49 protein-coding genes are annotated in these 56,761 nt (G+C 65.6%); 36 read left to right on the top strand and 13 right to left on the bottom strand.

The window, feature by feature from the left end; genetic code table 11:
- The first annotated feature begins 129 nt into the window (after positions 1-129).
- The 5 genes from nth (at position 130) to H582_RS0118345 (ending at position 9,011) form a co-directional block, all read left to right on the top strand.
- Positions 130-837 carry an endonuclease III gene (gene nth / locus H582_RS0118365; RefSeq protein ID WP_028599690.1) on the top strand — a complete coding sequence of 236 codons (708 nt, stop codon included), beginning with the start codon at positions 130-132 and terminating at the stop codon, positions 835-837.
- Positions 838-854: 17 nt separating this feature from the next.
- The gene (locus H582_RS0118360) at positions 855-1,136 is read left to right on the top strand and encodes a hypothetical protein (RefSeq protein ID WP_028599689.1); all 282 of its coding nucleotides are present in this window, start codon (positions 855-857) and stop codon (positions 1,134-1,136) included.
- Positions 1,137-1,279: 143 nt separating this feature from the next.
- The gene (locus tag H582_RS28405; RefSeq protein WP_084137421.1) at positions 1,280-4,981 is read left to right on the top strand and encodes a dynamin family protein; all 3,702 of its coding nucleotides are present in this window, start codon (positions 1,280-1,282) and stop codon (positions 4,979-4,981) included.
- A gap of 389 nt (positions 4,982-5,370) precedes the next feature.
- On the top strand, positions 5,371-7,146 hold the full coding sequence (locus H582_RS0118350; protein WP_028599688.1) for an ABC transporter ATP-binding protein: 1,776 nt from the start codon (positions 5,371-5,373) through the stop codon (positions 7,144-7,146).
- 53 nt (positions 7,147-7,199) lie between these two features.
- The gene (locus tag H582_RS0118345; protein ID WP_028599687.1) at positions 7,200-9,011 is read left to right on the top strand and encodes an ABC transporter ATP-binding protein; all 1,812 of its coding nucleotides are present in this window, start codon (positions 7,200-7,202) and stop codon (positions 9,009-9,011) included.
- 170 nt (positions 9,012-9,181) lie between these two features.
- Here H582_RS0118345 and H582_RS0118340 read toward each other — a convergent pair whose 3' ends face one another.
- The gene (locus tag H582_RS0118340; RefSeq protein ID WP_028599686.1) at positions 9,182-9,505 is read right to left on the bottom strand and encodes an ArsR/SmtB family transcription factor; all 324 of its coding nucleotides are present in this window, start codon (positions 9,503-9,505) and stop codon (positions 9,182-9,184) included.
- Between the two features lie 126 nt (positions 9,506-9,631).
- On the opposite strand from H582_RS0118340, the gene purT reads away from it, so the two are divergent.
- The 6 genes from purT (at position 9,632) to gyrA (ending at position 18,498) form a co-directional block, all read left to right on the top strand.
- Positions 9,632-10,816, top strand: a complete 1,185-nt coding sequence (gene purT, locus H582_RS0118335) for a formate-dependent phosphoribosylglycinamide formyltransferase (RefSeq protein ID WP_028599685.1) — start codon at positions 9,632-9,634, stop codon at positions 10,814-10,816.
- Between the two features lie 282 nt (positions 10,817-11,098).
- The gene (locus H582_RS0118330; protein ID WP_028599684.1) at positions 11,099-11,920 is read left to right on the top strand and encodes a GDSL-type esterase/lipase family protein; all 822 of its coding nucleotides are present in this window, start codon (positions 11,099-11,101) and stop codon (positions 11,918-11,920) included.
- A gap of 56 nt (positions 11,921-11,976) precedes the next feature.
- Positions 11,977-13,014 carry an ABC transporter ATP-binding protein gene (locus H582_RS0118325; RefSeq protein ID WP_028599683.1) on the top strand — a complete coding sequence of 346 codons (1,038 nt, stop codon included), beginning with the start codon at positions 11,977-11,979 and terminating at the stop codon, positions 13,012-13,014.
- Positions 13,011-13,997 carry an ABC transporter permease gene (locus tag H582_RS0118320; RefSeq protein WP_101809090.1) on the top strand — a complete coding sequence of 329 codons (987 nt, stop codon included), beginning with the start codon at positions 13,011-13,013 and terminating at the stop codon, positions 13,995-13,997. Before H582_RS0118325 ends, H582_RS0118320 begins: the two co-directional genes overlap by 4 nt.
- Positions 13,998-14,049: 52 nt before the next feature.
- The gene (parE, locus tag H582_RS0118315) at positions 14,050-16,029 is read left to right on the top strand and encodes a DNA topoisomerase IV subunit B (protein WP_028599681.1); all 1,980 of its coding nucleotides are present in this window, start codon (positions 14,050-14,052) and stop codon (positions 16,027-16,029) included.
- A gap of 12 nt (positions 16,030-16,041) precedes the next feature.
- Positions 16,042-18,498 carry a DNA gyrase subunit A gene (gene gyrA / locus H582_RS0118310; RefSeq protein ID WP_028599680.1) on the top strand — a complete coding sequence of 819 codons (2,457 nt, stop codon included), beginning with the start codon at positions 16,042-16,044 and terminating at the stop codon, positions 18,496-18,498.
- 148 nt (positions 18,499-18,646) lie between these two features.
- On the opposite strand, the gene asd is transcribed toward gyrA, so the two are convergent.
- Entirely contained in the window at positions 18,647-19,732 is a 1,086-nt protein-coding gene (gene asd / locus H582_RS0118305) for an aspartate-semialdehyde dehydrogenase (RefSeq protein WP_028599679.1), read from the bottom strand.
- A 107-nt stretch (positions 19,733-19,839) separates the two neighbouring features.
- Entirely contained in the window at positions 19,840-20,043 is a 204-nt protein-coding gene (locus H582_RS28400) for a hypothetical protein (protein ID WP_043111584.1), read from the bottom strand.
- 174 nt (positions 20,044-20,217) lie between these two features.
- On the opposite strand from H582_RS28400, the gene H582_RS0118295 reads away from it, so the two are divergent.
- Positions 20,218-20,628 (top strand): MarR family winged helix-turn-helix transcriptional regulator, encoded by a 411-nt coding sequence (locus tag H582_RS0118295; protein ID WP_028599678.1) that lies wholly within the window; start codon positions 20,218-20,220, stop codon positions 20,626-20,628.
- 223 nt (positions 20,629-20,851) lie between these two features.
- Here H582_RS0118295 and H582_RS0118290 read toward each other — a convergent pair whose 3' ends face one another.
- The 3 genes from H582_RS0118290 to H582_RS0118280 form a co-directional block, all read right to left on the bottom strand.
- A complete protein-coding gene (locus tag H582_RS0118290) occupies positions 20,852-21,610 on the bottom strand; it encodes an RluA family pseudouridine synthase (RefSeq protein WP_028599677.1) in 759 nt (252 codons plus the stop codon).
- Positions 21,611-21,614: 4 nt separating this feature from the next.
- Positions 21,615-22,478: a class I SAM-dependent methyltransferase gene (locus H582_RS0118285; RefSeq protein WP_028599676.1), complete on the bottom strand. Its 864-nt coding sequence runs from the start codon at positions 22,476-22,478 to the stop codon at positions 21,615-21,617.
- 234 nt (positions 22,479-22,712) lie between these two features.
- Positions 22,713-23,054, bottom strand: a complete 342-nt coding sequence (locus H582_RS0118280) for a helix-turn-helix domain-containing protein (RefSeq protein ID WP_028599675.1) — start codon at positions 23,052-23,054, stop codon at positions 22,713-22,715.
- A gap of 192 nt (positions 23,055-23,246) precedes the next feature.
- Between H582_RS0118280 and H582_RS0118275 the strand changes: the two genes are divergently transcribed.
- From H582_RS0118275 to odhB, 3 genes are all read left to right on the top strand, one after another.
- Positions 23,247-24,695, top strand: coding sequence for an aldehyde dehydrogenase family protein (locus tag H582_RS0118275; protein ID WP_028599674.1), 1,449 nt, complete (start codon positions 23,247-23,249; stop codon positions 24,693-24,695).
- Positions 24,696-25,017: 322 nt separating this feature from the next.
- Positions 25,018-27,870 carry a 2-oxoglutarate dehydrogenase E1 component gene (locus tag H582_RS0118265; RefSeq protein ID WP_028599672.1) on the top strand — a complete coding sequence of 951 codons (2,853 nt, stop codon included), beginning with the start codon at positions 25,018-25,020 and terminating at the stop codon, positions 27,868-27,870.
- Positions 27,871-27,876: 6 nt separating this feature from the next.
- Positions 27,877-29,139, top strand: coding sequence for a 2-oxoglutarate dehydrogenase complex dihydrolipoyllysine-residue succinyltransferase (gene odhB / locus H582_RS0118260; protein ID WP_028599671.1), 1,263 nt, complete (start codon positions 27,877-27,879; stop codon positions 29,137-29,139).
- A gap of 117 nt (positions 29,140-29,256) precedes the next feature.
- On the opposite strand, the gene H582_RS0118255 is transcribed toward odhB, so the two are convergent.
- Positions 29,257-29,529: a hypothetical protein gene (locus H582_RS0118255; protein WP_028599670.1), complete on the bottom strand. Its 273-nt coding sequence runs from the start codon at positions 29,527-29,529 to the stop codon at positions 29,257-29,259.
- Between the two features lie 442 nt (positions 29,530-29,971).
- Between H582_RS0118255 and H582_RS0118245 the strand changes: the two genes are divergently transcribed.
- From H582_RS0118245 to rpmG, 6 genes are all read left to right on the top strand, one after another.
- Positions 29,972-30,418: a Fur family transcriptional regulator gene (locus tag H582_RS0118245; RefSeq protein WP_028599669.1), complete on the top strand. Its 447-nt coding sequence runs from the start codon at positions 29,972-29,974 to the stop codon at positions 30,416-30,418.
- Between the two features lie 167 nt (positions 30,419-30,585).
- A complete protein-coding gene (locus H582_RS0118240) occupies positions 30,586-31,293 on the top strand; it encodes a metal ABC transporter ATP-binding protein (RefSeq protein ID WP_028599668.1) in 708 nt (235 codons plus the stop codon).
- Positions 31,239-32,135 carry a metal ABC transporter permease gene (locus H582_RS0118235; protein ID WP_028599667.1) on the top strand — a complete coding sequence of 299 codons (897 nt, stop codon included), beginning with the start codon at positions 31,239-31,241 and terminating at the stop codon, positions 32,133-32,135. Before H582_RS0118240 ends, H582_RS0118235 begins: the two co-directional genes overlap by 55 nt.
- Before the next feature lie 28 nt (positions 32,136-32,163).
- The gene (locus H582_RS0118230) at positions 32,164-33,186 is read left to right on the top strand and encodes a metal ABC transporter substrate-binding protein (protein WP_028599666.1); all 1,023 of its coding nucleotides are present in this window, start codon (positions 32,164-32,166) and stop codon (positions 33,184-33,186) included.
- A gap of 161 nt (positions 33,187-33,347) precedes the next feature.
- Entirely contained in the window at positions 33,348-34,544 is a 1,197-nt protein-coding gene (locus H582_RS0118225; protein ID WP_028599665.1) for a GTP-binding protein, read from the top strand.
- 36 nt (positions 34,545-34,580) lie between these two features.
- A complete protein-coding gene (rpmG, locus tag H582_RS0118220) occupies positions 34,581-34,730 on the top strand; it encodes a 50S ribosomal protein L33 (RefSeq protein ID WP_028599664.1) in 150 nt (49 codons plus the stop codon).
- Between the two features lie 78 nt (positions 34,731-34,808).
- Here the strand turns inward: rpmG and H582_RS0118215 are convergent, their stop codons facing one another.
- On the bottom strand, positions 34,809-35,879 hold the full coding sequence (locus H582_RS0118215) for a CobW family GTP-binding protein (RefSeq protein WP_028599663.1): 1,071 nt from the start codon (positions 35,877-35,879) through the stop codon (positions 34,809-34,811).
- A 273-nt stretch (positions 35,880-36,152) separates the two neighbouring features.
- Here H582_RS0118215 and wsfD point away from each other — a divergent pair, with 273 nt between their 5' ends.
- The 8 genes from wsfD to H582_RS0118175 all read left to right on the top strand — a co-directional run bounded on the left by wsfD (position 36,153) and on the right by H582_RS0118175 (position 46,076).
- A complete protein-coding gene (gene wsfD / locus H582_RS0118210) occupies positions 36,153-37,676 on the top strand; it encodes a glycan biosynthesis hexose transferase WsfD (RefSeq protein WP_028599662.1) in 1,524 nt (507 codons plus the stop codon).
- Positions 37,628-38,470, top strand: a complete 843-nt coding sequence (locus H582_RS0118205; RefSeq protein ID WP_028599661.1) for a GGDEF domain-containing protein — start codon at positions 37,628-37,630, stop codon at positions 38,468-38,470. Before wsfD ends, H582_RS0118205 begins: the two co-directional genes overlap by 49 nt.
- Positions 38,463-39,875 carry a hypothetical protein gene (locus H582_RS0118200; RefSeq protein WP_028599660.1) on the top strand — a complete coding sequence of 471 codons (1,413 nt, stop codon included), beginning with the start codon at positions 38,463-38,465 and terminating at the stop codon, positions 39,873-39,875. The genes H582_RS0118205 and H582_RS0118200 overlap by 8 nt, the downstream gene beginning before the upstream one ends.
- A gap of 3 nt (positions 39,876-39,878) precedes the next feature.
- Positions 39,879-41,138 (top strand): glycosyltransferase family 2 protein, encoded by a 1,260-nt coding sequence (locus tag H582_RS0118195; protein ID WP_028599659.1) that lies wholly within the window; start codon positions 39,879-39,881, stop codon positions 41,136-41,138.
- 11 nt (positions 41,139-41,149) lie between these two features.
- The gene (locus tag H582_RS0118190; RefSeq protein ID WP_028599658.1) at positions 41,150-43,372 is read left to right on the top strand and encodes a cellulose biosynthesis cyclic di-GMP-binding regulatory protein BcsB; all 2,223 of its coding nucleotides are present in this window, start codon (positions 41,150-41,152) and stop codon (positions 43,370-43,372) included.
- 16 nt (positions 43,373-43,388) lie between these two features.
- Positions 43,389-44,456, top strand: a complete 1,068-nt coding sequence (locus H582_RS0118185) for a glycoside hydrolase family 113 (protein WP_084137418.1) — start codon at positions 43,389-43,391, stop codon at positions 44,454-44,456.
- 99 nt (positions 44,457-44,555) lie between these two features.
- Positions 44,556-45,131 (top strand): GNAT family N-acetyltransferase, encoded by a 576-nt coding sequence (locus H582_RS0118180; RefSeq protein WP_028599656.1) that lies wholly within the window; start codon positions 44,556-44,558, stop codon positions 45,129-45,131.
- Between the two features lie 105 nt (positions 45,132-45,236).
- A complete protein-coding gene (locus H582_RS0118175) occupies positions 45,237-46,076 on the top strand; it encodes a DegV family protein (protein ID WP_028599655.1) in 840 nt (279 codons plus the stop codon).
- Positions 46,077-46,194: 118 nt separating this feature from the next.
- Here the strand turns inward: H582_RS0118175 and H582_RS0118170 are convergent, their stop codons facing one another.
- Entirely contained in the window at positions 46,195-48,114 is a 1,920-nt protein-coding gene (locus H582_RS0118170; protein ID WP_028599654.1) for a glycosyl hydrolase family 18 protein, read from the bottom strand.
- A 250-nt stretch (positions 48,115-48,364) separates the two neighbouring features.
- Here H582_RS0118170 and H582_RS0118165 point away from each other — a divergent pair, with 250 nt between their 5' ends.
- From H582_RS0118165 to H582_RS0118150, 4 genes are read left to right on the top strand one after another with little or no spacing between them, the layout of a single operon-like run.
- On the top strand, positions 48,365-49,075 hold the full coding sequence (locus H582_RS0118165; RefSeq protein ID WP_028599653.1) for a methyltransferase domain-containing protein: 711 nt from the start codon (positions 48,365-48,367) through the stop codon (positions 49,073-49,075).
- Positions 49,068-50,255, top strand: a complete 1,188-nt coding sequence (locus tag H582_RS28390; RefSeq protein ID WP_028599652.1) for an NAD(P)/FAD-dependent oxidoreductase — start codon at positions 49,068-49,070, stop codon at positions 50,253-50,255. The genes H582_RS0118165 and H582_RS28390 overlap by 8 nt, the downstream gene beginning before the upstream one ends.
- Positions 50,256-50,306: 51 nt before the next feature.
- Positions 50,307-50,765 carry a type II toxin-antitoxin system RatA family toxin gene (locus H582_RS0118155; protein ID WP_028599651.1) on the top strand — a complete coding sequence of 153 codons (459 nt, stop codon included), beginning with the start codon at positions 50,307-50,309 and terminating at the stop codon, positions 50,763-50,765.
- Position 50,766: 1 nt separating this feature from the next.
- Positions 50,767-52,002: a beta-ketoacyl-[acyl-carrier-protein] synthase family protein gene (locus H582_RS0118150; protein WP_028599650.1), complete on the top strand. Its 1,236-nt coding sequence runs from the start codon at positions 50,767-50,769 to the stop codon at positions 52,000-52,002.
- A 96-nt stretch (positions 52,003-52,098) separates the two neighbouring features.
- Here H582_RS0118150 and H582_RS0118145 read toward each other — a convergent pair whose 3' ends face one another.
- Together H582_RS0118145 and H582_RS0118140 are read right to left on the bottom strand one after the other, a co-directional pair.
- Positions 52,099-52,377 carry a DUF2653 family protein gene (locus H582_RS0118145; protein WP_028599649.1) on the bottom strand — a complete coding sequence of 93 codons (279 nt, stop codon included), beginning with the start codon at positions 52,375-52,377 and terminating at the stop codon, positions 52,099-52,101.
- Between the two features lie 4 nt (positions 52,378-52,381).
- On the bottom strand, positions 52,382-52,816 hold the full coding sequence (locus H582_RS0118140) for a hypothetical protein (protein ID WP_028599648.1): 435 nt from the start codon (positions 52,814-52,816) through the stop codon (positions 52,382-52,384).
- 144 nt (positions 52,817-52,960) lie between these two features.
- Between H582_RS0118140 and H582_RS0118135 the strand changes: the two genes are divergently transcribed.
- Positions 52,961-53,500, top strand: a complete 540-nt coding sequence (locus tag H582_RS0118135) for a DUF309 domain-containing protein (protein WP_052333414.1) — start codon at positions 52,961-52,963, stop codon at positions 53,498-53,500.
- A gap of 119 nt (positions 53,501-53,619) precedes the next feature.
- Here the strand turns inward: H582_RS0118135 and H582_RS0118130 are convergent, their stop codons facing one another.
- Positions 53,620-54,210, bottom strand: a complete 591-nt coding sequence (locus H582_RS0118130) for a beta-class carbonic anhydrase (protein ID WP_028599646.1) — start codon at positions 54,208-54,210, stop codon at positions 53,620-53,622.
- 5 nt (positions 54,211-54,215) lie between these two features.
- Positions 54,216-54,569 carry an iron-sulfur cluster biosynthesis family protein gene (locus H582_RS28385; protein ID WP_052333413.1) on the bottom strand — a complete coding sequence of 118 codons (354 nt, stop codon included), beginning with the start codon at positions 54,567-54,569 and terminating at the stop codon, positions 54,216-54,218.
- A 122-nt stretch (positions 54,570-54,691) separates the two neighbouring features.
- On the opposite strand from H582_RS28385, the gene H582_RS0118120 reads away from it, so the two are divergent.
- Together H582_RS0118120 and H582_RS28380 are read left to right on the top strand one after the other, a co-directional pair.
- Positions 54,692-56,227: a carboxypeptidase M32 gene (locus tag H582_RS0118120; RefSeq protein ID WP_240479042.1), complete on the top strand. Its 1,536-nt coding sequence runs from the start codon at positions 54,692-54,694 to the stop codon at positions 56,225-56,227.
- Positions 56,228-56,533: 306 nt separating this feature from the next.
- Positions 56,534-56,761, top strand: a 228-nt coding sequence (locus tag H582_RS28380) for a transposase (protein WP_043111580.1), incomplete at its 3' end; no start/stop codon positions are given.

The raw sequence follows: 56,761 nt of genomic DNA, 5'->3' as shown, positions 1-56,761 counted from the left end.
AACGAAGATTTTCGCAACAAAGCGCCGCGAGGCGCTTCTTTTTTTGCGCGGACAGCCTTTTTCGGTTGCGCCGGACGGGCAGATTCGGTACACTTTGAACGATAGTGCAACTAGGGAGAGAGCGTTCCAATGAAAGCTTCCGATAAAATCCGGTTCATTCTCGACACGATGGCCGAGCTGTTTCCGGACGCGCATTGCGAGCTGAACCACGGAAACGCGTTCGAGCTGACGATCGCGGTGCTGCTGTCCGCGCAGTGCACGGACGAGACGGTGAACCGCGTGACGGCGGATCTGTTCCGAAAATACCGTTCCCCGGAGGATTACCTGAAGGTCGAGCTGGCCGAGCTCGAGCAGGACATCCGTCGCATCGGCCTGTTCCGCACGAAGGCCGCGAACATCCAGAAGCTGTGCCGGATCCTGCTGGATCGGCATGACGGCGACGTCCCGCGCACGCATGAGGAACTGACGGAGCTGCCCGGCGTCGGGCGCAAGACGGCCAACGTCGTCGTCAGCAACGCGTTTGGCGTCCCGGCGATCGCGGTGGATACGCATGTGGAGCGGGTGTCCAAGCGGCTCGGGCTGGCGAAGCCTGACGATTCCGTGCTCGAGGTCGAAAAGAAGCTGATGCGCCGCGTCCCCCGGGATGAATGGACGCTGACCCATCATCGCTTCATCTTTTTCGGGCGCTACCACTGCAAGGCCCAGCAGCCCAAATGCGACATCTGTCCGCTCATCGGGCTGTGCAAGGAAGGCCAGCGGCGCATGAAGGCGGTCCCCGCCGCCAAACCTAGATCCAAGAAGGGAGCCGCCGCCAGGCGCGAGGCTTCCAACCTTTAAGCGAAGGATGATGAACAATGAAATGCATCAGCGTATTCACGAATGACTTCGGTCTGTTCTCCGATATTTACGAGCAGGTGATGGAAGCTCCTCCGGGAGAAAACGAGGATCTCGTCGTCGAAGGCGTGACGGTAAGCGGCTCCGGCGATCTGCCGGCCCAATACCTGGAGCGCATGCGCCAGAAGCCGGAGGTCGTCGTCATGCGCGAGAAGCAGCGCGGCATCACGATCCTGCAGCACGGCAATGTGTTCGAGATCTGCATCCCGACGGATGAGGATGAGGAGGCGCCGGCCGTTTAAACCGGCGCCGGCGCCTGCCGCAGAGCAAGGCGATTCGATTGCAGCATCAGCCGTCCCTGCCGCCCGGGGACGGCTGTTTTGCGCTTTTTTGACCTTTTTGATCAGAGAGATCCGGCGGGCGAAGCGGAGAGGAGAATGGCGACATGGCTCAAGGGGAAACAGCAACGATGTCCAGCGGACAGGAGGAGGCGGAGCGGCTCGGCTATTCGGCGGAGCGGCTGGCCGTCCTGCTTGCCGAGCAAGGCGAGAAGGAGCTGGCGGGAAGAGCCCGCCAGCTGGAGGAGAAGCTGGAGGCCGGCCGGCTGTCGGCAGCGTTTTGCGGCCATTTCTCGGCTGGCAAGTCGACGCTCGTCAATGCGCTGTGCGGCGTGCGGCTGCTGCCGTCGAGTCCGATTCCGACCAGCGCCAACGTCGTGACGATCGCGTCGGGGGAACCGGCGAGGGCGGTCATCCACGCGGTCGTGGACGGGGAAGAGCGGACGATCGAGGCCGATCCGCTGCGGCTGGAGGACTATTGCAAAAACGGAGAGGTTTTCCGCAGCGTCGAACTGACCTATCCGGCGAGCGGCTTCGGCCGGCAGACGACGCTGCTTGACACGCCGGGCATCGACTCGACGGACGACGCCCACCGGATGGCGACGGAGTCGGCGCTGCATCTGGCGGATGTCGTCTTTTACGTGATGGACTACAATCATGTCCAGTCGGAGATCAACTTCGAGTTCGCCAAAGGGCTCAAGGACTGGGGCAAGCCGCTCTATCTGATCGTCAACCAGATCGACAAGCATCGCGAGGAGGAGCTGCCGTTCGCGGAGTACAAGCGCAGCGTGGAGGAGGCGTTCCGCAGCTGGCATCTGGAGCCGGCCGGCACGCTCTACCTGTCCTTGCGCGAGCCGGAGCATCCGCAGAGCCAGTTCGAGGAGCTCAAGAAGCTGCTTGGCGAGCTGGAGGGGCTGCGCTCGGAGCTGGCCGTCGGGAGCGTGCACGCCTCGCTCCGCCATCTCGCCCGCAGCTGGCTGAAGCATCGGCTCGAAGCGGAGGAGCCGCAGCGGGAGCGGCTGGAGCTCGAGGCCGGGCCGGAGGAGGAACGGGCCGGACTGCAGGCGGCGATGCGGGAGCTGGAGCAGGCCGCAGGCGGCGCCGAGTCCGGACCGCAGGCGCTGGAAGCGTCGCTGCAGGCGGAGATCGGCAAAATTCTCGACAACGCCAACCTGATGCCGGCCGCGACCCGGGACATCGCCGCGTCGTTTTTGGAGAGCCGCAAGCCGGGCTTCAAGACGGGCCTGCTGTTCGCCGCCTCCAAGACGGCGGCCGAGCAGGAGCGGCGCGCGGCGGCGTTCGAGGAGGAGCTTGGCCGGCAGGTGCAGGCGGAGGCCGCCTGGCATCTGGCCGACCTGCTGCGCAAGGCGGCGGACCGCGAGGGGCTGCAGGGGCCGGAGCGGCAGTCGTGGGAAAGCGGACTCGAGGCGGCGCTCGCCTGGCGGCCGGACGCCGCCTGGCTGGCGGAGCGCGTCAGCAGCGGCGCGGTGTTCGGCGGCGAGTACACGATCGTGTACTGCCGCGACGCCGCCGCGCAGATCAAGGCGCAGCTGAAGCGCGGCGCCTTTGAGGCGGCGGCGGCGCTCGCGGCGGCCGCGCGGCCGCGCTATGCCGCCGCCGCCGCAGCGGCGCGCGCCGAGCTGGCCGCGCTCGGCGGCCAAGCCGCGGCGCTCGCGGGCCTCGCCGCGCTCGGCGAGGCGGCCGCGCAGCGCGAGGCGCGCGCGCTGGCGCTGCTGCCGGCGGAGCCGGCGCGCCCGGCGCTGCCGGCGCCGCAAGCGCGCGCCGCCGCAGCCGCAGGCGCGGCCGGCAGCGCTCCGGCAGCGCCGGAGCCGGCGCTCGCCGGCGAAGCCGCGCCTGCGCCGGCTGCCGCAGGCGCTGGCCGCGCCGCCGCTGCCGCCGGCGAAGCCGCCGCAGGCGCGCTCGCGCCGCAGCGCGCGGCCGCCGCGCGCCTGCGCGCCGCGGCGGAGCTGCTCGCGCCGGAGCCGGCGCTGGCCGCTGCGGCCGCGGCGATGCGCGCCCGCGCCGAGCGCCTCGGCGCGAGCCGCTTCACGATCGCGCTGTTCGGCGCGTTCAGCGCGGGCAAGTCGTCGCTCGCCAACGCGCTCATCGGCGAGCGGGCGCTGCCCGTGTCGCCGAATCCGACAACGGCGGCGATCAACCGCATCCTTGCGCCGACGGAGGAGCAGCCTCACGGCACGGCCCGCGTCAGCATGAAAGCCCGCGAGGCGATGCTGGACGATCTGCGCTTTTCGCTGTCGCTGCTCGGCGAGGACGCCTCCGGCGCCGCCGAGGCGGAGCTGCTGAAGCGGATCGCCGCGCTGCGTCCGGACGGCATCCATGCCGCCGGGCGGCCGCATTACAGCTTCCTCAAGGCGGCGGCGGCCGGCTGGAGCGAGCTGTCGCCGCAGCTCGGCGAGGTGCTGCGCGTCGGCGAGGAGGACTACCGCCGCTACGTCGCGGAGGAAAGCCGCTCCTGCTTCGTGCGCGAGATCGAGCTGTTCTACAGCTCGCCGCTGACCGACCAGGGCATCGTGCTCGTCGATACGCCTGGCGCGGATTCGGTGAACGCCCGCCATACCGGAGTCGCCTTCAACTACATCAAGAACGCCGACGCGATTCTGTTCGTCACCTATTACAACCATGCGTTCTCGCAGGCGGACCGGCAATTCCTCATGCAGCTGGGGCGGGTGAAGGACCAGTTCGAGCTCGACAAGATGTTCTTCCTCGTCAATGCCGCCGACCTGGCGGCCTCGCCGGAGGAGCTGGGAGACGTGCTGAAGCATGTCGAATCGAATCTGCTGCAGCACGGCATCCGCTTCCCGCGGCTGTTCCCGGTATCGAGCCTGCTCGGGCTGAAAGGGAAGCACGGCGACGAGGCGGCGCTCGCGGCGTCGGGCATCCCGGCGTTCGAGCAAAGCTTCCTCGACTTCACGCGCGGCGAGCTCGGCCGGCTGGCCGTGCAGGCGGCGGACGGCGAGCTCGAGCGTGCCGCGCATACGATCCGCGGCTGGATCGAAGCGGCCGAAGGCGACGCTGATACGCGGCGGCATGAGCGCGCCCGTCTCGAGGGGCTGCGCGCCGCCGGGGCGGACGCCGCTGCCGTCATCGCCGAGGCGCCGCCTGCCGCCGAGCTGGAGAAGGAGCTGCAGGAGCTGTTCCACTACATCCAGCAGCGGATCCGCTACGGCTTCGGCGACTTCTTCAACTATGCCTTCAACCCGTCGAGCCTGCAGGACGACGGACGCGACCTGCGGCGGGCCGTCTGGACGTCATGGCTCGAGCTGCAGCGGCTGCTTCAGCTGGAGCTGAGCCAGGAGCTGCTGGCGACGACGCTGCGGCTCGAAACGGCCTCCGGCGCGCTTATCCGCGTCCGCGCCGAAGCGGCGGCCGCGAGGCTGGCCGAGCTGCTGCCGGGCTTCCAGCCGGCGCCTTGGGAAGCGGCTGCGTTCGCCGCTCCGCCGGAGCCGGCGCCATGGCAGTCCGCCGGCGTGCAGGCGAAGCGGCTGTACAGCCTGTTCCGCAGCCCGCGCTCCTTCTTCGAGGGAGAGGGCAAAAAAGCGCTGCGGGAGGAGCTGGAGGAGACAATCGCTCCGGAAATCCGGGCGTGGATGGATCATGCGGCGGCGGACTGGCTCGCCCATTACCGGACCGCCCTCGAAGCCGGGCTCGCCGCGGCGGCCGACGCGCTGGGCCTTTCGTTCCAACGGGAGCTGGACGGCCGCATCGGCTCGATGCGGGACGGCGGCAGCCTCGACTCGCTGCGCGCGCTGGAGCGGCAGCTTCAGGAGCTGCTCGGCGAGGCGGGCTGATCCCCCTGCCTACCCGAGCGGCGCTGCCCGCAGGCGCGATTCCGCGCGACAAAAAGGATGTCCCTCCGCGCCGCTGATAGCGGCCGAGGGGCATCCTTTTTTGCTGCTTGCGGAGCGTGCCGGCGGTAGCGGAAATCGGCGAGCGTTAAAAGTTTTTTTCGCATTTCCAGCCGAAACGGATAAAAACGCGCAAATGTGTCGTAAACGTGACGATTCGTTGAGGAAAAAGAGAATGATCCCCCTTACGTGCCTTATCTTCCCTTTTAGCGGAGCAGAGTGCTGAATATGGCCGCAAAAGGCGTTTGCCGCTCCTGCGGGATGCTGATAACATACGTCCATGTCAGCACTGAAATCGCAGTTAAACCTAACTAACGGGGGAGAGAGCACACTTGGAGGTTTTCAGGCAACTCAAGCCTTACTACTGGGTGGAGCGCAAGTTCATCTTCGCATCCATCCTCTGCCTGGCCGCTGCAACCGCGCTCGGACTGGTCTATCCGAACCTGCTGCGGTACCTGATCGATGACGTCGTCAAGCCGCAGAACTGGGAGCCGGTGCCGTTGCTGTCGCTGGCCGTCGTCTGCGTCGTTTCGCTGAAGGGCTTCATGAACTTCCTGAGCGGATATTTCGGCGGACGGCTCGGCAACCGCGTCGCCTACCGGCTGCGGAACGCCAGCTACGCCAAGCTGCAGGAGCTGAGCTATCCGTACTACGACACCGCCAAGACGGGCGATCTGATGAGCCGCCTGACCGCGGACCTGGAGGCGATCCGCCAGTTCATCGGCTTCGGCTTCGCGCAGGTGCTCAACGTGTTCCTCATGATCCTGTTCGGCGGCGTCATGATGCTGACCATGGACTGGCAGCTGACGCTCGTCACGCTGGTGGCGATTCCGCTGCTCGCCTTCACCGCCGTGCGCTTCGAGAAGAACATCCATCCGGCGTTCCGCGAGATGCGCCAGGCGCTCAGCCACATGACGACGGCCGTCCAGGAGAACATCACCGGCGTGCGCACGGTCAAGTCGTTCGCGCGCGAGTCCCACGAGGTCGAGAAATTCTCGGCGCGCAGCGCGGAATACCAGACGAACCAGGTCGGCGCGGCGACGATCTGGGCCCGGTACTTCCCGCTCATGGAGCTGCTGGCCAACGTAAGCGTCGTCATCCTGCTCATCTTCGGCGGCTTGCGCGTCATCGACCAGCATCTGACGCTCGGCGAGCTGGTCGCGTTTTTCAGCCTCATCTGGTACATCATCGGACCGATGTGGGGCATCGGCTTCCATATCAACAACTACACGCAGTCCAAGGCGTCCGGCGAGCGGGTGCTGGAGCTGCTGAACCAGTACGTGCATGTGAAGAGCGTGCCCGACGCGGTCGTGCTCGACAAGCAGCATGTCAAGGGTCATGTCCGCTTCGAGAACGTCACGTTCAATTACGCGGACAAGGAGCCGGCGGTGACGGACATCAGCTTCGACGCCCCTCCGGGCACCGTCATCGGCCTGCTCGGCGGCACCGGCTCCGGCAAGAGCACGATCATCCAGCTGCTCATGCACGCCTACAACGTCAAGCAGGGCAAAATCACCGTCGACGGCCTCGACATCCGCCAGCTCGACGTCCAGAGCCTGCGCAGCCAGATCGCGACCGTGTTCCAGGAGACGTTCCTGTTCTCCGCCTCGATCCGCGACAACATCGCCTACGCCGACAAGGACGCGACGATGGAGCAGATCGAGCGCGCGGCCAAGCTGGCCAAGGCGCATGACTTCATCATGGAGCTGCCGCTCGGCTACGACACGCTCGTCGGCGAGCGCGGCATGGGCCTCTCCGGCGGCCAGAAGCAGCGCATCGCGATCGCCCGCGCCTTGATCCGCAATCCGCATATCCTCGTGCTCGACGACGCGACGAGCGCGGTCGACATGGAGACGGAGCATGAGATCCAGGCCGGCTTCAAGGAGCTGATGAAGGGACGGACGACGTTCATCATCGCCCACCGGATCAGCTCGCTCAAGGACGCCGACGAGATTCTCGTGCTCGACAAGGGCCGCATCGTGCAGCGCGGCAAGCATGCGGCGCTCGTCCGCCAGAGCGGACCGTACCGCGAAGTCTACAACATCCAGTACGCCGACCGTCCGCAGCAGGACGACGAGCCCGCGCTGGGCAAAGGAGGGACCGCCTGATGGCTAGCAGCGCAAAAGGGCCGGCCGCGCCCGCATCCGGCCTGGACGCCTCCATGCAGGAGGCGGCGCAGGCTCAGCGCCAGCGCTTCAAGTATACCGATGACGAGGTCATCGAGAAGCCGTTCAACTGGAAGCAGGTCCTGCGCCTGCTTTCCTATATGAAGCCTTACCGCAAGCAGCTCGTGCCGATGGTGCTCATGATGCTGCTCGGCACGCTGACGCGGCTCGCCGCGCCGGCCGTCATCATCCTCGCGATCGACGAGGCGATCGACAAGGACGGCGGCGACAAGAGCCTGCTGCTCGCCTACGGCGGCATCATGCTCGGCCTGTACGTCATCCAGTGGGCCGCCAACACGATCCGCATCAAGTACACGAACATCATCGGCCAAAAGGTCATCTACGACCTGCGGCAGCAGCTGTTCGAGCATATCCAGAAGCTCAGCTTCCGCTTCTTCGACAAGCGGCCGGCGGGCTCCGTGCTCGTGCGCGTCACCAATGACGTCAACTCGCTGCAGGACCTGTTCACGAACGGCGTCGTCAACCTGCTCATGGACTGCATCCAGCTCGTCGGCATCGCCGCGATCCTGCTCATCTGGAACTTCCAGCTCGGGATCGCCGTCATGGTGACGGTGCCGCTCATGTTCATCGTCTCCGGCGCTCTCCGCAAGCGCATCCGCTTCGCCTGGCAGGACGTGCGCATCAAGCAGTCGCGCATCAACTCCCATCTCAACGAGGCGATCCAGGGGATGAAGGTGACGCAGGCGTACGTGCAGGAGAAGGAGAACTACAAGTTCTTCGACCATATGAACACGATCAACAAAAAAAGCTGGGACCGCGCCTCGGTGCTCAACCAGACGTTCGGCCCGATCATCGAGGTGACGGCGGCGATCGGCACGCTCATCCTGTTCTGGTACGGCTCGCATCTGCTCCAGACGAACGTCATCACCGTCGGCCTGCTCGTCGGCTTCGCCAACTACATCGGCAACTTCTGGGATCCGATCAACCGGCTCGGCCAGATGTACAACCAGCTGCTCGTCGCGATGGCCAGCTCGGAGCGGATCTTCGAGTTCATCGACGAGGAGCCGACCGTTAAGGAAAGCGGCCGCGCGCGCATGCTGACCGGCATCAAGGGCGACGTGTCGTTCGACAGCATCGTCTTCGAGTACGAGAAGAACCGTCCCGCCCTCAAGGGCATCTCGCTCGAGGTGAAGGCCGGCCAGTCGGTGGCGCTCGTCGGCCATACCGGCTCCGGCAAGAGCACGATCATCAACCTGCTCTGCCGGTTCTACGATCCCGTAGAGGGAGCGGTCCGCATCGACGGCCAGGACATCCGCGACGTGACGATCGACAGCCTGCGCTCGCAGGTCGGCATCGTGCTGCAGGATACGTTCATCTTCTCCGGCACGATCCGCGACAACATCCGCTTCGGGCGTCTGAACGCGACGGACGAGGAGGTCGAGATGGCCGCCCGCGCGGTCAACGCGCATGAGTTCATCGTCACGCTGCCCGACGGCTACGACACCGAGGTGCAGGAGCGCGGCAACGTCCTGTCGATGGGACAGCGGCAGCTGCTGAGCTTCGCCCGCGCGCTGCTCGCGGATCCGGCGATCCTCATCCTCGACGAGGCGACGGCGAGCATCGACACCGAGACGGAGCTCAAGATCCAGGAGGCGCTCAAGACGCTGCTGGCCGGACGCACGTCGTTCATCATCGCGCATCGCCTGTCGACGATCCGCCACTGCGACAACATCGTCGTGCTCGACCACGGCCGCATCGTCGAGCAGGGCAGCCATGACGAGCTCATGCGGCATGGCGGCACGTACTACGGCCTCATCGAGGCGCAGTACCGCTTCCTCAGCGCCTGACGCTTGCCGGCAAGCCAAGGCCGGCTCCAAAAAAGCTGACTCCGCCTGTCCAAGTCCGGACATGCGGGTCAGCTTTTTTTTGCGGAAGGGGCCTTCTGCGGGCGGCCTGAAAGTCTGTCTGCAGCGGCCGCGCAAGCGAGGCTCGGGCCGCAAGGCCGAGCCTTGCGCCGTCAGCGCTCCGTGCCGTCCTGCTGCAGCCGCTGCAGGTACCCGTCCAGGCGGTCCATGCGCTCCTCCCAGTCGCGGCGGAAGGAGGAAGCCCATGCCTCCAGCTCCTGGAACGGTTTTGGCGAGAGCCGGTAGATGCGGCGGTTGGCCGAGGCTTCGACAAGCAGCACGCCGGCCTCGCTCAGCACCTTGAGATGCTTGGACGTCTGCGGCTGGTTGAAGGACAGCCGTTCGGCGATTTCTCCGACTGTGAGCGGACCGGAGCGGAGCAGCTCGACGATCCGCAGCCGATTCGGCTCGGCCAGCGCGTGAAGGATCGATTTCATGCCTAAAATATACGTTCAGTGGAATATAGCTGTCAAGGAAAACGACTCTGTTCGCTTGATTTTTCGATAGAGAGCGTCCAAAATGATAGGGATCATGTACCGGAAATTGGAACAGGGGGAACTGAAATGTCGTATGGACCGCCGCTGACCCAAGGGGCGCGCAAGATGCTGCTGCTGGGCTCTGGAGAGCTGGGCAAGGAAGTGGTCATCGAGGCGCAGCGGCTCGGCGTGGAGACGGTCGCCGTCGACCGCTATGCGGACGCGCCCGCGATGCAGGTGGCGCATCGCTCGCATGTGGTCGACATGCTCGACCCGGAGCGGCTGCGGGAGCTGATCCTGCGGGAGAAGCCGGATCTGATCGTGCCGGAGATCGAGGCGATCGCCACCGGCACGCTCGTCGAGCTGGAGCAGGAGGGCTACAAGGTCGTGCCGACGGCGCGAGCCGCGCGGCTGACGATGGACCGCGAAGGCATCCGGCGCCTGGCGGCGGAGACGCTGCGCCTGCCGACCGCCTCCTACCGCTTCGCGGACTCGCTCGAGGAGATGAGGGCGGCCGTGCTGGAGCTCGGACTGCCGTGCGTCATCAAGCCGATCATGAGCTCCTCGGGCAAGGGCCAGAGCGTCTGCCGCTCCGAGGCGGAGATCGAGAGCTGCTGGAACTATGCGATGGAGGGCGGCCGCGCCAAAAAGAAGCGCGTCATCGTCGAAGGCTTCGTCCGCTTCGAATCCGAGATCACGCTGCTGACGGTCCGCTCCGTCTCGGGCACGGCGTTCTGCGCGCCGATCGGACATGTGCAGCAGGACGGCGACTATATCGAGTCGTGGCAGCCGCATGCGATGAGCGAGGCGCAGCTGCGCGAGGCCGAACGGATCGCGCTGGCGATTACCGAAGCGCTTGGCGGCTGGGGCTTGTACGGTGTCGAGCTGTTCCTGACCGAGGACGGCGTCCTGTTCAGCGAGGTGTCGCCGCGGCCGCATGATACGGGGATGGTGACGATGGCGACGCAGGATCTGTCGGAGTTCGCGCTCCACGTGCGCGCGATCCTCGGCCTGCCGATCCCTGGCGTGCGGCTGCTGTCGCCGGGCGCGAGCCGCACGCTCAAGGCGACGCGCGACAGCCGCTCGTTCGCGGTCGAAGGGCTGGAGCAGGCGCTCGCGGTGCCGAGCGCGCAGGTGCGCGTATTCGGCAAGCCGGAGACGCGCAAGGGACGCCGCATGGCCGTCGCCCTTGCGTCGGGGACGGATGCCGAGAGCGCGCGCGACGCGGCTCGCCAGGCAGCGGAGTGCTTGACGATCAGATATGACGGATAGGAAGAGCAGGCCGACGAGGCCTGCTTTTTTCATGGACCTATGCGCTTTCGCCTCCTTTCCGTCTGACGCTGCCGTCCGCTCGGGACGCTGCAGTCCAAAAAAATCGGGCGGCAGAAGCGGGCGCGAACGCCGGCGGGCAGCTTTGCGGTGCGGGGGACGAGCGCGCCCTAGTCCTTTCGTCCCGCATGATTTGCAAAAACTTGTCGCAAGCCTTATTTTTAGTAGATGATGCTATACCAAATGTTCACAATTCAAATTCCGAGCAAGGGGAGCCGAAATAAGATGAAGTCATCCGGCACATTATGGCGGGTCGTAGGCACGGCGTCCCTCGCCTCGACGCTGCTCCTCGCAGGAGGATTCGCCTTCGCCATGCGCGACATGCTGATCGTCACGCCTTCCGTGCAGCAGGCGGCGCGCCAGGCTCCGGAGGAGGCTCAGGCCGGCGGACAATACCAGCAGGCGGACGAGATCCTCGTGACGGCGCTCGGCGATTCCTTGACCAAAGGAGTCGGGGACAACAGCGGCCGCGGCTATGTGAAGCCGGTGCTGGAGCAGCTGAAGGCTGCGACCGGCAAGCCGGTGCAGCAGATCAACAATCTGGCGATCAGCGGCTTGACGGCGGCGGAGCTCGACAAGATGCTCGCCGAGGACCGGGGCCTCGACAACCCGATTCGCCAGGCGAACCTGATCCTGCTGACGATCGGCGGCAACGACTTGTTCCGTCCTGTCCTCGAAGCGAGAGAGAACGGGAGCTCGAGCGACATTCCGCTCGACGAGATCGAGGCGCAGATTCCGGCCGCGGCCGCGTCGCTCAAAAGCGTCGTCGAGCGGATCCGCGCGATCAACCCGGAGGCGACGCTCGTCTACGCCGGGCTGTACAATCCGTTCTACGACATCGCGGAGCTGCGCGACGGCAGCGCGGCCGTCCAGCGCTGGAACGACGAGGCGTACCGCATCCTGGCCAAGGACGAGCATGCGGTGCTCGTTCCCGTCATGGATCTGTTCGAGCAGCGCTCGGCCGCCTACATGGCGTCCGATCATTTCCACCCGAATCAGGACGGCTACGTCCGCATCGCGCAGCGCATCGTGCAGGCGCTGACCTGACGGACGCGTCGCCGCTGTCTTGGCAGACGAGCTAGAGACAAAAGGAGAGGACCTGCATGACGATTGATTACCCCGTTCGCCGACGGCCAAAGTCCAGGCCGTCCGCGGCTGCGCAGGATGCCGCTTCGAAGGCGGGCGTCGCCGCCGGCGAGCCCGTGCTGGACGTGCGCGGCCTGAAAAAAAGAATCCGCCGGAAATGGATCATCCACGAGGTCGGGTTCCAAGTGCATCCCGGCGAGATCTTCGGCTTCCTCGGGCCGAACGGCTCGGGCAAGACGACGACGATCCGGATGCTGGTCGATCTGATCAAGCCGACCGAGGGCGAGATCCTCATCGGCGGACATCATCTCGCCCGCGATCCGGAGAAGGCGCTGGCCGAGGTCGGCTGCATCGTCGAGAATCCGGAAATGTACCCTTACCTTACCGGCTGGGAAAACCTCGAGCAGTTCGCGCGCATGCAGCCGGGCATCGGGGAGGACCGCATCCGCGAGGTCGTCTCGATCGTGCGCCTGGACGAGCGCATCCATGACAAGGTCCGCGACTACTCGCTCGGCATGAGGCAGCGGCTCGGCATCGCGCAGGCGCTGCTCGGACGGCCGAAGCTGCTCATCCTCGACGAGCCGACGAACGGGCTCGATCCGAAGGGCATCAAGGAGCTGCGCGAATTCATCCGCATGCTGTCGGCAACCGGGCTGAGCCTGTTCATCTCCAGCCACCTGCTGAGCGAAATCCAGCTCATGTGCGACCGCGTCGCGATCATCAACGAAGGCCGGGTGCTGGCGGTCGGCCGGGTGGACGAGCTTGTCGGCCAGGCGTCCAGCTTCGTGCTGTGGCAGACCGACCGCCAGGAGGAGGCGCGGGCGCTGCTCGCGGACCAGCCGTCCGTCCAGCTGTTCGGCGACGGCGAGCATCGGCTGGACGAGGGCGCGCTCGCTCATCTGCCCGGAGCGATCGTGACGAGCGTGGATGAAGAAGCGCTGCCGGATGTCGTGGAGCTGCTCGTGCGGCGGGGCATCGGCATCGAAGCGGTGCAGCGCGTCGCGCCGACGCTCGAGGAGCTTTTCCTGAGGCTGACGGAGGTGGAGGCCGAGTGAAGGGGATGCTTCCGCTCGTTCAGAACGAGACGCTGAAAATTTGGAAAAAGAAGCGGTTCTATGTTATCCTTCTAATCCTGCTGGTGCTCGTGCCGCTGTTCACCTACGCCCAGCTCCGGGTGTCCCAGACGAACGCCGCCAACTTCAAGGACTGGCGCAACCAGATCCAGCAGCAGATCACCGACCTGCAGAACACGCTGGCGAGCGACCGCATGCCGGAGGAGTGGAAAAAGTACGACCGCATCAAAGTGCAGCAGCTGCAATATTACCTGGATCATGACATCAATCCGAACAGCCCGGACGCGGCTACGTTCACCCGTCAGTTCATGGCGAGCTCCGTCTCGATGTTTTTCCCGCTGCTCATCCTCGCGCTTTCGTCCGATCTCGTATCGGGAGAGCGCACCGGGGGCACGATCAAGATGCTGCTGACCCGTCCGGTGCGGCGCTGGAAAATCCTGACGAGCAAGCTGATCGCCTTGACGCTCTACGTTTCGCTGGCTATCCTCGCGACCGGCGCGGTATGCTATCTCATATCCGGCCTCCTCTTCGGCTACGGGGGATGGACGATGCCGGTGTTCACCGGCTTTGTCATCGACGGCTCCGCGATCGACGCGACCGGCGTGCATGCCGTGCCGCAATGGGCGTACATGCTCATGCAGAGCGGCCTCATCTGGATCAGCTGCATGACGATCGCCATCCTGTCGACGATGGTGTCGGTGCTCGTGCGCAGCACGGCGGCGAGCATCGTCACGATGATGGCGGCGGTCATCTCCGGCAGCATCCTGGCCGGCATGGCTTCCTCCTGGGAGGCCGCCAAATACATCTTCTCCGTGAACATCGACCTGACCGACTATCTCGAAGGCACGCCGCCGCCGATCGCGGGCATGGACATCGGATTTTCCCTGGCCGTGCTTGGCATCTGGGCCGCTGCGGCGCTCGTCGTCTCGTATGGCGTCTTTACGAAACAGGACATCTTGAATTAAAATAGCGTGAGTTATTCGCACGGACAGCAAGGAACAGAAAAGGGGGACGCGTATGGCCGAACAACTGGACCTTTACGCAACCGAATCGGCAAATACGGCGAAGGGCCCTTCCTACGAGGCGGACGACATCCAGATTCTCGAGGGCCTGACCGCGGTGCGCAAGCGCCCCGGCATGTACATCGGCAGCACGACGAGCTCGGGCCTGCACCATCTCGTGTGGGAAATCGTCGACAACGCCGTGGACGAGCATCTGGCCAAGTTCTGCACGGAGATCGCCGTCACGCTGCACAAAAACGGATCGGTGACCGTACACGACAACGGGCGGGGCATCCCGACCGGCATGCACAAAAGCGGCATCCCGACGCCGCAGGTCGTATTCACGATCCTGCACGCGGGGGGCAAGTTCGGCGGCGGAGGCTACAAGAAGTCAGGCGGGCTGCACGGCGTCGGCGCTTCGGTGACGAACGCGCTGTCGGAATGGCTCGAGGTGGAGATTTTCCGCGAGGGCAAGATACATAAGCAGAGGTTCGAATACTGGGTCGACAGCCAGGGCAAGGAGCATGTCGGCGAGCCGACGACCGGCCTCGAGATCGTCGGCAATACGCGCCAGACCGGCACCAAGGTGACGTTCAAGCCGGATGCGCGCGTCTTTCACGGCAACACCTCGCTGAGCTTCGATACGCTGAGCGACCGGCTGCAGGAGATCGCCTTCCTGAACTCCGGGCTCAAGGTGACGATCCGCGACGACCGCAGCGGGCATGAGAACGTCTTCCACTACGAGGGCGGAGCGAAGCAGTTCGTCGAGTTCCTCAACGAGGAGAAGTCGGTGCTGCATGAGGCGGTCCGCTTCGCGGCGGACAAGGACGACATCGAGGTCGAGGTCGCCCTGCAGTACAACGACGGCTATACGGAGACGATCGTGAGCTTCGTCAACTCGATCCCGACGCGGGGCGGCGGCACGCATGAGACCGGCTTCAAGACAGCCTACACGCGGGTGCTCAACGATTATGCCCGGCGCGCCGGCCTGCTCAAGGAAAAGGAAAAGAACCTTGAAGGCGGAGACCTGCGCGAAGGCATGATGTGCGTCATCAACATCAAGATGGCGGAGGTCGAGTTCGTCGGGCAGACGAAGGACCAGCTCGGCAGCAGCTCCGCCCGCAGCGCCGTCGACGCCGTCGTCGCGGACAAGATGGCCGTGTTCCTGGAGGAGAATCCGCAGGTCGGCCAGATGCTGCTCAAAAAGGCGATCCAGGCGTCCCGGGCGCGCGAGGCCGCGCGCAAGGCGCGCGAGGAGATCCGCAGCGGAAAGAAGCGCAGCGAGTCGTCCAACCTCGGCGGCAAGCTGACGCCGGCGCAGTCCAAGGACGCCTCGCGCAACGAGCTGTTCATCGTCGAGGGCGACTCTGCCGGCGGCTCCGCCAAGCAAGGCCGCGACTCCAAGTATCAGGCGATCCTGCCGCTGAAGGGAAAGCCGATGAATCCGGAGAAGGCGCGGCTGGGCGACATCCTCAAGAACGACGAGTACAAGGCGATCATCGCCGCGATCGGCGCGGGCGTCGGGCCGGAGTTCGAGGCGGACGAGTGCAACTACAGCAAGATCATCATCATGACCGACGCGGATACGGACGGCGCGCACATCCAGGTGCTGCTGCTGACGTTCTTCTACCGGTACATGAAGCCGCTCATCGACTCGGGAAGGATCTACATCGCGCAGCCGCCGCTCTACAAGATGTCCCGCAAGACGGGCAAGCTGCAGACGGTGCGCTACGCCTGGACCGATGAGCAGCTGCAGAACTACGGCAAGGAGATGGGCAAGGGCTTCGAGCTGCAGCGCTACAAGGGCCTCGGCGAGATGAACCCGGACCAGCTCTGGGAAACGACGATGAATCCCGAGTCCCGAACGCTCCTGCGGGTGCAGATCGACGATGCGGCCAAGGCGGAGCGGCGGGTATCGACGCTCATGGGCGACAAGGTCGATCCGCGCAAGCGCTGGATCATCGACAATGTCGACTTCACCGAATACGAGGAATAGGGGGACGGGCTCATGAGCGCAAGCGAGCAATTTCTGCCGGCATTCCTCGAGGAGGTCGTCGGCGACCGATTTGGACGCTACTCCAAATATATCATCCAGGACCGCGCCATCCCCGATGTGCGCGACGGCCTGAAGCCGGTGCAGCGGCGGATCCTGTACGCGATGTACGACGCCGGCAATACGCCGGACAAGCCGTACCGCAAGTCGGCCAAGACGGTCGGCGACGTGATGGGCAACTACCATCCGCATGGCGACTCCTCGATCTACGAGGGCATGGTGCGGATGGCGCAGCCATGGAAGATGGGCCATACGCTCATCGACGGCCACGGCAACTGGGGCTCGCTCGACGACGATCCGGCGGCGGCGATGCGCTATACGGAGGCGAGGCTGTCGCCGATCGCGATGGAGCTGCTGCGCGACATCGAGAAGCGCACCGTGCTGTTCAAGGACAATTTCGACAACAGCACCAAGGAGCCGGTCGTGCTGCCGGCCCGCTACCCGAACCTGCTCGTCAACGGCGTCAGCGGGATCTCGTCGGGCTTCGCCACCGAGATCCCGCCGCATAACCTGCGCGAGGTGATCGACGCCTGCATCGCGCTCATGAACGACGGCAGCATGCCGCTCGAGGCGCTGATGGGCATCCTCAAAGGTCCGGACTTCCCGACCGGAGGCATCATCATGGGCGAGGAGGGCATCCGCGACGCCTACTCGACCGGCAAGGGACGCATCCACCTGCGGTCGAAAACGGCCGTAGAGGAGCTGCGCGGCGGCAAGAAGATGATCGTCGTGACGGAAATTCCGTACCAGGTCGTCAAGTCGCGCCTCGTCACGGCGATGGAGAACATCCGTCTCGAGAAGAAGGTCGACGGCATCGCCGAGGTGCGCGACGAGAGCGGGCGCGACGGCCTGCGCATCGTCGTCGAGCTCAAGAAGGACGCGGATGCCGACGGCATCCTGGCCTATCTGCTCAAAAAGACCGACCTGCAGGTGACGTACAACTTCAACATGGTCGCGATCGTCAACAAGGCTCCCCGCCAGCTCGGCGTCAAGGAGATGCTGGCGGCGTACATCGACCATCAGAAGGAAGTCGTCACGTTCCGCACGCGCTATGAGCTGGAGAAGGCCGAGGACCGCGCGCATGTGCTCGAAGGACTCGTCAAGGCGCTGAACATCCTCGACGACGTCATCGCGGCGATCAAGGCGTCGAAAAACCGCGCCGACGCGCAGGACAACCTCGTCGCCAAGTTCGGCTTCAGCGAGCGGCAGGCCGATGCGATCCTGACGCTCCAGCTGTACCGCCTGACCAACCTCGAGATCACCTCGCTGGAAAAGGAGCTGCGCGAGATCGCCAAGCGCGTCCACTATTTGCGCTCGATCCTCGACAGCGAAAAGAAGCTGCTCAAGGTCATTCAGGAGGAGCTGCTGGAGATCCGCGAGAAGTACGGCATCGACCGCCGCTCGGAAATCCGCGGCCAGGTCGAGGAGCTGAAGGTCGGCCTCGAGGTGATGGTGAGCGCCGAGGACGTGCTCGTGGCGATCAGCCGCGACGGCTACGTCAAGCGGACGAGCCGTCTCAGCTTCGCCCGCAGCGGGGGAGAGCTGGACGCGTCCGGCCTCAAGGAAGGCGACGCGCTCCGCCATGTGCTGGAGTGCAATACGATCGACAGCCTGCTCGTCTTCACGCGCAAGGGCAGCTACTACCTGCTGCCGGTGTATCAGATTCCGGACTTCAAGTGGAAGGACGCCGGCACGGCGATCGTCAACGTCATCCCGATTCCAAAAGATGACGGCATCGTCGCGGTGCTGCCGGTCAAGGACATCCAGCAGCCGGGCCAATCGCTGTTCTTCTTCACGAAGCGCGGGCAGGTCAAGCGGACCGAGCTCAAGGACTATGCGACGAACCGCTCGACCGCCATCGCGGCCGTCAAGCTGGCGGACGGAGACGAGGTCGTCCAGGTGCTGCAGTCGGCAGGCGACCGCCATCTCGTGCTCGTCTCGCGGGCGGGAGCGGCGATCCGCTTCCCGGCTGCCGAGGTGAGCTTGATGGGACGCGTCGCCGGCGGCGTGCGCGGCATCCAGCTCAAGGAAGGCGACGAGCTTGCCGCCGCGCTGGAGGCCGGTCCGGACGACGAGGGCGAAGTGCTCGTCATCAGCGACCTCGGCTACGCCAAGCGCAGCCTGCTCGCCGACTACCCGGTCCAGGGCCGCGGCGGCAAGGGCGTCATCACGTTCGAGTTCAAGGAAGGCAAGCGGGTCAAGCCGAACGGCGCGGCGCTCGTCGGCGCCTCGTACTGCAAGGAGCCGCGCGAGCTGAGCGCGCTGCTCGCCGGAGGCGGCGAGCAGCGCTTCCAGAGCGAGAAGACGCCGCTCGACGACCGCAAGTCGGTCGGCCGGGCGATGGTCCAGGTCGAGAAGAACGACGCTGTCATGCAGCTGTTCCAGCGGCCGGAAATCAGCCAGGAAGGCTGATCCGGCGGCGGCAGCCGGGCAGAGATGGACAGATGACCGGTTCACGTTCGGCTGCCGAACGGCCATTCATCGAAAAAAGGGACGAAGCGGAGATTTTCTCCGCTTCGTCCCTTTTGCTTGCTGCCGGCTCTCGATCGGTCCGCTGTGCTCAGCGGGCGACGATATAGCCCTCGGCCTTGAGCAGCTCGGCGATCAGCACGGCGCCGCCCGCGGCGCCGCGGAGCGTGTTGTGCGAGAGGCCGACGAATTTGAAGTCGTACAGCGAGTCCTCGCGCAGCCGTCCGGCGCTGATGCCCATGCCGTTCTCGATGCCCCGGTCCAAGCCCGTCTGCGGGCGGTTGTCTTCCTCGAAGTAGGTGATGAACTGCTTCGGCGCGCTAGGCAGCTCCAGCTCCTGCGGACGGCCCGCGAAGGCGGCCCAGCGGTCGAGGATGTCCTGCTTGCTCGGCTTGGTCTCGAAGTTCACGAACACCGTCGCCAGATGGCCGTCCGCGACCGGGACGCGGATGCACTGGGTCGTGATCGCCGGCTCGGAAGCCTTGACGATCGCGCCGTCCTCGACCTTGCCCCAGATGCGCAGCGGCTCCTGCTCGCTCTTCTCTTCCTCTCCGCCGATATACGGGATGACGTTGTCGATCATCTCCGGCCAGTCGGCGAACGTTTTGCCCGCGCCGGAGATCGCCTGATAGGTGCTCGCGACGACTTGCTTCGGTCCGAACTCCTTGAGCGCGGTCAGCATCGGAACGTAGCTCTGGATGGAGCAGTTCGGCTTGACGGCGATGAAGCCGGTCTCGGTGCCGAGGCGCTCGCGCTGGGAGGCGATGACCTCCAGATGCTCCGGGTTGATTTCGGGAATGACCATCGGGACGTCGGCGGTCCAGCGATGGGCGGAGTTGTTGGAGATGACGGCGACGCCGGCTTTGGCGTAAGCCTCTTCGAGCGCTTGGATCTCCTGCTTTTTCATGTCGACCGCGCAGAAGATCACGTCGAGCTCGGCTGCGACCTCCTCGACCTTGGACGCGTCCTGCACCTGGATCGCCTTGACGGCTTCGGGCATCGGCGTGTCCAGCTTCCAGCGGCCGCGCACCGCTTCTTCATACGATTTGCCGGCGGAGCTCGCGCTGGCCGCGATCGCCGTCACTTCGAACCAAGGGTGATGGTCCAGCAAGGCGACGAAGCGCTGTCCGACCATGCCGGTTCCGCCTACGATGCCGGTTCTGAGCTTTTGTGTCATCGAAATTCAACCCTCTCTATCTAACGGAATAAATGTAATGATTATACCAAGCATGCCCGTAAAGGTTCAATGCTTTAACGAAAAAAAGAGGCCCCTCGCAGAGCCTGTCAGTCGTACGGCCGGTCGTCGGAAGGCTCTAGTCGGTCGATCACGTGCAAGAGCGCTTCCAGCAGCACCCAGAGCGGAACCGGCTCGTCGGGCCGCTCCAGCAGCTCGGGGTCCTTGATGATGCCGTAGGCACGGATTTTGCGGATGACCGCTTCCTTATGCCCTTCCATGATGATCACCCTTTCGCCTTCTGTCGCCTTCATGTCTTGCATCCTATGTCAACCTATGTCTAAAGGTTCGGAAAGAGATCGATTAAGGTCTAGAATTATTAATCCGATTAACCTTTCTTTCGACAAAGTCAGATGGTATAATCAGGAATTAGCAGAGGACAGACTTGTCCTCGTCGGACCTATCCATTCAGAAAGCAGGTGTTCGCGTTGATAACCGAGGATTTCGCCAGGCTGTGGATCAAGATCTCGAAGGAATGGAAGAACCATTTGGAGGAGCAGCTGCTTCCTCAGCTGACCGAAGGACAGCTGAACGTGCTGGAGCTGCTGCAGAAGCATCAGCCGATGAAGCCGTCGGAGCTGCTTCAGCATCTGCAGACGACGCCGGCGGCGATCACGACGCTGCTTGACCGGATGGAGAAGGGCGGCTTGATCGAGCGCAGCCGCGACTCCTCCGACCGGCGCATCGTCTGGGTGCAGATGACGAGCCACGGCGAGCACGAGGTGAAGCGGGGAGTGGAGATTCGCGAGGAGTTCCTCAAGGGGGCGCTCGACCGCATCTCGTCCCATAACCAGCAGCTGCTCGTCTACCTGCTCGGCAAGGTCGCCAACGCGGGCTAGCCGCTTCCATGCCGGGCGTGTCCCGGCGGCAGGTCAAGGGCGGACCGCCAAGGCCGTCCGCGCCGCATTTCCTTTCAGCCGCGCCGCACAAAGGGCCGAGCCGGCTTCCCCTCGCAGGGAAGCCGGCTCGGCCCTTGCTTGCTGATTCCGGCTGTTCGGCCCTCGGCTCTCTTGCGGCAAAGCCGCCTGCTTTTCCTGCCAGACGATCCGTCTCGGCCCGCCTTCAGTCGGAAGCGTGCTGGACGGCGGAGGCCGCCTGCTCCAGCTGCTGCTCCGTCCAAGCCGTCCAAGGGAAGGCGCGCGGCGGAAGCGAGCGGAACTCCATCCACTCCTTGGTCACCGGATGGGCGATGCCGGCGGCCGCCGACCAGAGCGCGATGTCGCCGTGTCCGCCGCGTGCTGGAGCGCCGCGGCCGGATGGGCCGTACTTGCGGTCGCCGGCCAGCGGGCAGCCGATCGCGGCGAACTGCGCGCGGATCTGATGGGGACGTCCGGTGTGGAGTCGCACCGCCGCCAGCGGCGCGCCGTCCGCTCCGGGCCAGGTCCGGTAGTCGAGGCGAGCTTCCTTGGCGTCGCCGGTCGGCTTGGCGTAAGCCGTCACGACGTTGCGGGCGGCGTCCTTTTGCAGGTAGTGGCGAAGGCTGCCCGAGTCCGTCTGCGGCTTGGCCGTGAGGACGGCGAGGTACGTCTTGCGGAACGCGCGCGTGCGGACGGCGTCGGACAGCCGGCTCGCCGCCTTGGACGTCTTGGCGAACAGCATGACGCCGCCGACGGGTCGGTCGAGCCGATGCACGAGGCCGAGAAACACGTTGCCCGGCTTGTCGTAGCGGCGCTTGAGATCGGCCTTGAGCAGCGTCAGCATGTCCGGATCGCCGCTCTCGTCCTCCTGCGAGGGCACGCCGGGCGGCTTGACGACGACGAGCAGATGGTTGTCCTCGTAGAGGATCGGGATGTCGGACGCGCTGCCGGGGCTGGCGCTCACCGGATCACGCCTCCCAGCGGCCGAGGATGCCGCATGGCAGCGTCAGGCCGGAGGCGGTGATCGGCAGGCCGATCTCGCCGCAGTGGATGGAGCCGCCGAAGCGCTTGCGGGCGGTCATCTCCAGCAGGTTGTGCAGCACCTGCGGCGACAGTCCCGTCGTATAGGAGTTGAGGAGCAGGAAAAGCGGCTTCTCGCTCAGGATGTCCATGCACGACTCGAGGAACGGGAAAAGGCTCGATTCGAGCTTCCACATCTCGCCGCCGGGGCCGCGTCCGTAGGACGGCGGATCCATGATGATCGCGTCGTACTTGCTGCCGCGGCGCTGCTCGCGCTGCACGAATTTGAACACGTCGTCGGTGATGTAGCGGATGGGGCGCTCGGCCAGCCCGGACAGCGCGGCGTTCTCCTTGGCCCACTGCACCATGCCCTTGGCGGCGTCCACATGGCACACCTCCGCACCGGCGGCGGCGCAGGCGACGGTCGCTCCGCCCGTATAGGCGAACAGGTTGAGGACGCGGATCGGCCTGCCTGCGGAGCGGATCTTGTCCATCATCCAGCTCCAGTTGACGGCCTGCTCCGGGAACAGTCCGGTATGCTTGAAGCTCGTCGGCTTGATATGGAAGCTCAGCTCGCCGTAGCGGATCGTCCAGCGCTCGGGAAGCGCCTTGCGGTAATCCCAGCTGCCGCCGCCGGCGCTGCTGCGATGGTAATGGCCGTCGGCGGACGTCCAGGCTTTGCGGTCTCCGCGGAACGGCCAGATGATCTGCGGGTCGGGACGGCGCAGCGTCACGTCGCCCCAGCGCTCGAGCTTGTCTCCGTCGCCGGTGTCGATCAGTTCGTAATCTTTCCATTGGTCAGCAGTATACATCGATGAATTCTCGGTCCCTTCTGTCATGCGATCGTCCATTCATTATATCGGGAGCGATGGATCGAAGCAATGAAGGAGAGAGCCGGAGGGCAAGGCGGGGTGAAGGAAAGCCGCCGATTCGCGCAGACGGGGAGGCGCCCGGCAAGAGGCAGGAGGAGGGCCGGATCGGGACGAGGGGAAAAACGGGGAAAGGCGCGGCCGGCCGCGCCTGCCGCCGGCAGGCGGAGCAGGCCGCTAGCCGGCGGATTCGGCCTTGCGAAGCAGCTTCAGCATCTGATCGATATAGAGCTTCCGCTTGTCGGGCTCCATCCGGTTCAGCGTCTGGATCAGATCCAGCGTATCCTTGTTCAACTGCTGGGACTCGCTTTGATTTTGGTCGCCGCCGATCATATAATCCAGGGAGACCTCAAAGAAGGCGGCCAGCTTCATCAACGTCTCGTAGACAGGCTGGCGGTTGTTGATCTCATAATGGCTGTACGCGGATCGGGTGATGCCGATATGGCGGGACACCTCCTCCTGGGACAGGTTCTTGCTGAGTCGCAGCTCGCGCAGACGGTCGCCCATGGTCATGGTCATGTCGGTGGCTCCTTACATCAGACTGAACCTTGGCGGTTCAAAGAAAGGCTTGACGAGCAGGCCTTATAATCAAACTTTATGATACAAATTGTATCATGTCAAGCAAAGCGCTTTGAAAATTGGCGCATGAAAGCACGAATTCATTAGACTTTGTTTGGCTTCTATCACAATATGAAGATGGAGGGATACGAAATGTCGCAACTGATGCGGTTATGGATCGACGGGACGTGGGAAGACGGGCACAAGCAGGCGCCGCTGCTCGCGCCATACGGGGGAGAGGAGCTGGCCCTCGTCGGCTATGCGTCGCCGGAGCAGGCCGCGCGCGCGGTCGAAGCGGCGGATCGGGCGTTCCGCGAGCATCGCGGCATGCCGGCGCATCGACGCAGCTCCATTCTGTATCAAGCGGCCGATCTGCTCGAGCGGCGGGCGGAGGAGGCGGCGCGGATCGTCGCGCTCGAGGCGGCCAAGCCGATCCGAGCGGCCCGCGCCGAAATCGCGCGCACGGTGCAGACGTATCTGTTTGCCGCGGAGGCGGCCCGCAGCCTGACCGGCGAGACCGTGCCGATGGACGCCGCTCCGCGCGGCGAAGGCCGGACCGCCTCTGTGCGGCGGGAGCCGGTAGGCGTCGTCAGCGCGATCACGCCGTTCAACTTCCCGTTCAACCTCGTCGCCCATAAGGTCGGGCCGGCGCTGGCCGCCGGCAACGCGGTCGTGCTCAAGCCGGCGGAGCAGACGCCGATCTCCGCGCTGTTCCTGGCCGAGCTGTTCGAGGAAGCCGGCCTTCCGTCCGGGCTGCTGAACATCGTGCCCGGAGACGGGCGCGAGCTCGGGCCGACGCTCGCCTCGCATCCGCTCGTCTCGTTCGTCTCCTTTACGGGCAGCCCTGAGGTCGGCCGCCAAATCCGCCAGCTGGCCGGGCTGCGCCGCACGACGCTGGAGCTGGGCAGCAACTCGCCGCTGCTGATCGATCGCGGCTTCACGGAGGAGGAGCTAGGCCGGATCGCCGACGAGACGGCGGCCGGAGCGTTTGCCTATAATGGACAAGTCTGCATCTCGGTGCAGCGCGTCTTCGTGCATGAGGAGCTGGCGGATCGGTTCGCCGCCATGCTCGCCGAGCGCGCGAAGGCGCTGGTCGCCGGCGATCCGCTGGCCGAGGAGACCGACATCACGCCGCTCATCAGCGCCAAGGCGGCGGAGCGGCTGAAGGGCTGGCTGGACGCGGCGCTGGCGCGCGGAGCGGAGCTGCTGTGCGGCGGCAGCTTCGAGGGGAGCCTGATGCGGCCGGCGGTGCTGCGCGGAGTGCCGGAGGACGCCGAGCTCAGCTGCGAGGAGGCGTTCGGCCCGGTCGCCGCGATCGCGCCGTTCCGCCGATGGGAGGAGGCGGTCGCCGCGGCCAACCGATCCCGCTACGGGCTGCAGGCCGGCGTGTTCACCAAGGACGTGGAGCATGCGCTCCATGCGGCAGCCGAGCTGCAGGCCGGCGGCGTGATGATCAACGACGTGCCGACGTTCCGGCTCGACCATATGCCGTATGGAGGCCGCAAGGACAGCGGCAGCGGCCGGGAAGGCGTCCGCTACGCCGCCGAGGAGATGACCGAGGCCAAGCTCGTCAGCTTCCGCAGCGGCTTGTACCGCTCCTGATCCGGCATCCGGCTGGGCGCTCGGCGCCTGGTTCGGCTGGAGGACGGACTTTTGCCCGCGATGTTCGGCCGCAAAGAGGCCGGCTTCGCTCAAGGTTGTGAACGAAATCGTCACAATTTCGGAAAGGTTGTCGCGAAACGTTGAATAAGCGCTTTATTTTCTTTATAATAGAGGCACAATCGAAGCCGAACCTGTTCAATGATTCGTTGTTGTCAGGCCGCCGGTACTCTGCCGGCGGCTTTTTCACGGGCATGACGGAGGTTCGGCAGCGCTTGGTTATCATCCGTACCAACCTTTTTCACTTAACGGAGGTAGTTGGCAAATGACCGACGAATCAAACACGAAAAGGCAATGGAAAGACTTTTTCGGACCTAACCTGGGCTACATCCAGGAACAGTACGAACAGTTCAGCAGCGACCCGGAATCGGTCGACGCTTCCTTCCGCGAGCTTTTCGCCGAACTGGGAGCGCCTCCTGCCGAACTCGGCGCCCAGCCTTCCCGCACGGCCCCGGCCGCGGGCGGACAGGTCGCCGTCGACGCGACGCTGCTCAAGAAGCTCGTCGCCGCCGAAAAGCTGGTGGGCAACATCCGCACCTACGGCCATCTGGCCGCCAATACCGATCCTCTCGGCTTGCGCGCATCCTCGGATACACGCTTGCTCGAGCCATCCACTTTTGAGCTGAACGAATCGGATCTGAGCCGATTCCCGGCCTCCCTCCTCTGGGATCATGCGCCGGCCGGCGTCTCCAACGGCTGGGAAGCGATCCAGAAGCTGCGCAATTCGTATACCCAATCCATCGGCTTCGAGTTCAGCCACGTCCACGACGAAACCGAACGGGACTGGCTCAGCGCGAAGGCTGAATCGGGCATTGCCAACGCCTCCCTGAACGTTGAAGAACGCAAGTCCCTGCTCAATCTGCTGCTTCATGTCGAACAATTCGAGTCTTACCTTCACCGCACGTTCGTCGGCCAGAAACGGTTCTCCGTAGAAGGTGTCGACATGCTTATTCCGGTTATCGACGAGATCGTCCGCCAAGCGGTTCAGGACGGGGCGAGTCATATCCTGATGGGCATGGCGCATCGCGGCCGGTTGAATGTGCTTGCGCATGTCTTGGGCAAGCCGTACGAGAAGATCTTCTCCGAGTTCCATCATGCGCCGAACAAGGAGCTCGTGCCGTCGGAAGGCTCCGTCGGCATCAACTCCGGCTGGGCGGGCGACGTGAAGTACCACCTCGGCGCGGACCGCTCCGTCGCCGGAGCGCGCATCCTGCTCGCCAACAACCCGAGCCACCTGGAGTACGTCAACTCCGTCGTCGAGGGCTTCTCGCGCGCCGCGCAGGAGGACCGCACGCAGCCGGGCTTCCCGCGCCGCGATCCGAGCAAGTCGCTCGCTATCCAGGTGCACGGCGACGCGGCGTTCCCGGGCGAGGGCATCGTCGCCGAGACGCTCAACTTCACCGGCCTCGACGGCTTCACGAACGGCGGCTCGATCCATATCATCGCCAACAACCGCATCGGCTTCACGACCGACAGCAAGGATTCCCGCTCGACGCATTATGCGAGCGACCTCGCCAAGGGCTACGAGATTCCGATCGTGCATGTCAACGCCGACGATCCGGAGGCTTGCATCGCCGCCGTCCGCCTCGCCTGCGAGTACCGCGACAAGTTCAAGAAGGATTTCCTGATCGACCTCGTCGGCTACCGCCGCTACGGCCATAACGAGATGGACGATCCGGAGGGCACGCAGCCGCTCGTCTACGAAAAGGTCCGCGCCCACAAGACGGTCGCGACGCTGTATGCCGAGCGCCTGAAGGCCGAGGGCGCCTTGAGCGCCGCCGACATCGACCGGATGATCCAGGACACGCAAGCCGAGCTGCAAAAGGCTTACGACGTCATGAAGGAGCAGGCGGCCAGCGGCAAGCGCCGGAACGAAGGCTCGATTCCGGACGCCCCGGAGACGACCGAGACGGCGGTGCCGCTCGAGCGCCTCAAGGAAATCAACGCCGCGCTGCTGCAGGTTCCGGATGGCTTCACCGTCTATCCGAAGCTGCAGCGCATCCTGCAGCGCCGCGGCTCGATGCTCGACGAGGGCGAGAAGGTCGACTGGGCGCTCGCCGAGACGCTCGCCCTGGCGACGATCCTCGCCGACGGCAAGCCGATCCGCATGAGCGGCCAGGACGCCGAGCGCGCGACGTTCTCGCATCGCCATATCGTGCTGAACGACCACAAGACCGGCGAGAAATTTTCGCCGATGCATCATTTCCCGCAAGCCAAGGCGAGCTTCGCGGTGTACAACAGCCCGCTGACCGAAGGCGCGGTGCTCGGCTTCGAGTACGGCTACAACGTCTTCTCGCCGGAGACGTTCACGATCTGGGAAGCGCAGTACGGCGACTTCGCCAATGCGGCGCAGGTCATCTTCGACCAGTTCATCTCCGCGGGACGGACGAAGTGGAAGCAGCGCTCCAGCCTCGCGATGCTGCTGCCGCACGGCTACGAAGGCCAAGGACCGGAGCACTCCAGCGCCCGTCTGGAGCGGTTCCTGCAGCTGTCCGCCGAGAACAACTGGACCGTCGCCAACCTGAGCACGGCCGCCCAATACTTCCACCTGCTGCGCCGCCAGGCTGCCTGGACGGAGCATGAGGGCGCGCGTCCGCTCGTGCTCATGTCGCCGAAAAGCCTCATCCGCAACCCGCGCGTCCTGTCGCCGGGCTCGGAGCTGGCGAGCGGCTCGTTCAAGCTCGTGCTGGAGCAGCAAGGCCTCGGCAAGAAGGCGTCCGCCGTGCGCCGCCTGATCCTTTGCACCGGCAAGGTCGCCGTCGACCTCGAGGAAGCGCTGGATTCCGCCAAGGACCAGGACATGAGCTGGCTGCACATCGTGCGCGTCGAGCAGCTGTATCCGTTCCCGGCCAAGGAGATCGCCGAAATCATCTCCCGCTACAGCAAGCTGGAGGAGATCGTCTGGGTTCAGGAAGAGCCGAAGAACATGGGCGCTTGGACGTTCATGGAGCCTCGCATCCGCGAGTTGGCCGGAGGCAAGGCCGTCCATTACATCGGCCGTCCGGACCGCTCGAGCCCGGCTAGCGGCCATCAGGAAGTGCACGCCGCCGAGCAGCAGTCCATCCTTTCGCTCTCGCTGCAGCAAAAAGCTCTGAACACGATTTTACTTGGGAGGTAGAAGCAAGTGGCTGACATCAAAGTTCCCGATCTGGGCGAATCCATCTCGGAAGCGACAATCACCAAATGGCTCAAGAAGGAAGGGGAAGCCGTAAGCCAAGGCGACCTGCTGCTGGAGCTTGAAACCGATAAAGTCAACCTGGAGATCAGCGCGGAATCCGCAGGCGTGCTCTCGAGCATCCTGAAGGGCGAGGGCGATACCGTGCTCGTCGGCGAGTCGATCGGCGTCATCGGAGAGGGCGGCGCAGCCGCCGCTCCGGCGCAGCCGGTCCAGACGGCAGCTCCGGTCGCTCCGGCGGCGGCTCCAGCGGCTCCGGCCGCTGCGCCGGCGGCAGCTCCCGCTCCTGCGAGCGCATCCTCCGAGGGAGAGCCGATCGCTTCCCCGTCGGCTCGCAAGCTGGCCCGCGAGCGCGGCATCGATCTCAACCAGGTGAAGGGAACCGACCCGAACGGCCGCATCTACAGCCAGGACGTGGCGAGCCACGGCTCCGCTCCGGCTCCTGCGGCCAAGGCTCCGGCCGCCGCTCCGGCTCCGGCCGCGAAGCCGGCGTTCACGGAGCAGCCGGGCAAGCCGGTCGAGCGCACCAAAATGTCGCGCCGCCGCCAGACGATCGCCAAGCGCCTCGTCGAGGCCCAGCAGACGGCCGCGATGCTGACGACGTTCAACGAGGTCGACATGACGGCGATCCTCGACGTGCGCAAGCGCCGCAAGGATGCGTTCAAGGAGAAGAACGACATCGGCCTCGGCTTCATGAGCTTCTTCACCAAGGCCGTCGTCGGCGCGCTCAAGAAATTCCCGCTCCTCAACGCGGAAATCGACGGCGACGATCTGATCGTCAAGAAATACTATGACATCGGCATCGCCGTCGCCGCTCCGGACGGCCTCGTCGTGCCGGTCGTGCGCGACGCCGACCGCCTCGGCTTCGCCGGCATCGAGAAGTCGATCTCCGAGCTGGCCGGCAAAGCCCGCAAAAACTCGCTGGCGCTGTCGGACCTGCAAGGCGGCACGTTCACGATCACGAACGGCGGCGTCTTCGGCTCGCTGCTCTCGACGCCGATCCTCAACGCACCGCAAGTCGGCATCCTCGGCATGCATAAGATCCAGATCCGTCCGGTCGCGACCAGCGACACGGAGATGGAGAACCGCCCGATGATGTACATCGCGCTCTCCTACGACCACCGCATCGTCGACGGAGCCGAAGCGGTCCGCTTCCTCGTCACGGTCAAAGAGCTGCTGGAGGATCCGGAATCCCTTCTGCTCGAAGGCTGATCCGCGCAAGAGCATTCAACGCGCGGCGGACGCATGGCCGCCGCATCGCTTCACGCAAGACAAGCCCTGGATGGCTTCATCCAGGGCTTGTTTTTTTGCGCGGTGGAGGACGGGACCCTACATGCTGCGGTTGCAGTACAGCAGCAGCGCGACGTAGCCGCAGCCGATGAGCACGAGCAGATACGACAGCTCCGGCAGGTTGATGACGCCGACGAAAAACACGATGACGCAAGCGATCAAATTATAGAGGGAGACGGTTCGGAACAGCTTGTCGCGGTTGCGGATCCTGCCGGGCGCGAAGGCGGCCAGCAGCCATGGCGTGCGCTTGACGCCGGTGAAAAAGGCGATGAGATACATGAACAAGGACAGCACGATCAAGTAGAGGTTCATGATGGTCTCCCCTTGAAGGTTCGGATAGGCCGCGCTCGGCTCGCGAGAGCGTAGTTCTTATTATACGTGCGCGGCTGGGGATGTGGGAGAGCTTTTTTGGCAGGAAAAGGAGAATACTCGGCGCCGCGCCCGCATAGTCCTAGTACGGGGAAACCGATTCCGCACCGCTCATGGGAGAGGAAGCCGGCCGACAGAAGCCTACGCTTCAGGAGGCGGTTTTCATGAGTACGGATACGCTGATCGCATTGCTCGCCCTCGTCGTTTCCATGATCCATCTGGCGGGGCGCGGCGGCAAGTCGTAGCGGCTGAGGTCCCGGACACCGGCAGGCGGATTCCGCCTGCCGGTCGTCGGCATGCGCGGTCGGGCGGAGCTACCTTGTCCACGTCCGGTTATGGTACAATAGGACCATCGACTGGAATGTAAAGGGAGGGAGACGGGATCATGGCGCATACCCATGCCGGCGGCACGGCCAAGGAGATCGTCGACGCGATGGCCCGCGGAGGCTGGCGCATCACCGAGCAGCGGCGGCGTCTGGCGGAAATCTTCGCCGGCTGCGAAGGCTATCTGTCCCCGAAGGACGTCTACGAGGCGATGACGGTCCACTATCCGGGCGTCAGCTTCGATACCGTATATCGCAATCTGCGCCTCATGAGCGAGATGGGCGTGCTGGAGCAGTTCTACTCGATGGACGCGGGGCTCAAGTTCAAGGCGGCCTGCAATCATCATCACCACCATCATCTGATCTGCACGAATTGCGAGAAGACGCTCACGTTCGACTACTGCCCGATGGAGCAGGAGATGAGGCTGCCGGGCAACTTCAAGATCATGAACCACCGCTTCGAGGTATACGGCCTTTGCGAGGGCTGCCAGAGCGAAGTAGGCCGCTAGGCGTTGACAGCCCGCTTCGCGGCTGGTACTATACTTAAAGTGTAATCATTACAACTTTCTTCGCTGACCTCGTTCGTGCGGACAGGCAGCGATTTCTTTTGTCTCGAGATGTAAATATTACGATGATAGACGGAGACGCCCGAAAGATAGAAAGGAAGACGAAAGCGATGATCTTAGCTTCGTTGAAAGAAGTGGAGTTCGGCTACAACGATGCGCCCAGCCTCCATAATGCGACGATCGAGGTGAGGAGCCGGGAGTTCGCGGCCGTCACGGGGCCGAACGGAGCCTCGAAGACGACGCTGCTGAAGCTGATGCTCGGGCTGCTCAAGCCGTGGAAGGGCAAGACGTTCCTCGCCGGCAAGCGCGAGGACGGCCGGCCGCTCAAGGTCAGCTACGTGCCGCAGCAGATCGCCGCGTTCAATGGCGGCTTTCCGAGCAACGTGCAGGAGTTCGTCCTGTCCGGCTGCCTAAGCAGCGGCTCCTGGCTGAGGCGGGTGACCAAGGAAGACCGCGAGCTGGCCGAGAAGTCGCTGCGCCAGGTCGGCATGTGGCAGCTGCGGGAGCGGCGCATCGGCGAGCTCTCCGGCGGTCAGAAGCAGCGCATCTGCATCGCGCGCGCGCTCGCCCAGCGGCCGGATCTGCTCGTCATGGACGAGCCGACGACGGGCATGGACGAGGCGAGCCGCAAAGGCTTTTACGAGCTGATGCGCCATATGGTCGACGCGCACGGCATGTCGATCGTCATGGTCACCCACGGCCTGGAGGAATGCCGCCCCTACCTGGATCGGATCATCGAGCTCGAGCGAAAGGGGGAGGGAGGATGGAAATGCTGCACTACGACTTTATGCAGCGGGCATTTTTCGCCGGCGCGCTGATCGCCGTCGTCGCCTCCGTGCTCGGCGTGTATCTGATGCTGCGCCGTCAGGCGCTCATGGCCGACATGCTCTCCCACGTCTCGCTGGCAGGCGTCGCGGCGGGCGCTTTCCTCGGCCTCAGCCCGACGCTTTCCGGGTTCCTGACCGCGACGATCGGAGCGGTAGCGGTGGAGTACGTGCGCCGCTTCTACAAGACGTACAGCGAGATGTCGATCGCGATCATCATGGTCGGCGGCCTCTCGACGGCAGTCGTGCTCATGAGCCTGAACAAGACGATGAGCAAAAGCTTCACCTCGTACCTGTTCGGGTCGGTCGTCGCCGTCGACCGCTCCCAGCTGCTGCTCATGCTGATCGTCACCGCGGCCGCGGCGCTGTTCTTCTTTTTCCTGCGCCGTCCGCTGTATCAGATGACGTTCGACGAGGAGACGGCCAAAGTAAGCGGCTTGCCGACGGGGCTGATCTCGATGCTGTTCAGCGTCATCACCGGCATGATCGTCGCGGCCGCGATGCCGATTGTCGGCGTGCTGCTCGTCTCGTCGCTCATCATCCTGCCGGCGGCGCTGGCGATCCGGCTGACGTCGCGCTTCAGCGCCGCGCTGCTGCTCGCCGTGGCGATCGGCCTGGCCGGCGTCATGAGCGGGCTGACCGCTTCGTACGAGCTGAGCACGCCGCCCGGCGGCACGATCGCGCTGGTGCTCCTCGCCTTCCTGGCTATCGGCGTCGCATCGCAGAAGGTCGTCCGGCTCGTCCGGGCGAAGTCCAAGCATGCTGCCGCCACGGACACGGAGATGCACTCCTACGGTCCGATTCCGAGGCTGGGCGAGGATTCCCATACATCTTGAGGCTTAGAGAGAAGGAGTGAAGGTCAACATGGCAAGTCAAAGGAAATGGATCTCCGGCCTGCTGCTGTCCGGCGGACTGGCGCTGGCGCTGAGCGGCTGCGGCAGCAGCGGCTCGGGCGGAGCGGCGAACGAGGCGGCCGGAAACGGCGGAGCCGCGCCGGAAGCTGGCGCCAAGCTGAAGGTGGCCGCCACGATCTACCCGATGGCGGAGTTCGCCCGCCAGGTCGGCGGCGCTCATGTCGACGTCGTGCCGCTCGTGCCGACCGGCGTGGAGCCGCATGACTGGGAGCCGAGCGCCAAGGACATGGCCGCGATCAGCGACGCCGACGTCTTTGTCTACAACGGCATCGTCGAAAGCTGGGCCGAGCAGGCGATCGGCAGCGCGGCCAATCCGAACCGCGTCGTCGTCGAGGCGAGCCACGGCCTGGCCGAGCTGGAAGGAATCGACGACGGCCATCATCACGGCGAGGAGGAACATGCCGACGAGCACGCGGATGAGCACGCCGACGAGCATGCGGACGAGCATGCCAAGGATCCCCATGTCTGGCTCGATCCGGTGCTGGCCCAGCAGGAAGTGCGCGCCATCCAAAAAGGACTGGAGCAGGCCGATCCGGAGCATAAAGAGGACTATGCGAAAAACGCCGATGCGTACATCGCGAAGCTGGAGGAGCTGAACCAGCAATTCGTTTCCGAGCTGAAAGGCTCGAAGCGCAAGGACTTCGTCACCTCGCATGCCGCTTTCGCTTACTTGGCGGAGCGCTACGGGCTGAAGCAGGTGCCGATCAGCGGCTTGTCGCCGGAGCAGGAGCCGTCGCCGGAGCAGATGGCCCAGGTCATCGAATTCGTGCGCGAGCATCAGGTGAAGACGATCTTCTTCGAGACGCTTGTCGACTCCAAGCTGGCCGATACGATCGCAGCCGAGACAAAAGCCGGCACCGACGTGCTCAACCCGCTCGAAGGACTGACCAAGGAGCAGGCGGACGCAGGCGAGGACTACATCAGCATCATGAAGAGCAACCTGAAGGCGCTGGTCGGCGCTCTGAACGGCTGATCCGGGGCAGCATGCCCCGCAGCGCCGGATCGAGCTGTTTTCCCGTCATCAAATCGTAAATATAACGATAGGATATGCGGATCGATCCATGAACCGAGCTGGCTGAGGCCGGCTTGTTCCTTGCCCAAAGATCGTAAAAATTACATTATAGGAGGATTCCCATGACTCAATCCCTGCTTCCCGTCACCGTCCTGAGCGGTTATCTCGGCTCCGGCAAGACGACGCTGCTCAACCATGTGCTCCACAACCGCGATGGCCTCAAGGTCGCCGTCATCGTCAACGATCTGAGCGAGGTGAACATCGACGCCGGGCTCGTCAAGGAAGGCGGCGGCCTGTCGCGCCTCGACGAGAAGCTCGTCGAGATGTCGAACGGCTGCATCTGCTGCACGCTCCGCGAGGACCTGCTCGTCGAGGTGGAGCGGCTGGCCAAGGAAGGCCGCTTCGACTACATCCTGATCGAATCGACCGGCGTCGGCGAGCCGGTGCCCGTCGCGCAGACGTTCTCCTATGTGGACGAGGAGCTCGGCATCGACCTGACCCGCTACTGCCGGCTCGATACGATGGTGACGGTCGTCGACGCCAACCGGTTCTGGATCGACTACAGCTCCGGCGAGTCGCTGCTCGAGCGCAGCCAGGCGGTCGGCGAGGACGACACCCGCGACGTCTCCGACCTGCTGCTCGATCAAGTGGAGTTCTGCGACGTGCTCGTGCTGAACAAATGCGATCTCGTGCCGGAGGAGGAGCTGCAACGCCTCGAGGGCGTGCTGCGCCGGCTGCAGCCGCGCGCCCGCTTCATCCGCGCCGAGCATGGCCGGGTAGAGCCTTCCGCCATCCTGAATACGGGCTTGTTCGATTATGGCGAGGCAGCGGCTTCTGCCGGCTGGATGAAGGAGCTGGCGAAGCCGGCGCATACGCCGGAGACGGACGAATACGGCATCTCGAGCTTCGTCTACGACCGCCGTATCCCATTCCATCCGGAGCGGCTGCGGCGCTGGCTGGGGGACTGGCCGGAGCAGGTCGTCCGCGCCAAAGGCTACGTCTGGCTGGCTTCGCGGATGCAGACGGCTCAAAGCTTGAGCCAGGCCGGGCCGTCGATCAGCTTCGGACCGGCGGGATATTGGGCGGCGGCGCTGCCTCGAGAGGAGCAGGAGCAGCTGAAGCGGGAAGACGCCGAGCTCGCGGCGGGCTGGCATCCCGTCTACGGCGATCGGGTGAACCGGATCGTCTTCATCGGCATCGGCCTGGACCCGGAGACGGTCACCGCTTCGCTCGACCGCTGCCTGCTGACGGAGGCGGAGCTCGCGTCCGACTGGTCGCTGTTCGCGGATCTGCTTCCCGGAGGGAGCATTCCGGCCTGAGCGGCCCCGGATATTCGACCAAGGAGGTGACGATGGATGAGAGTGACGATCACGCTGGCGTGCACGGAGACGGGAGACCGCAACTATACGACGACCAAGAACAAGCGGACGAATCCCGAACGGCTGGAGCTGAAAAAATACAGCCCGCGGCTGAAACGGGTGACGCTTCACCGCGAGACGCGCTGACGATTCGGGCTGCCGCTGCCGCTAGGCAAGCGCAGCCGGGAAGCGGACGGCGCTGCAGCCGGGAACGACGGCTCCGGCTCATGGCCGGCTGCCGTACAGGGACGCCCAGCGCTCGCGAAGCGGTCCCTCGTCAAGGGCCGAGCCGATGAGCACGAGGTACGGCTGGCCGGGATAAGAGGCAGGCTCCCACTCCGCGCGCCCTCCGGCATGCTGGAGCAGCAGCGTCTCGCCGCCGAGGCGCAGATAGCCTTTGGCCCGCACGAGGCCGTCGCCGAGCTCGCGCAGGAACCGCTCGACCTCGGCCCGCTCCGGCTGGGTGCCGGCCGGAGCGGGCAGCGTCAGCGAGCGCAGGGAGCCGCCGCTGTAGCGGTCCGCGAGCGGCTGCGCCGTCGGCAGCGTCTTCAGCGTGCGGGATGCGGCCGCCGCCGTTCCGGCCATGGAAGGGCCCGTCCCGGCCGAAGCGCCGGGGACGGCTCCGGCCGGGGCGGCATCTCCCCGTGACGCCGCCGCTCCGGCAGCGCTTCGGCGCGGGTGAATCCCATGCAGCAAGGAAGCGGCATCGATGCGGCAGCGCTCCGTCTCCAGGACGGCGGCTGCCGCATTTTGCTTTTTGACGGCCCGCCGTGCCTTGAGACGCTGTGCCTCCGGCGCCGTATCGGCTTTGTTGAGCAGCACGAGATCCGCGCTTGCCACCTGGCTGCGCAGCGTGCGCACGAGCTCGCGATCGGCGCTGAAGCGGCTGTTGTACTCGGCGAACGTGCCGGCGTCGACGACCGTGACGACCGCAGCCAGCTCCAGACCGGCCGCATGCGCCGTCCCGCCGTCCTGCAGCAGCTCCCGCAGCTCCGCCGGATCGGCTACCCCGGTCAGCTCGACGAACAGGACATCCGGCACCGTACGGGCAAGCGAGACGAGGCTCGACTCCAGCTCGCTGCGCTTCGTGCAGCACAGGCAGCCGTCCAGCAGCTTGCGCACGGGCAGGCGCAGCTTTTCGGAGACGAGGCTGCCGTCGACGTCGATCTGGCCCAGCTCGTTCATGAGCAGGGCGGCGTTCAGCTCCCGGCGCGCGCATTCCTCCAGCAGCCTCAGCAGCAGCGTCGTCTTGCCGCTTCCGAGAAATCCGGACAGCAAATATACGGGAACGCTCATCGTCGGCACTCTCCTTTCCTTCCTAAAGAAGGATATGGACAGCCGCTTCCAAGTAGTACCGCAAGCCGCATCGCCGAGCGGTCCGCGCGAGTCAGGAATCTGCTGGAAGAACCGCCTTTGGCCTTGTGCCAAAGGCTATTTTGCGTAAGATTAGAGGAGCTTGCGAAAAATATCTTTATTACGCTTGGGAGTTATCGTTAAATATTGGGTATAGATGATGTGACGAATCGACGCAATCCGCCGTCGGTTTCGAGAAGAGGAGGGAAGCCGGACATGCTCGACGAGGCACGGCGCACCAAGCATCCGGCTCGAATCGCCGCCGCCGCCGCGCTTGCGGCCGCCATCGTCATCCTGACGGCGCTGTTCGTCAAGCCGTATCTCGGCATGGCGGACAATGGCGACTTCTTTCGGGAGATCCACAACCCGGGCCTGTACGATCTGAACGAGACGTACGAGGACCGGCATTTCGACTATTACAACCGCATCTACGGCGTCCGCGAATATCCGTACGACTCCAACACCGCCTTCATCTCCTCGCTGTCGCTGTTCATCCGCGGGGCGATCGGAGCGGACCTGCTGCTGACCGGCGACAACCGCTTCGATATGCGGGCGATCGCCGCGCTGTATGCGGCGCTGTTCCTGGCGGCGATCTACTTGATCGTGAGGCAGGCGGCCGAGCGCTTGACCGCGGCGGGGGCAGCCGCGGCGGCGCTGATCGCCGTGTTCGTTCTCGCCGACACGGGCTATACGGCCTATTTCAGCTCCTTTTACGGGGAGCCGGCTTCCTACGTGCTGCTGCTGCTGACGATGGCGCTGCTCATGCGGCTGCCCGAGCTCGACCGCCGCTCGGCGGGCTGGCTCGCCGCCTGGGTCGCCGCCGCCGGGCTGTTCGCCGCCGCCAAGCAGCAGAACGCTCCGGCCGGCATCCTGCTGGCGCTGCTCGGGCTGCGCGCGGCGTTTCTGTACCAAAGCAGGCGGCTGCGGCGGCTGGCGATCGGCGGCGCGGCGGCGGTCGCGGCGGTCAGCGTCCTCACCTACGGCCTGATGTCCGACGACATCAAGCATATCAACCAGTACCACGCCGTGACGCGCGGCATCCTCCAGAACACGGAGCATCCGGAGCGCGATCTGCAGGAGATCGGGCTCGATCCGAAGTTCGCGGTGCTGGCGGGCACGACGTATTACGACAAGTACCAGCTGGAGCCGGTGGAATCCGAGCTCATGCAGGAGGAGTTCTACTCCAAGTTCGGCTACTTGGCGCTGCTTCGCTATTATGCGCTGCATGCGGACCGGGCGATCGACAAGCTGAACGAGGCCGCGAGCCACGCTTACCAGATCCGCCCGACGGCGATGGGCAACTACGAAAAAAGCGCCGGCCGGGAGCCGGGAGCGAAGTCGTCGTTCTTCTCCGGGTGGAGCAGCCTCAAGCAGCAGCTGTTCCCGGGCACGTTCCGCTTCATCGTCCTGTTCTACGCCGTCTTCTACGGCGGGCTTGCCTATCTCTACGTCGCGGCCTGGAGGGGCCGCCGCAGAGCGGACCAGTTCCGTCTCGAGGCGCTCGCGCTGCCGGGCCTGATCGGCCTGTCGCAGCTCGGGGTGTCGTTCCTCGGCGCGGGCGATGCCGACCTGGCCAAGCATCTGTTCCTCTACAACGTCTGCTTCGACCTCATGTTCGGCCTGATGGCCGGCTGGGTCGCGCACAAGATCATGCAAAGGCTGCGCCTGCGCGGGAAGGCTGGGAAAACGAAATGGAAGTCAAAAAGCTCGATATCTGGGTCATCGTCCTTGCCGTCCTGAGCTACGGGATCGTCAACTGGTTCGTCCTGCTTCCAAAGGACAGCTACCTGCAAAACACGCTGCTGCTGAGCGCGCTGTTCGCCGTCGCGGTGCTGTCCTACCTGAGCGGCCTCATGATCGCGCTCACCGCCTCGGCCGTCTGCATTTTCTTTTACGGCAGCTATGTGATGTACGGCAGCGTCATGCAAGGCAAGGGCATCGAGTCGCAGGTGTATTACTGGCTCGTGCTGCTGCCGCTCGTCGCCGTCCTCACGGCGGTCATCGGCGGCCTGATCCGCTCCATCCAGCAGGAAAACCTGCGCATGCGGGAGCGCTACTCGGACTTCGTCACGATCGACGAGATCACCGGGCTCGAGAACGCGCGCGTCTTCTACGCCGTGCTCGGCCAGTTCATGAGCCTCTCCCGCCGCTACGAGCTTCCGCTCAGCGTCATGCTCGTGCGGCTCGACTACTATGACGACATCCGCGGCATCGTCGGGGGCGAGGCGATGAAGGACGTCGTCGCCTGGATCGGCAAGCGGCTCGGCGAGAGCACGCGCACCGAGGACTCCAGCTACATCCTCGAGGACGGGCGCACGTTCGCGCTGCTGCTGCTCGGCGACCGGGAAGGGGCGCAGGTCGTCAAATCGCGCATCAAGGAAAGCATCTATTCGTACGATCTGCAAAAAGCGGCCAAGGCGGTCACGGTGCGGCTCGAGCTTCGCGTCGGCCTCGCCGCCTACGATCCTTCCGAGCCTTCGGATCCGCTTTCCCTGCGCCGCGCGGCCGAAAAGGACATGGAGTACGATGTGTAGCGCGCGGCATGCCGGCGGCGCGGCGAGGCATGCGGCCGGCCGGAGGCTCGTCTGCTGCTTCCTGTTCGTTCTCCTGCTGCTGCCGGCCGCCGCGCCGTCTCCCGCATCCGCCGCTACGCCGGCTTTCCGCGCGGATTCTTCTCCGGCGCTGCGCCAGGCGGCGCAGCCGGAGGGCGGCAAGGCGCTCGTCGTCTACGGGCGCGAGTGGAACAGCCGGGACGGGCGCGAGCGGCTGATCGAGCTGTACCGGATGCTGCGCGGGCCCTATGCCGCCGTAGGCTTCGTCCGCGGCGGAGACGCGCGGCCGGAGCAGCTGCAGGAGGCGGATCTGGTCGTTGTTGCCGGGGGCGCGGAGGAGCCGTTCCGAAGCGGGCTGCCGCTGCCGTCCGGCGCCGCCGGAGGCGATACGGTGCTGCTGGATACGACGGACGGCTTGGCCGCGGCGGCGCGTCAGCTCGCCGGCTGGCTCGACGCCTCCGGCGTGTCGGCGCCGACGTACGCGCTTCTGAGCGGCATCAGCCCGTTTCTCGATCGCGAGGAGCTGGAGCGCAAGGCCGCCTGGCTGCACGAGCGCGGCATTCCGTACTGGATGGAGCTGCGTCCGCTGTTCACGGGCGGCGATTCGCCTTCCTTGGACGGCTATTACGAGACGCTGCGCCGGATGCAGGAGCTCGGCGGCGTCGCGCTGCTCGGTCCGCTCGCCGGCTGGACGCCGCCGGACGAGTGGGACTCGTATTTGTCGGGCCACGAAGTGACCGGCGCGACCGATACCGACGATGCCGCGGTGCTCAGCGCGCGCTCGATGTACGCCTATGTGAGCCGCGGCGTCTATCCGGCCGGACTCGCCGGTCCGCCGGATCTGCTGTTCGATCCGGAATGGAGCGGGCTCGCCGCTTCCGCCGACCTGTTCGTCGAGGGAGCCGGCTGGCAAGGCTTCTCGCGCGATCTCGACGCCGCGCAGGCGTGGATGGGCCGCTACGCGGCTCTGGCGCCGGCGGCCGGCGCCGAGGGCGAAGCGCCGCTTCCGGAGAGCTCCGCCCGCGTCTTCGCGTTCGAGGCCGGACTGCCGCTGGCCGCGTTCCAGGCCGCCGTGGAGGCGGAGCTGGGGCGGGGGACCGCATTCGCCGATCCCGCCTCCGTGGACAGCCGGATCGTCTGGGAGGAGCAGTCGCTCGTCCGCCGGGACGGGCAGACGCTGCTGAACGGCAGTCCCGCGTCCTGGACCGCTCCCGAAGTCCCCGAGCCGACAGCCGCGCCGCCGGCGGATGGGGGGCTGACGACGGTGAACCGCGGCGTCCAGAACGTCCTGTCCGTGCTGTTCGTCGTCTCGGTCCTCGTCGTGGGGGCGTTTACGGCGGCGTTTGTCGTCGGCCGCCAGATCAATCGCAGAAAGCATCTGAGGTGAGCCATGGAGCAGCTGGGCTGGATCGATTACCTCTTTCTGTATTGCATGGTCTGCATCTGGATCATGCTTCTCATCAATATCGTGCTCACGGCAGGCGGATACCGCTACTACCTGAAAACGCTGCAGATGCGCGTGGACGAGCCGCTGGACGACTATCCGACCGTTTCGGTGCTCATCCCGGCCCATAACGAGGAAAAGGTGATCGGCCAGTCGGTCGGCGCGCTCATGGAGCTCGACTACCCGAAGGACAAGCTGGAGATCATCGTCATCAACGACAATTCCAGCGACGGCACGGGAGCGATCCTCGCGGAGCTGCAGCGCAGCCGTCCCGACGTGAATCTGCGCATCCTGACGACCGGTCCGGAGACGGGCGGCAAAGGAAAGTCCGGCGCGCTCAACAACGGCTACGCCGTCAGCACCGGCGAGGTGCTGGCCGTCTACGACGCCGACAATACGCCGGAGCGCTCGGCGCTTCGCATCCTCATCCACACGCTTTGGCGGAACGACCGGCTCGGAGCGGTCATCGGCAAGTTCCGCACGCGCAACGGCGGCAAAAACTGGCTGACCCGCTTCATCAACATCGAGACGCTCGGCTTCCAGTGGATGGTGCAGGCGGGACGCTGGGAGCTGTTCGGCCTGTGCACGATACCCGGCACCAACTTCGTCGTCCGCCGCAGCATCATCGAGCAGATGGGCGGCTGGGATACGAAGGCGATCGCCGAGGATACGGAAATCAGCTTCCGCATCTACCGCCTCGGCTACCGGATCCAGTACATGCCGCTCTCCGTCACCTGGGAGCAGGAGCCGGAGACGGTGCCGGTCTGGATGAAGCAGCGCAGCCGCTGGGTGAAGGGCAACATCTACGTCCTGCTCAAGAACATTCCGCTGCTGTTCTCTCCGGAGTCGAAGCGGATCCGCTTCGACCTGATCTATTTCTGCTCGGTCTATTTCCTGTTCCTCAGCTCGGCGCTGCTGTCCGACGCGATCTTCGTGCTCGGCATCCTCGGCCTGATCGAGTACAACATCGTCGGCAACACGCTGCTGCTCTGGCTGATGGCGTTCCTCGTGTTCGTGCTGGAGATGGCGCTTGCCCTCAGCATGGAAAAGGGGCAGAGCCGCCCGCGCAACATCGCGCTCGTCGCGATCATGTACTTCACGTATTGCCAGCTGTGGCTCGTCGTCGCCCTGCAGGGAGTCTACCAATTCATCCGCGATGCCATCCTGCGGCGGGAAGCCCGATGGTACAAGACGGAACGGTTCTAAGGAGAATGTCCATGAAAAAAACGATCGTGGCCGCAGCTGTCCTGCTTTCGATCCTGACCTCGCCGCTCGCGGCCGCCGTAGACGCGGCAGCGCCGTCTCCCGCGCCGTCCGCGTCGGCGCAGCCGGCGGACCCGTCCGTATCGGTCGCGCCAGCCGCATCGGCGGCGCCGGAGAGCTCTCCGGCGCCCGGGAGGAGCCTGTCGCCGGCCGTCATGCAGGCGCCGGACGGCTCGAGCCGGATCCGTCTTCCATACGGCAAGGATGTAAAGCTCCAAGGCTATTACTCCGCTCAATCGACGTATTTCACCCTCGGCAAGCATTGGGAGCTGCGCTCGGGCATGCTCCATCTCGAGCTGCGCTCGAGCCGTCTGGCCGCGGATTCCGCGCTGACGGTCGAGGTGAACGGCAAGCCGTCGCGATCGTTGCGCCTGGCCGAGATCGGCGAGGGCGGCCGCAGCCTCGATCTTGCCATCTCCGGAGCCGATCTGGCCGCGGGCGTCAACGAGATCCGGCTGTCGCTCGGCCATGCGGACGACCGGTTCGAGATCTGCGCCGACGACCGCTCCGACGAGAATTGGCTGCTTGTCGGCGAAGGCTCTTACCTGCAGGCGGACTACGAGGAGCAGGCGGCGACGGGCGAGCTGCGCCAGTTCCCGTATCCGTTCGTGCCGGACGCGGGCGAGCGCCGCGGCGAAGGCACGTCGATCGTGCTGCCGGACGGAGCGTCGCCCGCCGCCGTCGCCGCCGGCCTGCAGACGGCGGCCGCGCTCGGCCTGACCGTCGAGGAAGGGCTGCCGGGACTGCATATGGGCGTCTATGCCGAGGTCGCCGCCGGCAAGCATCGGAGCGACCATCTGCTCTATGTCGGCCCTGCCTCCTCGATGCCGGAGGCGCTCAAGGCGGCGGCTCCGGCCGACGCGCTCGGCCGGCTGGCCGAGGGCACGCTGCTGTTCCGCGCGGAATCGCCGCTGCAGCCGGGACGGCTGCTCATGGGCATCGTATCCGGGGCGGACGAGAGCGGTCTCGACACGGCCGCCCGGCTGCTGCAAAATCCCGATCTCGTCGCCCAGCTGGACGGCAGCGCCGTGCTGCTGCCGCGCGGAACGAATGTGAACCGGCCGGCCGCCGATGCCTCCCGCGATCGCTGGACGTTCGAGGAGCTCGGCTATCCGCAAGGGCTTCAGGCGCAAGGACCGTTCCGCCAGCAGGCCGACTTCGACGTGAAGCTGCCGTCCAACAAGCTCGTGCTGCCGGGAGCGAAAGCCCGCTTCGAGCTCAAATACGCGAAAAACCTGAATTTCGACCAGTCGCTCGCAACGCTTTACGTCAACGGCATCCCGGCCGGCAGCAAGAAGCTGGACGCCGAGTCGGCCGACGGCGACGTCTGGGAGGTGCCGATTCCGAGCGGCGCGGCCCAGTCGGGCTATCTGGCGATGAGCGTGGCGTTCGACCTGCAGATGACCGGCTACGACTGCATCCGTCCCGGCGAGCAGACGCCGTGGGCGTACATCGCGCCGGAGTCGACGGTCAGCCTGCCGGCCGAGGACGAGCGCGCGCTGCTGCTGGAGCATTATCCGTGGCCGTTCATCAAGAACGGCCGCTGGAATGCCGCCGCCTTTGTCCTCCCGGGCGGCGGCTGGACCGACCTGAGCCGCGAGGCCCGCATCGCCGCCCGGCTCGGATCCTACCTGACCGACAACAGCGGCTCGCTGCAGGCGCGTGCCGATGCTCCGTGGCAGTCGGACAGCCTCAAGGGGCTGCAGCTGATTGCCGTCGGCACGCCGCAGCAAAGCGAGCTCATCCGCTCGGCGGCCCAGCGGATATGGTTCCCGTACGACAGCGGCCTCGCCCGCTTCGTCGGCAACGAGAAGCGCCGGCTGCTGCCGGACTTCGCGGCGCGGCTCGCCTCGATCCAGCTGCTCCCCGCCGCGGAGGGCGGCGGCTCGCTGCTCGCCGTGACGGCGCCCGAGGAGGAGAGCCTGCAGCAGGCGGAGAACTATTTGTCGATGCGTTCCTACGGCAGCGAGCTCGTCGGCAACGCGACGCTGGTCGACCGCTGGGAGAAGGCGCTGAACCATTATTTCGCCGATGAAGGCAGTCCGGGCGTAGCGGAGCGGGTCAGCCTGAGCTCGGGAGAAGCGAGGCTGTTCGCGATCCTGTTCGGCACGATCCTGCTGCTGCTGCTGCTCGGCATCATCCTGATCTGGCGCAAATACCGCAAAAACCGAAGCTGATCGAGGAGGGATGAGGATGGCGCGCAGGAGCTTCAGCCGCGGCGTCCTCGCGCTCGGCGCGGCGGGGACGCTGCTCATCGGCGCGGCGGCCTGGTGGCTTGCCGCCGGCAACGATGACGGCATGAGGCCGCTGCTCGAGGGCGGCATCCGCTCCGGCAGCCTGTCGACGGACTACGTCATCGAGACGGCGCTGGACGATGCGAGGCGGCTCGAGCTGAACGCCGTCAACGTGCCGGTCGCGGTGAACGTCGCCGATTCGCGGGCGAGCCGCTTCGAGCTGGACGAGGCAAGCCTGGACAAGGCGCGCCGGATCATCCCGATGCTGCATGCGCGAGGCATCCGCGTGCTGCTGGAGCCGTATCCGTGGATCGCGGACGGCAGCGTCGCCGAGACGGCATGGAATCCGTCGGAGCCCGAAGCCTTTTTCCGCCACTGGCAGGAGGACGTGCTGCAGCCGCTCGTGCGCGAGCTGGCCGCTCCGCTGCAGGTCGAGGCGGTCGTGGCGGCGTCCAATCTCGTCCATCTGGAAAGCCGCAGCGGCGACTGGATCCGGCTGCTGAAGGAGCTGAAGGCGCAGTACGGCGGGCTCGTCACCTACAAGACGAACTGGTGGTACACGGCGGATTGGGACGAGGCCAGCCTCGCGGCATTCCGCGCCAAGCGGGACAACCCGCTGTGGGCGGAGGTCGACTTCATCTCGGTGGCGGCATACTTCGAGCTGACCGACAAGCTGTCGCCGTCGACGGCCGAGCTCAAGGCGGCTTTGAGGCATGCGGAGCGCCACGGGCGCGGCCAGGACGTGCCCGCCGAGCTGGAGGAGCTGGCGCAGCGATGGGGCAAGCCGTACTTCTTCGGCGAGCTCGGCTTTCCCGCACGGGAGGGCGCGGCGAGCGAGCCGTGGAATTCCGCGCCGTCCGATGCGCCGGACGCCAAGCTGCAGGCCCGGCTGTTCGAGGCGTACCGGGACGCGTTCCGCGGGCGCGAGTCGTTTCTCGGCTACTCGGTGTTCGCCATCGGCGAGGCCAGTCCGGACAAGCGCTACTACCCTTCGGAAGAAAGCGCCGCCGTCATCCGCTCCTGGTGAGCGGGGCGGCGGTTTTTTCGCGTCTGGCCGCCTCTAGCCAGGAAGCCGCCCTTCAAGTAAGATGGAGCATATTCCCACTTGGAAAGAGGAGGCGGTACGATGGAGCCGATGCTGCTCGACATCGACGAGCCGTTCGAAAGCGGCCGGCTGCTCATCCGCGCGCCGCGCAGCGGCGACGGGGCGGCCATCAACGAAGCGGTGAAGGAAAGCCTGGAGCGGCTCAAGGTCTGGATGCCGTGGGCGCAGCAGGCCCCGACATCCGAGGAGTCGGAGCTGGACGCGCGGCGGGCGGACATCGCCTATCGGCAGCGCGAGGACATGCGGCTGCTGCTGCTGGACCGCGCGAGCGGGCGGCTGATCGGCTGCAGCGGCCTGCACCGGATCGACTGGAAGGCGAGATGCTTCGAGCTCGGCTATTGGGTGCGCACGGGCGAGGAAGGCAAAGAGTATGTGACGGAGGCCGTCCATGCGATCACCGCCTTCGCCGCCGGCCGGCTCGGCGCGCATCGGATCGAGATCCGGTGCGACGCCCGCAACGAGCGCAGCGCCGCGGTCGCCCGCCGCTGCGGCTTCACGCTCGAGGGCGTGCTGCGCGGAAACGACCTGTCGCCTGACGGCAGCCGGCGCGATACGATGGTGTTCGCCAAGGTGAGAGGCGCGGAGCTGGACGGCTGAATCGCTTCTCATAGCATAAAGAAGCGGGTTTGACAAGTTATATTTGTGACTACTGGGAAGGGAGCCGATCCGGTATAATGTCTCCTGAACGAAAGGAGCCCACCTATGCCGATCAAGATCATAACAGACAGCGGTTCTGATTTGCCCGTTCCCCTGCAAGCCCGCTATGGCATCGAAATCGTTCCGCTGACCGTGACGTTTCCGGACGGTCCGATGGCGGAAGGGACAAGCGCCGAAGCGTTTTACGACAAGATGGAGTCGTTCAGCGAGCTGCCGACGACGGCCAGCCCGAGCCCGGCCGTCTTTCTGGAAGCGTTCCGCAACGCCGATCCGGCCAGCGACCTGCTCGTCCTCTGCATGTCGTCCAATATAAGCAGCACCTATCAGTCCGCGCTCATCGCGAAGGACATGCTGCTCGATGAAGGCTTCGAACGCGGCATCGAGGTGATCGATACGCGCAGCTTCTCCGGCGGGCTGTCCCGCATCGTGGCGATGGCGGCCGCTTATGCCGAGGGCGGCTGCGGACTGCCCGAGCTCAAGGAGCGGACGGAGCGGATCATTGAGCAGACGAGCGCCTACTTTACGCTGGAGTCGCTTGAAAACGTCATCAAGGGCGGACGGCTGAGCCGGCTGTCCGGGGGCGTCGCCTCCGTGCTGAACATCAAGCTGCTGCTGCGCATCAGCGGCGAGGGCAAGGTGGAAGTCGTCGAGAAGACGCGCGGCTTCCGCAAGGCCGTCGGCAGCCTGCTCGCCAAGCTCGACGAGAAGGAGCATGACTACGAGAACTCGGAGATCGCCATCGTCCATAGCGGCAGCGAGCAGCTGGCGCTCGACGTCAAGGAGCGCATCCTGGCGAAGCATCCGTTCCGGGCGGTCCATCTGTCCTGCATGGGACCGGTCATGGGCACGTACGCGGGCCGCGGAGGCATCGGCGTCGCGTTCTGACCGCCGGCATACGCAGCCTCCATCCAAGGAAATCCAAAAAAGCTTGCCGTTCGCCCCTCAGGCGAATCGGCAAGCTTTTTTTTCGGCGTTCAGCGCTGCTCGCTCCGAAAAAAATAAGTTAGGATTGCTTCTGCTTCAATACGGCCGTCCAGAGCGACGCCGGCTCGTAGCCGAGCCGCCAGGCGGCGATGCCCGCGAGATCGTACTTCCTCGCGAGCGCGATGCGCTTCGATACGCTTTGCTCCGTCTCGGCCCAGAACACATAGGTGCTGCCGTTCTCGGCGTAGGTGTATTTCGTGAGGCCGGCCGCTTCGTCCAGCGAGGCGTAGACGGGCTTGGAGCTGATCAGCTGCGGCACGTCCTTCATCGCGACGGCGCGGCTGCCGAGCGGCTCGCCTGAGCTGTCCAGCTCCCAGAGCCGGACGTAGAACGGAACGCCGAGCAGCAGCTTGGAGCGCGGCACGCCATAGGAGAGGAACTGCTGGATGCCGCCTTCGGCCCAGCCGAGGCTGCTCACCGGTCCGGCCTCGTCGCTGCCCTGCCAATGCTCGTCGTACGCCATGATGACGATCCGGTCGGCCGCCTCCGCGATGGCTTGATGGTCGTATGCGGTCAGATGGTCCCAGGCGGTGTCGCCGCGCGGCAGATCGACCGTGAGCGTCATGCCGGCCTTGCGCAGGGCGGCTCCGAGCTCGCCGACGAACAGGCTGTAGAGCGCGCGGTCCTTGCCCGCGACGCTCTCGAAGTCGAGGTTGAGGCCGTCTGCGCCGAGCTTCTTCAGGCTGGCGGTCAGCTTCGAGACGAACGCGGCGCGGGCTTTCCCGTCGGCCAGGAATGCGCTCGTCCGCTTCGGATCGAAGCCGTTGTGGACGAGCGGCTGCACGCTGAGCCCGCGCTGCTTGAGCGCCGCGGCGAGCTCGGGCAGCGAGTCGTCCTTGAGCGTGCCGGAGGCGTCCGCAAGCTCGTACCACGACGGCGACGAGATGTCGACGCCTTGCGTGCCGGCGAGCTGCGCGACGATGCTGGCTTCGTCGGAGGTGCCGCTCCAGCCGAGCACCTGCAGCGACTGCGGCTGGCTCCAGAGCACGCGGCTGTCGGCGGTGACGATGCGGCTGCGGGCGTAGCCGAGCGCGTAGGAGAGGGCGCTTTGGCGCGTATGGAAGCTGCGCAGCGGCTTGTCTCCCTGCATCACCGTCAGATAGGGCTCGTTCGTCCACCAGATGAGCCCGCCCTGCATGATCTGCGAGCCGGCGAGCGTCTTGGCTTTGGCCAGTGCGCTTTGCAGCGCGAAGTAGCGGGCGACCGGCTTGCCGCCCTGCCGCACCTCGTAGGAGGCTTCCCGCGAAAACAGCACGGCTCCGGTCGCCGCGTGGACGACCCGGCTGCCGGGCAGCTCGGCGGCGGCGAGCGCGGCGTCCTTGAGGAACGAGTAGGCGCTTTGCCGAACGCCTGCGCTGGTTTCGACCGCGTAGACGGGCTTGGCGGCGCGAGCCTGCTTGGCCTGCTCGGCGGTATAGCTGTCCCAGATCCACGCCGCCGCCTCGATGTCGACGATATGGGACTTCGCCCAGCGGGCGGCCTCCGCCTTGGCTGCCTTCAGCGTGGAGAAAGCCCATTCAGGCTTCGTGCTGCCGCCCTGATAGACCCGGTAGCGCGGCGACTTGCTGTACACCCAGCCGGGCTGCTGCAGGTCGCGGATCTGGGCTGACGGCAGCGAGTCCGCCTTGGCCCGCGCGGCGGCGTAGCCGGCATACTCCCATTCGGGACGGCTTAGGCCGTTCAGATAAACCTTGTAGCGGGGCAGGTTGTCCCACAGCCACGCGCGGTCCGCGATGCGCTCCACGCGGCTGTATGCATAGCGGGCTGCGTAGGCTTCGGCGTCCGCCTGCTTGGCGAACTCCTGCAAGGGCCGGTCGTTCTGGTAGACTCGGTATTGGGTGATGGCGGACAGCGATTTGGCGGCGCCGGCGGACGGCGCCGCCAAAGCCTGCAAGCCGATCGCGAAGGCGGCCGCGGCGGCGAGCGGAGCGAATTTCATCGGGTGGATTCCTCCCGTTCGAATAGGATGATGGCGTTATGTAGGGGAGCGTCGCTAAAGCTCCCGGCGCGATTGTCGCCTGCCCTTCATTGGACGCGGCGGCGGCGGTCGAGTTGTGTGGGAATGAGTGGGAATGCGCTTCGGAAAATTACCCGCTCCGGCCGCCGATGAATCCAAGCCGCCGATGGATGAATTTGGCACGGGCGGAGCAGACTAAGCCCGTCTCGCGCGGAAGGAGGAGGATGGACCGATGAAGCGGCATGACGCCAAGGAATGGCTGGACGAGGAAGGCGCGGTGGAGCCGCAGGAGCTGGAGCGCAGCCTGCGGGAAGTATGGGCGGTGAACCGCTATCTCGGCGGGAATCCGCCGCTGCTGCGACATTTGGAGCGGCTGCTGGACAGGGCGGGCAAGGCCGGCCCGGCGGCGCGGCCGCTGCGCGTGCTCGACGTGGCGACCGGACTCGCCGACCAGCCGCTCGCCGTGCACCGCTGGGCGGCGGCTCGAGGCTGGCGGCTCCGCGTGACCGGGGTCGAGATCAGCCCCGCGATCGCGGAGCTCGCCCGGCGGCGCACCGCCGCTAACGCCGACATCACGATCGACGTCGCGGACGGACGGCGGCTGCCGTATGCCGACGGCAGCTTCGACGTCGCCTTCAGCAATTTGGCGCTGCATCATCTGAGCGATGCCGATGCGGTCGCGATGCTGAGCGAGCTGCAGCGGGTGGCGCGCCACGGCTGGGTCGTCACCGACCTGGAGCGCCATCCGCTCGCGTACGGCGCGGCGCGTCTGCTGGCGCTGGCCGTCTGGCGCAGCCCGGTGACGCGCCATGACGGCCCGCTGTCGGTGCGGCGCTCGTACACGGCGGACGAAGCGCTCGAGCTGCTCGGGCGCGCCGGGCTGAACGGCGCCGCCGTGCGCCGCCATTTTCCATGGCGGCTCGCGCTGCTGAGCGATGCTTGACGTGCTCGTCTGCGGCGGAGGGCCGGCCGGCAGCGCGCTCGCGTGGCGGCTCGCGCGCCTCGGCCTGAGCGTGGCGATCGCCGACGCCGGGCGGCATCCGCGGCGCAAGCCATGCGGCGAGTCGCTCAATCCCGGAGCGGCGGCAGCGCTGCAGCGGCTCGCGCGGGACGGAGGCGCGGCGGGCGCTCCGGCATGGAGCGAGCTGCTGGACGAGCTTCATCCGCTGGACGGATGGACGATCCATAGCGGGACGGCGCGGCTGGAGGCTCGTTATCCGGACGGCGCGGGAGGCTGGAGCTGCCGCCGGGAGCGGCTGGACGGCTGGCTGCTGGAGCAGGCGATGCGGGCCGGAGCGAGCCTGCTGCCGGAGTGCCGGGTAAAGGAGGTGCGCCAGGACGGAAGCGGCTGCCGGGCGGCGGCGATCCGCGAGGGCCGGCCCGTCACGCTTGCCGCCCGCTACGTCGTCGGCGCGGACGGCATCCGCTCCGCCGTCGCGCGCTCGGCGGGCTTGTCGGCGCCGCCCGGACCGCTGCGCAAGGTCGCCTTGACCGGGCGCATCGGCGGCTTGGCGGAGCTGCGGCCGCTCGTCGAGCTGCATGCGCAGCCGGGCGTCCTGATCGGCATCGCGCCGCTGTCCGGCGGAGAAGCCAACGCCACGCTCGTGCTGCCTGCGAGGACGGCGGCCGCCTCCGCCGCCGCGCTGAGGAACGGGCAGGAGGCGCTGCTGAGCGCCCTGCGCGCATCGCCGTCGCTGGCCGCCAGGACGGCCTCGGCGCAGGCGAGCGGAGAGACGCTCGCTTGCGGCCCGTTCGACGCGCCGGTGCGGGCGGTCCGCTCCGGGCGAGTGCTGCTCGTCGGCGACGCGGCGGGCTATTACGACCCGCTCACCGGCCAGGGCCTGTTCCGCGCGCTGCGCGGAGCGGAGCTTGCCGCCGCGGCGCTCGCGGCTGCCCGGCGATCCGACGGAGCGCAGGCGCTGCAGGCGTACGAGAGGCGGCTGCAGCGAGAATTCGGGCCGGGAGCGGCGCTGCAGCGGCTGGTCGAATACGGCGCTTCCCGGCCGAGGCTGTTCCGCGCGGCGCTGGCCGGCATCCGCTGGAGCGGATCGGCTTCGCTTCTCGCTGCGCGCATCGGGGATTGCCCGAGAGGCGCCGGACCCGGCTTGCCGCGTTTACGCTGAAGCAGCGGATGGAGATTTGACAGATATTTTATAGAAAGAAGGCGGCATGCGATGCGTACCTACAATGAAACGGCGATGCAGGCGTCGCCGGAGCGGGTGTTCCGCCTCGCCAGCGATGTGGAGCGGTGGCCGGGGCATCTGAAGCATTATCGATCGGTGACGTTCCGCTCCGGCGAGGCCGGGGACGGGATCGTGGAGATGAAGGCGTACCGTCCGTTCGGCGCGCTGCGCTGGCCGGTCTGGTGGGTGAGCGAGATGCGGCTGGAGCCGGAGCGGGGCCGGATCGTCTACCGCCATATCGAAGGCGTCACGTCCGGCATGGACGTGGAATGGATCGTCGAACCGCATGCAGGCGGCAGCCGGGCGGTCATCGTGCATGAATGGAAGCGGCCGCCGGTCGGCCGGCTGGCGGCGAGCGGCATCATCGGTCCGGGCTTCGTGCATGCGATCGCGGAGCGCACGCTGCTCGGGCTGAAGGCGGCGGCCGAAAATGGAAAGGGAGGCGACTAGAATGGGCGAGCGGAGGGCGGTCATTACCGGCATCGGCTGCGTGACGCCGATCGGCATCGGCGCGGAAGGACTTTGGGAAGGGCTGCGAAAAGGAGAAAGCGCGATTGGAGCGATCGACCGGTTCGCGCCGGAAGGGCTGCGCAGCCGGATCGCCGCGCAGATCCGCGGCTTCGACGCGGGCGACTACATGGATCGGAAACGGGCGCATCGCACCGACCGCTACTCGCAGCTGGCGATCGCATCGGGGCGGATGGCGCTCCAGCATGCCGGACTCGATCCGGCTGCGGTCGATTCCGATCGCGCCGGCGTCTTCATGGGCAGCGCGCTCGGCGGCATCGCCTACGCGGAGGAGCAATGCGGGCAGTTCATGAACGGCGGCTATCGCAGCGTCTCGCCGACGCTCGGCTTCTCGGTATTCGGCGGAGCGGCCTCCTGCAATATGGCGATGGAATTCGGCTTCACGGGGCCGAACGAGACGAATGCCATGAGCTGCGCCTCCGGCGCGGTCGCCATCGGGCGGGCGCTGCAGGCGATCCGCCGCGGCGAGGCCGACACGATGCTGGCCGGCGGCTCGGAAGCGCCGCTCTCGCCGCTGTCGTTCGGCGCATTCGACCTGCTGCGGGCGATGTCGACGCGCAACGAGGAGCCGGCCGCGGCGAGCCGGCCGTTCGACCGCCGGCGCGACGGCTTCGTCATGGGCGAAGGCGCGGCGGTGCTCGTCATCGAGGAGGAGGGCCACGCCAGGGCGCGCGGCGCGCGGGTGCTCGCCGAGCTGAGCGGCTTCGGCGTCAGCAACGACGCGCATCATATGAGCGCGCCGCTGCCTTGCGGCACGCAGGCGCAGCGGGCGATGCGGCTCGCGCTGGCGGATGCGGACATGCTGCAGGAGGAGGTCGGCTACATCAACGCGCACGGCTCCTCGACGCCGCTCAACGACGGCACGGAGTCGCGGGTCATCCGCAGCGTGTTCGGCAGCCGCCCGGTCGCCGTGAGCGGGACGAAAGGGCTGTACGGCCATCCGCTCGGCGCGTCCGGCGCGATCGAGGCGGCGATCACGACGCTGGCGCTGTCGCGCGGCTGGCTGCCGCCGACCGCCAATCTCGAGGAGCCGGACGACGAGGCGGCGGACTTCGATCTCGTGACTGGCGCCGGACGCGAGGCGCGGCTCGGCGCGGCGCTGTCCAATTCGTACGGCTTCGGCGGCATCAACGCGACGCTTGCTTTCCGCACACGATGAGCCTGCCGCGCAGCCCGGCCTCTTCCCGAGCGCCGGGCAACGAAAAAGGGACGAGGCTGAGCGCGGCTCAGCTTCGTCCCTTTGCGTCTTTGCTGCTTATTCGGCGATGTCCGCCCAGAACTCTTCGTCCGCGTCCAGCGTAATCTGGGAGCGGTAGATCCTGCGGCCGTATTCCTTGAATACGTATTGCTCGATCGCTTCCTTGAGGTTGGCCTCGACGAGGTAATGGGAGCGGTCGGCGATCCATACCTCCGCCGTGAAGCCGTATTCTTCTTCCCAGCTGAGCTGGACCTCGATCGCGCCGGGCTGGATGCCGCGGCGGGCCGACTCGCTCAGGCAGACGGCATTGATGATCTCATCCATCGAAAGCCGCATCGGATCAGTACGGTCTCCGCGTGTCCGGCTCCGGCTTGCGCTTCCTGCGGACGTAGGTGAAGAGCGCGACGACGACCATGACGAGGGCGAAGAGCGCAAGCAGATTGACCATCAGGCCGAGGATCTCGCCCATGAAGCCCATGCCGCCGAACATGCCGCCGAACAGCATGCCGGCGAGGCCGCCGATCATGAGGCCCTTCATCAGCCCGCCGCCGGAGAAGAAGCCCGGCTTCGCTGCGGCGCCGGTCCCGGCGGCTGCTCCGGTATTTTTGTTCGCATCGCTGCGCTGGACGTTGTCGGTCGATTTTTTCGGCGCTTGGGTGTAGCCCTGGCGCGGGGATTTGATGCCGCCGCGCTTCGCGTCTGCCGTGCTGGAGACGATGCCGGTGAAGGCGAGCATGACCGTGAAGGCGATCATCAAAATAAATCCTTTTTTCATCTGGTGATTTGTCCCCTCCATGTGGAATATGTGGCGAACATTGCGTTCGGGTGCCTATACGTCTATCATGGGAAGCAGGTTTCATTTAATTTATAGCTTGCCCGCAAACGCGGTTTTTAAGGATAGGAAAGGGCTGGACGAGTGATGCGGACGATGTCGTTCTATCCGGATGCCTACATCCGGTTTTTGGCGGAATTTCACGGCACGCGGGACTACTTCGAATGCCATGAGCTGCTGGAGGATTATTGGAAGGAGCATCCCGGGAGCGACTCCGGGCTGTGGCACGGACTGATCCAGATCGCGGTCGGCCAGTACCATCTGCGCCGCGGCAACCGGGAGGGCGCCCGCAAAATGCTGCGCTCCGCCTGGGAGCGGCTGCGGCGCGAGGATCTGGGACAGGCGGGACTGGACGGTCCGGCCTTGCTCGCGCAGCTGGACGACGCGGCCGGACGTCTGGAAGCGGGGGAGCCGCTGCCCTATCTCAGCTGGACGCTGCCGATCGCGGACGAGTCCTTGCTCGAGGCGGCGCGGGAGGAGTGCGCTCGGCTCGAGGCGGGCTGGTGCGCCGGCGGCGAGCCGGCGGCGGCGATCGTCCACCGGCATCGCCTGCGCGACCGCAGCGAAGTGATTTTGGCGCGGCGCGAGTCGATCGAGCGCAGGCGGCCCGGCGTATCGCCGGAGTAGCGCGGGAGCAGCGCGGACCCGGGGGGCCATGGAGAACAAAAAAGCGGAAGCGGAACGATCGCCGAGCCAGCTCGGCTTTCGTTCCGCTTCCGCTTTCGTTGTCTTGGGAGGAATCAGTATCAGTTCTCGGACGCGGGCGGCTGCTTCAGAAACTCATGGCCGTCCGTGACGAGGTCGAGCTTGCCGGTCTGCGGGTCGATGATGAGGCCGCTGACGGGGATGCCGGACGGGAGCAGCGGGTGGTTGCGCACGATGCCGACGCTCTTCTCGACGCTCGAGCGCACGTTGTCGAAGCCGGTCAGCCAGCGGTGGAAGTCGACGCCGGAATGCTTGAGCGTGCGGATCGTCGTCTGGGAGACGCCGCGGCTGACCATCTTGCCGATGATCGCCTCGGGATCGATGCCGGTCATGCCGCAATTGTAGTGTCCGATGATGACGACTTCCTCGGCCTGCAGCTCATAGATCGCCACCAGGATGCTGCGCATGATGTTGCCGAACGGCTGCGTGACGATCGCGCCGGCGTTCTTGAGCACCTTGGCGTCGCCGTTGCGCAGGTTCATCGCCCGCGGCAGCAGCTCCGTCAGCCGCGTATCCATGCAGGTGAGGATGACCATCTTCTTGTCGGGGAAGCGGTCGGTGAGGTATTCCTCATACTTTTTCTCTTCGACGAACTGCTTGTTGAAGGACAGGATCTGCTCGATGTTGTTCATGGACGTTACCGACCTTTCTCCGAGGGTTGGAACTGCGGCGCGCGGGGGAAGAAGCGCAAGTCGTAGTTGTAGATCTGGCTGTCGCTGGAGAGGATGAACGCGTCGCGCTCCCGGCTGTAGCCGAGCTTCAGCTCCGGTTCGAAAAAGACCTCGTAGCGCTCCTCGTACAGGAACGGATAAGGATCTCCCTCGCCCTGGACGTCTCCGGAGAGCGGCTCCTGCACGACATACAGGGCGGACACGCCGTTTACGACGCAGCCGCAGCCTTCCGTATCGTACACCAGCTTGAGCATGGCCTGCCCGTCGCCGACATACGGCCGCAGCTTGTCCGCCGCTTCCGGACGGATTGTGATGCGCATCCGAATCTCCTCCTTTTGCGGGGAGTCCTGCCGGACCGGGCTCCCGCGCGGTTACCGTTGATTATACGGGCTGTGCCCGTTATGATTCAAGTAGACCGACGACCTTCGAAGAGGAAAGGAAGATGAAGCACATGGCAGAAGCCGCGACCGCTTATGAAAAGGCATTGACCGAATTCCGCGAGCTGGACCGCAAGATCGTCCGCTATCAGGAGGCTGCGGCCGTCATCGGCTGGGATCTCCGGACAGGCGCTCCGCGCAAGGGCCATGCCGGCCGCGCGGAGGTGCTCGGCATGCTCGGCGCGGAAGCGTTCCAGCTGGCCACCTCGCCGCGCATGGGCGAGCTGCTCGAGCAGCTGGAGGAGAAGGAAGCGCAGGCGGCGCTCGGCGAGATCGACCGCAAGCTCGTCTCCGAGACGCGCCGCTCGTACGATCGCAGCGTGAAGATTCCGCCCAAGCTGTACGAGGAGTATGTCGTGCTGGCGTCGCAGTCGGAATCCGCCTGGGAGCAGGCGCGCAAGGACAACGATTTCCCGGCGTTCCAGGGCTACCTGGAGCGGGTCATCGGCTACACGAACCAGTTCATCGACCTGTGGGGGCCGAAGGCGACCCGCTACGACACGCTGCTGGACGATTACGAGCCGGACATGACCGTCCAGGAGCTCGACGAGATCTTCACCTCGCTGCGCGGCCAGCTCGTGCCGCTCGCGGCTGCGATCGCCGCCTCGCCGAACCGTCCGGACCGCGCCTTCCTCGAGGGCCTGTTCGACAAGGAGCGGCAAAAGGAGTTCAGCCGCTACATGCTCGGGCAGGTCGGATACGACTTTGAAGGCGGCCGCATCGACGAGAGCGCCCATCCGTTCCAGACGACGTTCAATCTCGGCGACGTGCGCGTCACGACGCGCTATTTGCCGGAGGACGTGACGAGCGCGCTGTTCGGCACGATCCACGAGGCGGGACATGCCCTTTACGAGCAGAACATATCGCCGGAGCTCGCCGGCACGTCGCTGTGCCACGGCACGTCGATGGGCATCCATGAGTCGCAGTCGCGCTTCTGGGAAAACATCGTCGGCCGCAGCCGCCCGTTCTGGCAGCGGTACTTCCCCGATCTGCAGAACCGGTTCCCCGAGCAGCTCGCCGGCGTCGACGCCGAGGCGTTCTACCGCTCGCAGAACGCGGTGCAGCCGTCGCTCATCCGCATCGAGGCCGACGAGCTGACGTACAACCTGCACATCATCATCCGCTACGAGATCGAGAAGCTGATCTTCAACGAAGGCGCCAAGGCGGCCGATCTGCCGGCGATCTGGAACGACAAGTACCGCGAGTACCTCGGCATCACGCCGCCGAGCGACGCCGACGGCGTCATGCAGGACGTGCATTGGAGCGCCGGCCTGTTCGGCTACTTCCCGTCCTACTCGCTCGGCAACATCTACTCGGCGCAGCTGGCGGACGCGATGAAGACCGCCCTGCCGAACATGGAGGAGCTGGTCGCCAAGGGCGAGCTGGCGCCGATCCGCGGCTGGCTGACCGAGCATGTGCACCGCCACGGCCGCTTGCGCACGCCCAAGGAGATCATCCTCGGCGCGACGGGCAAGCCGCTTGACTCGTCCCATCTGGTCCAGTACCTGCGGACGAAGTACACCGATATCTATAAGCTGTAGGCGCCGAAGCGCCGCAGCCGTCAAGCCTCCCGACCGGATCGGTCGGGAGGCTTGACGGCTTTTTTGACGTTGCGGCGTGGCTGTCCCGGCGACGGCCCGGAAAAACCGAGCAACTCGGCGCGATCGGCGGCTGAACGGGGGAATTGCGCGGAAAAACCGAGTAACTCGGGTGTGCAGCAGGGGAAACGGGAGTTAAGTCCATATAATTGTGTAAAATGCTCCTGACCATAAAAAGGAAAGCCATGGTAGGACTCTCGGTTAGAATGGAAGTTGTCGAGACCAACATTCCAAGGAGAGTGCCTACACATGACTCCATACCAGATTACCGTAGATCAAGACATTTTGCACCAGCTGTTTATCGGAACCGATCGGGACGCGGGAGTGGCCCGCTTGTTGGAGACGGTGCTGAATCAGGTGCTGACAGCCCAGGCGACGGATCAGCTGGCGGCGCAGACGTACGAGCGCACCAGCGAGCGCAAGGGCTACCGCAACGGCAGCTACGAGCGCGACGTCATTACCCGCGCTGGCAGCGTC

Origin of the sequence: Paenibacillus pasadenensis DSM 19293, assembly GCF_000422485.1 — a bacterium.
Taxonomy (GTDB): domain Bacteria; phylum Bacillota; class Bacilli; order Paenibacillales; family Paenibacillaceae; genus Paenibacillus_O; species Paenibacillus_O pasadenensis.
Note: the sequence above shows the minus strand (reverse complement) of the source record. Positions and strands in the feature narration are given on the sequence as shown.

What these genes read in the sequence shown, in the direction of transcription:
- purT (WP_028599685.1), top strand. Translation starts at nt 9,632, where the DNA reads ATGTCGTATGGACCGCCGCTGACCCAAGGGGCGCGCAAGATGCTGCTG.
- parE (WP_028599681.1), top strand. Translation starts at nt 14,050, where the DNA reads ATGGCCGAACAACTGGACCTTTACGCAACCGAATCGGCAAATACGGCG.
- H582_RS0118215 (WP_028599663.1), bottom strand. Translation starts at nt 35,879, where the DNA reads ATGAGCGTTCCCGTATATTTGCTGTCCGGATTTCTCGGAAGCGGCAAG.
- H582_RS0118340 (WP_028599686.1), bottom strand. Translation starts at nt 9,505, where the DNA reads ATGAAATCGATCCTTCACGCGCTGGCCGAGCCGAATCGGCTGCGGATC.
- gyrA (WP_028599680.1), top strand. Translation starts at nt 16,042, where the DNA reads ATGAGCGCAAGCGAGCAATTTCTGCCGGCATTCCTCGAGGAGGTCGTC.
- H582_RS28405 (WP_084137421.1), top strand. Translation starts at nt 1,280, where the DNA reads ATGGCTCAAGGGGAAACAGCAACGATGTCCAGCGGACAGGAGGAGGCG.
- H582_RS0118180 (WP_028599656.1), top strand. Translation starts at nt 44,556, where the DNA reads ATGGAGCCGATGCTGCTCGACATCGACGAGCCGTTCGAAAGCGGCCGG.
- H582_RS0118360 (WP_028599689.1), top strand. Translation starts at nt 855, where the DNA reads ATGAAATGCATCAGCGTATTCACGAATGACTTCGGTCTGTTCTCCGAT.
- H582_RS28400 (WP_043111584.1), bottom strand. Translation starts at nt 20,043, where the DNA reads ATGAAGGCGACAGAAGGCGAAAGGGTGATCATCATGGAAGGGCATAAG.
- H582_RS0118150 (WP_028599650.1), top strand. Translation starts at nt 50,767, where the DNA reads ATGGGCGAGCGGAGGGCGGTCATTACCGGCATCGGCTGCGTGACGCCG.
- H582_RS0118225 (WP_028599665.1), top strand. Translation starts at nt 33,348, where the DNA reads ATGACTCAATCCCTGCTTCCCGTCACCGTCCTGAGCGGTTATCTCGGC.
- H582_RS0118155 (WP_028599651.1), top strand. Translation starts at nt 50,307, where the DNA reads ATGCGTACCTACAATGAAACGGCGATGCAGGCGTCGCCGGAGCGGGTG.
- H582_RS0118345 (WP_028599687.1), top strand. Translation starts at nt 7,200, where the DNA reads ATGCAGGAGGCGGCGCAGGCTCAGCGCCAGCGCTTCAAGTATACCGAT.
- H582_RS0118325 (WP_028599683.1), top strand. Translation starts at nt 11,977, where the DNA reads ATGACGATTGATTACCCCGTTCGCCGACGGCCAAAGTCCAGGCCGTCC.
- H582_RS0118330 (WP_028599684.1), top strand. Translation starts at nt 11,099, where the DNA reads ATGAAGTCATCCGGCACATTATGGCGGGTCGTAGGCACGGCGTCCCTC.
- H582_RS0118185 (WP_084137418.1), top strand. Translation starts at nt 43,389, where the DNA reads ATGGCGCGCAGGAGCTTCAGCCGCGGCGTCCTCGCGCTCGGCGCGGCG.
- H582_RS0118275 (WP_028599674.1), top strand. Translation starts at nt 23,247, where the DNA reads ATGTCGCAACTGATGCGGTTATGGATCGACGGGACGTGGGAAGACGGG.
- H582_RS0118120 (WP_240479042.1), top strand. Translation starts at nt 54,692, where the DNA reads ATGAAGCACATGGCAGAAGCCGCGACCGCTTATGAAAAGGCATTGACC.
- H582_RS0118145 (WP_028599649.1), bottom strand. Translation starts at nt 52,377, where the DNA reads ATGCGGCTTTCGATGGATGAGATCATCAATGCCGTCTGCCTGAGCGAG.
- asd (WP_028599679.1), bottom strand. Translation starts at nt 19,732, where the DNA reads ATGACACAAAAGCTCAGAACCGGCATCGTAGGCGGAACCGGCATGGTC.
- rpmG (WP_028599664.1), top strand. Translation starts at nt 34,581, where the DNA reads ATGAGAGTGACGATCACGCTGGCGTGCACGGAGACGGGAGACCGCAAC.
- H582_RS0118235 (WP_028599667.1), top strand. Translation starts at nt 31,239, where the DNA reads ATGGAAATGCTGCACTACGACTTTATGCAGCGGGCATTTTTCGCCGGC.
- H582_RS0118240 (WP_028599668.1), top strand. Translation starts at nt 30,586, where the DNA reads ATGATCTTAGCTTCGTTGAAAGAAGTGGAGTTCGGCTACAACGATGCG.
- H582_RS0118175 (WP_028599655.1), top strand. Translation starts at nt 45,237, where the DNA reads ATGCCGATCAAGATCATAACAGACAGCGGTTCTGATTTGCCCGTTCCC.
- H582_RS28385 (WP_052333413.1), bottom strand. Translation starts at nt 54,569, where the DNA reads ATGCGCATCACAATCCGTCCGGAAGCGGCGGACAAGCTGCGGCCGTAT.
- H582_RS0118165 (WP_028599653.1), top strand. Translation starts at nt 48,365, where the DNA reads ATGAAGCGGCATGACGCCAAGGAATGGCTGGACGAGGAAGGCGCGGTG.
- H582_RS0118130 (WP_028599646.1), bottom strand. Translation starts at nt 54,210, where the DNA reads ATGAACAACATCGAGCAGATCCTGTCCTTCAACAAGCAGTTCGTCGAA.
- H582_RS0118280 (WP_028599675.1), bottom strand. Translation starts at nt 23,054, where the DNA reads ATGACCATGACCATGGGCGACCGTCTGCGCGAGCTGCGACTCAGCAAG.
- H582_RS0118190 (WP_028599658.1), top strand. Translation starts at nt 41,150, where the DNA reads ATGAAAAAAACGATCGTGGCCGCAGCTGTCCTGCTTTCGATCCTGACC.
- H582_RS0118140 (WP_028599648.1), bottom strand. Translation starts at nt 52,816, where the DNA reads ATGAAAAAAGGATTTATTTTGATGATCGCCTTCACGGTCATGCTCGCC.
- H582_RS28390 (WP_028599652.1), top strand. Translation starts at nt 49,068, where the DNA reads ATGCTTGACGTGCTCGTCTGCGGCGGAGGGCCGGCCGGCAGCGCGCTC.
- H582_RS0118230 (WP_028599666.1), top strand. Translation starts at nt 32,164, where the DNA reads ATGGCAAGTCAAAGGAAATGGATCTCCGGCCTGCTGCTGTCCGGCGGA.
- H582_RS0118205 (WP_028599661.1), top strand. Translation starts at nt 37,628, where the DNA reads ATGGAAGTCAAAAAGCTCGATATCTGGGTCATCGTCCTTGCCGTCCTG.
- H582_RS0118255 (WP_028599670.1), bottom strand. Translation starts at nt 29,529, where the DNA reads ATGAACCTCTACTTGATCGTGCTGTCCTTGTTCATGTATCTCATCGCC.
- H582_RS0118245 (WP_028599669.1), top strand. Translation starts at nt 29,972, where the DNA reads ATGGCGCATACCCATGCCGGCGGCACGGCCAAGGAGATCGTCGACGCG.
- wsfD (WP_028599662.1), top strand. Translation starts at nt 36,153, where the DNA reads ATGCTCGACGAGGCACGGCGCACCAAGCATCCGGCTCGAATCGCCGCC.
- H582_RS0118285 (WP_028599676.1), bottom strand. Translation starts at nt 22,478, where the DNA reads ATGTATACTGCTGACCAATGGAAAGATTACGAACTGATCGACACCGGC.
- H582_RS0118195 (WP_028599659.1), top strand. Translation starts at nt 39,879, where the DNA reads ATGGAGCAGCTGGGCTGGATCGATTACCTCTTTCTGTATTGCATGGTC.
- nth (WP_028599690.1), top strand. Translation starts at nt 130, where the DNA reads ATGAAAGCTTCCGATAAAATCCGGTTCATTCTCGACACGATGGCCGAG.
- H582_RS0118170 (WP_028599654.1), bottom strand. Translation starts at nt 48,114, where the DNA reads ATGAAATTCGCTCCGCTCGCCGCCGCGGCCGCCTTCGCGATCGGCTTG.
- H582_RS0118135 (WP_052333414.1), top strand. Translation starts at nt 52,961, where the DNA reads ATGCGGACGATGTCGTTCTATCCGGATGCCTACATCCGGTTTTTGGCG.
- H582_RS0118265 (WP_028599672.1), top strand. Translation starts at nt 25,018, where the DNA reads ATGACCGACGAATCAAACACGAAAAGGCAATGGAAAGACTTTTTCGGA.
- H582_RS0118200 (WP_028599660.1), top strand. Translation starts at nt 38,463, where the DNA reads ATGTGTAGCGCGCGGCATGCCGGCGGCGCGGCGAGGCATGCGGCCGGC.